General features: G+C 54.8%; 52 protein-coding genes (2 of these 52 running past the window's edge). 44 read left to right on the plus strand and 8 right to left on the minus strand.

Translation table 11 applies throughout. The features are described 5' to 3' along the window. Window positions 1-349 carry the final stretch of a bifunctional (p)ppGpp synthetase/guanosine-3',5'-bis(diphosphate) 3'-pyrophosphohydrolase gene (locus tag VVR27_RS08195; RefSeq protein ID WP_368547905.1) on the plus strand. Its footprint begins 2,030 nt before the window's first position, so only the last 349 of its 2,379 coding nucleotides appear in the window; its start codon lies off the left edge, out of view; its stop codon occupies window positions 347-349. A 47-nt stretch (window positions 350-396) separates the two neighbouring features. Here the strand turns inward: VVR27_RS08195 and VVR27_RS08200 are convergent, their stop codons facing one another. Then, window positions 397-1,167, minus strand: a complete 771-nt coding sequence (locus VVR27_RS08200) for a hypothetical protein (RefSeq protein ID WP_346873099.1) — start codon at window positions 1,165-1,167, stop codon at window positions 397-399. Between the two features lie 191 nt (window positions 1,168-1,358). Beyond that, window positions 1,359-2,648 (minus strand): DUF349 domain-containing protein, encoded by a 1,290-nt coding sequence (locus VVR27_RS08205; RefSeq protein WP_368547906.1) that lies wholly within the window; start codon window positions 2,646-2,648, stop codon window positions 1,359-1,361. 331 nt (window positions 2,649-2,979) lie between these two features. Here VVR27_RS08205 and hisS point away from each other — a divergent pair, with 331 nt between their 5' ends. From hisS to VVR27_RS08350, 29 genes are all read left to right on the plus strand, one after another. Beyond that, entirely contained in the window at window positions 2,980-4,341 is a 1,362-nt protein-coding gene (hisS, locus tag VVR27_RS08210) for a histidine--tRNA ligase (protein ID WP_368547907.1), read from the plus strand. A 96-nt stretch (window positions 4,342-4,437) separates the two neighbouring features. Next, on the plus strand, window positions 4,438-6,222 hold the full coding sequence (gene aspS / locus VVR27_RS08215; RefSeq protein ID WP_346873096.1) for an aspartate--tRNA ligase: 1,785 nt from the start codon (window positions 4,438-4,440) through the stop codon (window positions 6,220-6,222). A gap of 152 nt (window positions 6,223-6,374) precedes the next feature. Next, window positions 6,375-6,809 (plus strand): D-aminoacyl-tRNA deacylase, encoded by a 435-nt coding sequence (gene dtd / locus VVR27_RS08220; RefSeq protein WP_368547908.1) that lies wholly within the window; start codon window positions 6,375-6,377, stop codon window positions 6,807-6,809. A gap of 35 nt (window positions 6,810-6,844) precedes the next feature. After that, window positions 6,845-8,251, plus strand: a complete 1,407-nt coding sequence (locus VVR27_RS08225) for a replication-associated recombination protein A (RefSeq protein ID WP_409349946.1) — start codon at window positions 6,845-6,847, stop codon at window positions 8,249-8,251. A 272-nt stretch (window positions 8,252-8,523) separates the two neighbouring features. After that, on the plus strand, window positions 8,524-9,156 hold the full coding sequence (rpsD, locus tag VVR27_RS08230; RefSeq protein ID WP_346873094.1) for a 30S ribosomal protein S4: 633 nt from the start codon (window positions 8,524-8,526) through the stop codon (window positions 9,154-9,156). A gap of 223 nt (window positions 9,157-9,379) precedes the next feature. Continuing rightward, entirely contained in the window at window positions 9,380-9,760 is a 381-nt protein-coding gene (locus tag VVR27_RS08235; RefSeq protein ID WP_368547909.1) for a DUF948 domain-containing protein, read from the plus strand. 8 nt (window positions 9,761-9,768) lie between these two features. Continuing rightward, entirely contained in the window at window positions 9,769-10,239 is a 471-nt protein-coding gene (locus tag VVR27_RS08240; protein ID WP_368547911.1) for a peptide chain release factor 4, read from the plus strand. A 45-nt stretch (window positions 10,240-10,284) separates the two neighbouring features. Next, window positions 10,285-12,972 (plus strand): alanine--tRNA ligase, encoded by a 2,688-nt coding sequence (gene alaS, locus VVR27_RS08245; protein WP_368547912.1) that lies wholly within the window; start codon window positions 10,285-10,287, stop codon window positions 12,970-12,972. Window positions 12,973-13,000: 28 nt separating this feature from the next. After that, window positions 13,001-13,519, plus strand: a complete 519-nt coding sequence (ruvX, locus tag VVR27_RS08250; RefSeq protein ID WP_368547913.1) for a Holliday junction resolvase RuvX — start codon at window positions 13,001-13,003, stop codon at window positions 13,517-13,519. Further along, window positions 13,512-14,738 (plus strand): endolytic transglycosylase MltG, encoded by a 1,227-nt coding sequence (gene mltG / locus VVR27_RS08255; RefSeq protein ID WP_368547914.1) that lies wholly within the window; start codon window positions 13,512-13,514, stop codon window positions 14,736-14,738. Before ruvX ends, mltG begins: the two co-directional genes overlap by 8 nt. Continuing rightward, on the plus strand, window positions 14,739-15,674 hold the full coding sequence (locus VVR27_RS08260) for a shikimate dehydrogenase (RefSeq protein ID WP_368547915.1): 936 nt from the start codon (window positions 14,739-14,741) through the stop codon (window positions 15,672-15,674). It begins immediately after the preceding gene. A 91-nt stretch (window positions 15,675-15,765) separates the two neighbouring features. Next, window positions 15,766-16,980: a chorismate synthase gene (aroC, locus tag VVR27_RS08265; RefSeq protein WP_368547916.1), complete on the plus strand. Its 1,215-nt coding sequence runs from the start codon at window positions 15,766-15,768 to the stop codon at window positions 16,978-16,980. Window positions 16,981-16,983: 3 nt separating this feature from the next. After that, window positions 16,984-17,604 (plus strand): shikimate kinase, encoded by a 621-nt coding sequence (locus VVR27_RS08270; RefSeq protein ID WP_368547917.1) that lies wholly within the window; start codon window positions 16,984-16,986, stop codon window positions 17,602-17,604. Next, complete coding sequence (gene aroB, locus VVR27_RS08275; protein ID WP_368547918.1) at window positions 17,601-18,695, plus strand: 3-dehydroquinate synthase; 1,095 nt, start codon at window positions 17,601-17,603, stop codon at window positions 18,693-18,695. Before VVR27_RS08270 ends, aroB begins: the two co-directional genes overlap by 4 nt. Window positions 18,696-18,854: 159 nt before the next feature. Next, window positions 18,855-19,418 (plus strand): elongation factor P, encoded by a 564-nt coding sequence (gene efp, locus VVR27_RS08280; RefSeq protein ID WP_251380131.1) that lies wholly within the window; start codon window positions 18,855-18,857, stop codon window positions 19,416-19,418. Further along, a complete protein-coding gene (gene nusB / locus VVR27_RS08285) occupies window positions 19,418-19,828 on the plus strand; it encodes a transcription antitermination factor NusB (protein WP_237203650.1) in 411 nt (136 codons plus the stop codon). The genes efp and nusB overlap by 1 nt, the downstream gene beginning before the upstream one ends. 185 nt (window positions 19,829-20,013) lie before the next feature. After that, entirely contained in the window at window positions 20,014-20,613 is a 600-nt protein-coding gene (pyrR, locus tag VVR27_RS08290; RefSeq protein ID WP_346873085.1) for a bifunctional pyr operon transcriptional regulator/uracil phosphoribosyltransferase PyrR, read from the plus strand. Then, window positions 20,613-21,596, plus strand: coding sequence for an aspartate carbamoyltransferase catalytic subunit (locus tag VVR27_RS08295; RefSeq protein WP_368547919.1), 984 nt, complete (start codon window positions 20,613-20,615; stop codon window positions 21,594-21,596). Before pyrR ends, VVR27_RS08295 begins: the two co-directional genes overlap by 1 nt. Before the next feature lie 27 nt (window positions 21,597-21,623). Beyond that, on the plus strand, window positions 21,624-22,943 hold the full coding sequence (locus tag VVR27_RS08300; RefSeq protein WP_368547920.1) for a dihydroorotase: 1,320 nt from the start codon (window positions 21,624-21,626) through the stop codon (window positions 22,941-22,943). 18 nt (window positions 22,944-22,961) lie between these two features. Next, window positions 22,962-23,486, plus strand: a complete 525-nt coding sequence (locus tag VVR27_RS08305) for a hypothetical protein (RefSeq protein WP_368547921.1) — start codon at window positions 22,962-22,964, stop codon at window positions 23,484-23,486. A 61-nt stretch (window positions 23,487-23,547) separates the two neighbouring features. Continuing rightward, window positions 23,548-24,711, plus strand: a complete 1,164-nt coding sequence (gene carA, locus VVR27_RS08310) for a glutamine-hydrolyzing carbamoyl-phosphate synthase small subunit (protein ID WP_368547922.1) — start codon at window positions 23,548-23,550, stop codon at window positions 24,709-24,711. A 9-nt stretch (window positions 24,712-24,720) separates the two neighbouring features. Continuing rightward, window positions 24,721-28,029: a carbamoyl-phosphate synthase large subunit gene (gene carB / locus VVR27_RS08315; protein ID WP_368547923.1), complete on the plus strand. Its 3,309-nt coding sequence runs from the start codon at window positions 24,721-24,723 to the stop codon at window positions 28,027-28,029. A gap of 4 nt (window positions 28,030-28,033) precedes the next feature. Further along, window positions 28,034-28,888: an orotidine-5'-phosphate decarboxylase gene (gene pyrF / locus VVR27_RS08320; protein ID WP_368547924.1), complete on the plus strand. Its 855-nt coding sequence runs from the start codon at window positions 28,034-28,036 to the stop codon at window positions 28,886-28,888. A gap of 237 nt (window positions 28,889-29,125) precedes the next feature. Continuing rightward, window positions 29,126-29,440 (plus strand): integration host factor, actinobacterial type, encoded by a 315-nt coding sequence (mihF, locus tag VVR27_RS08325; protein ID WP_346873078.1) that lies wholly within the window; start codon window positions 29,126-29,128, stop codon window positions 29,438-29,440. 30 nt (window positions 29,441-29,470) lie between these two features. Beyond that, on the plus strand, window positions 29,471-30,025 hold the full coding sequence (gmk, locus tag VVR27_RS08330; RefSeq protein ID WP_368547957.1) for a guanylate kinase: 555 nt from the start codon (window positions 29,471-29,473) through the stop codon (window positions 30,023-30,025). A 143-nt stretch (window positions 30,026-30,168) separates the two neighbouring features. Beyond that, entirely contained in the window at window positions 30,169-30,552 is a 384-nt protein-coding gene (rpoZ, locus tag VVR27_RS08335) for a DNA-directed RNA polymerase subunit omega (protein WP_368547925.1), read from the plus strand. Window positions 30,553-30,564: 12 nt separating this feature from the next. Beyond that, window positions 30,565-31,806, plus strand: coding sequence for a bifunctional phosphopantothenoylcysteine decarboxylase/phosphopantothenate--cysteine ligase CoaBC (gene coaBC, locus VVR27_RS08340; RefSeq protein WP_368547926.1), 1,242 nt, complete (start codon window positions 30,565-30,567; stop codon window positions 31,804-31,806). A 43-nt stretch (window positions 31,807-31,849) separates the two neighbouring features. Continuing rightward, entirely contained in the window at window positions 31,850-33,055 is a 1,206-nt protein-coding gene (gene metK, locus VVR27_RS08345) for a methionine adenosyltransferase (RefSeq protein ID WP_368547927.1), read from the plus strand. Between the two features lie 12 nt (window positions 33,056-33,067). After that, window positions 33,068-35,233 (plus strand): primosomal protein N', encoded by a 2,166-nt coding sequence (locus VVR27_RS08350; protein WP_368547928.1) that lies wholly within the window; start codon window positions 33,068-33,070, stop codon window positions 35,231-35,233. Here VVR27_RS08350 and VVR27_RS08355 read toward each other — a convergent pair. Beyond that, a complete protein-coding gene (locus VVR27_RS08355; RefSeq protein WP_368547929.1) occupies window positions 35,230-36,330 on the minus strand; it encodes a glycosyltransferase in 1,101 nt (366 codons plus the stop codon). The genes VVR27_RS08350 and VVR27_RS08355 overlap by 4 nt on opposite strands. Next, a complete protein-coding gene (locus VVR27_RS08360; protein ID WP_368547930.1) occupies window positions 36,327-37,247 on the minus strand; it encodes an alpha/beta fold hydrolase in 921 nt (306 codons plus the stop codon). Before VVR27_RS08360 ends, VVR27_RS08355 begins: the two co-directional genes overlap by 4 nt. Window positions 37,248-37,486: 239 nt before the next feature. On the opposite strand from VVR27_RS08360, the gene leuS reads away from it, so the two are divergent. The 6 genes from leuS to holA all read left to right on the plus strand — a co-directional run bounded on the left by leuS (window position 37,487) and on the right by holA (window position 45,516). Next, entirely contained in the window at window positions 37,487-39,925 is a 2,439-nt protein-coding gene (gene leuS, locus VVR27_RS08365; protein WP_409349948.1) for a leucine--tRNA ligase, read from the plus strand. Window positions 39,926-40,014: 89 nt separating this feature from the next. Then, window positions 40,015-40,902: a DegV family protein gene (locus VVR27_RS08370; RefSeq protein ID WP_368547932.1), complete on the plus strand. Its 888-nt coding sequence runs from the start codon at window positions 40,015-40,017 to the stop codon at window positions 40,900-40,902. 177 nt (window positions 40,903-41,079) lie between these two features. After that, window positions 41,080-41,973, plus strand: a complete 894-nt coding sequence (locus VVR27_RS08375; protein WP_368547933.1) for a helix-hairpin-helix domain-containing protein — start codon at window positions 41,080-41,082, stop codon at window positions 41,971-41,973. A 275-nt stretch (window positions 41,974-42,248) separates the two neighbouring features. Next, complete coding sequence (locus VVR27_RS08380; RefSeq protein WP_368547934.1) at window positions 42,249-43,553, plus strand: ComEC/Rec2 family competence protein; 1,305 nt, start codon at window positions 42,249-42,251, stop codon at window positions 43,551-43,553. Continuing rightward, window positions 43,550-44,440 carry an MBL fold metallo-hydrolase gene (locus VVR27_RS08385; protein ID WP_346873066.1) on the plus strand — a complete coding sequence of 297 codons (891 nt, stop codon included), beginning with the start codon at window positions 43,550-43,552 and terminating at the stop codon, window positions 44,438-44,440. The genes VVR27_RS08380 and VVR27_RS08385 overlap by 4 nt, the downstream gene beginning before the upstream one ends. Window positions 44,441-44,511: 71 nt before the next feature. Then, window positions 44,512-45,516 carry a DNA polymerase III subunit delta gene (holA, locus tag VVR27_RS08390; protein WP_368547935.1) on the plus strand — a complete coding sequence of 335 codons (1,005 nt, stop codon included), beginning with the start codon at window positions 44,512-44,514 and terminating at the stop codon, window positions 45,514-45,516. Between the two features lie 113 nt (window positions 45,517-45,629). On the opposite strand, the gene rpsT is transcribed toward holA, so the two are convergent. After that, entirely contained in the window at window positions 45,630-45,893 is a 264-nt protein-coding gene (rpsT, locus tag VVR27_RS08395) for a 30S ribosomal protein S20 (RefSeq protein ID WP_368547936.1), read from the minus strand. Window positions 45,894-46,084: 191 nt separating this feature from the next. Then, complete coding sequence (locus tag VVR27_RS08400) at window positions 46,085-46,756, minus strand: type II toxin-antitoxin system PemK/MazF family toxin (RefSeq protein ID WP_368547937.1); 672 nt, start codon at window positions 46,754-46,756, stop codon at window positions 46,085-46,087. A gap of 214 nt (window positions 46,757-46,970) precedes the next feature. Between VVR27_RS08400 and lepA the strand changes: the two genes are divergently transcribed. Together lepA and hemW are read left to right on the plus strand one after the other, a co-directional pair. Further along, window positions 46,971-48,827, plus strand: a complete 1,857-nt coding sequence (lepA, locus tag VVR27_RS08405) for a translation elongation factor 4 (protein WP_346873062.1) — start codon at window positions 46,971-46,973, stop codon at window positions 48,825-48,827. Then, window positions 48,827-50,071, plus strand: coding sequence for a radical SAM family heme chaperone HemW (hemW, locus tag VVR27_RS08410; protein ID WP_368547938.1), 1,245 nt, complete (start codon window positions 48,827-48,829; stop codon window positions 50,069-50,071). The genes lepA and hemW overlap by 1 nt, the downstream gene beginning before the upstream one ends. Window positions 50,072-50,157: 86 nt before the next feature. Here the strand turns inward: hemW and VVR27_RS08415 are convergent, their stop codons facing one another. Then, window positions 50,158-50,574 (minus strand): DUF4870 domain-containing protein, encoded by a 417-nt coding sequence (locus tag VVR27_RS08415; RefSeq protein ID WP_346873060.1) that lies wholly within the window; start codon window positions 50,572-50,574, stop codon window positions 50,158-50,160. 150 nt (window positions 50,575-50,724) lie between these two features. After that, on the minus strand, window positions 50,725-51,522 hold the full coding sequence (locus VVR27_RS08420) for a DUF3097 family protein (RefSeq protein WP_409349947.1): 798 nt from the start codon (window positions 51,520-51,522) through the stop codon (window positions 50,725-50,727). Between the two features lie 202 nt (window positions 51,523-51,724). Here VVR27_RS08420 and hrcA point away from each other — a divergent pair, with 202 nt between their 5' ends. The 6 genes from hrcA to VVR27_RS08450 all read left to right on the plus strand — a co-directional run. Next, on the plus strand, window positions 51,725-52,717 hold the full coding sequence (gene hrcA, locus VVR27_RS08425; protein ID WP_346873058.1) for a heat-inducible transcriptional repressor HrcA: 993 nt from the start codon (window positions 51,725-51,727) through the stop codon (window positions 52,715-52,717). Between the two features lie 65 nt (window positions 52,718-52,782). Next, window positions 52,783-53,913 carry a molecular chaperone DnaJ gene (gene dnaJ, locus VVR27_RS08430; protein ID WP_368547940.1) on the plus strand — a complete coding sequence of 377 codons (1,131 nt, stop codon included), beginning with the start codon at window positions 52,783-52,785 and terminating at the stop codon, window positions 53,911-53,913. 5 nt (window positions 53,914-53,918) lie between these two features. After that, window positions 53,919-54,680, plus strand: coding sequence for a 16S rRNA (uracil(1498)-N(3))-methyltransferase (locus tag VVR27_RS08435; RefSeq protein WP_346873056.1), 762 nt, complete (start codon window positions 53,919-53,921; stop codon window positions 54,678-54,680). A 112-nt stretch (window positions 54,681-54,792) separates the two neighbouring features. Continuing rightward, a complete protein-coding gene (locus tag VVR27_RS08440) occupies window positions 54,793-55,884 on the plus strand; it encodes a PhoH family protein (RefSeq protein WP_368547941.1) in 1,092 nt (363 codons plus the stop codon). After that, window positions 55,884-56,390: an rRNA maturation RNase YbeY gene (gene ybeY / locus VVR27_RS08445; protein WP_346873054.1), complete on the plus strand. Its 507-nt coding sequence runs from the start codon at window positions 55,884-55,886 to the stop codon at window positions 56,388-56,390. The genes VVR27_RS08440 and ybeY overlap by 1 nt, the downstream gene beginning before the upstream one ends. A 3-nt stretch (window positions 56,391-56,393) precedes the next feature. Further along, window positions 56,394-57,671: the 5' portion of a hemolysin family protein gene (locus VVR27_RS08450; RefSeq protein ID WP_368547942.1), read on the plus strand. The gene runs 18 nt beyond the window's last position; only the first 1,278 of its 1,296 coding nucleotides appear in the window; the start codon lies at window positions 56,394-56,396; its stop codon lies off the right edge, out of view.

Raw genomic sequence — 57,671 nt, forward strand, 5'->3', positions numbered from 1 at the left:
CCCCAACGTGCTGAATGCTCAGGATGACCCCCGCCAGACCACTGTTGAGTGGGCTACCAGCACCAATAATAATTTCAGGGTGAGCATCCAGGTGGAAGGTATTGATCGCAAGCTGCTGCTGGTGGACGTCATTCGGGTCATTTCTGAATCCGGTAGCAATATCGTCGATGCGAAGGTTCACACCAGTGACGATCGTTTTGCCGTCAACCGTTACACGGTTGAGGTCAGTGACCGCTTTATGCTCGACCATCTTCTCAACCAGATTATGAACGTACCTGGTATCTATAGCGCTTACAGGCTAACCGGGGCCAAACCTCTCTCGAAGAGAGACCTACCTCGATACGAATAGTAGGAGTGACATTAAACGGTAGGTTCACATGTATCAGCATCCCGGCTCTACCATAGCCCTTGTCTCCGCAGGGTAACCTCGGTGCAGACATTTTTTGCTCGAGCAAGAACTGCTTGACGCTGACGTATAAAGGATGCTTCCTGCACATGTGACATGAGTAAGTGCGGTGTCAGGTTATTATCCGGGCTGAGGAGAATCTGCCCTACAATCTCTAGAGCATCATATTCTTCATCGAAGATGAGAAGATCTAGCGCCGTCCGCAGATGATTGGTGACCAGGACGCCGCCAATACTAAGTGCCTCGTAGGCTTTGAAGGTGGACTGATGAGCTGAGCACAATCGTGCAGCCTTGCGCGGCAAATGAACTCTGTTATTACGGTCATAATCGATATCAATACTGCCCTGCGGCGCCTGCCCGAACCCCAGAACCCAGGCTGCTGCGCGGCGAGAAATGCGTAAGCGGTGATGGTAACCCTCAGGGATAAGCATGCCACAGCTGACAGCTCGCAGCAGGGCGGTATCTTTGACATGGGGTGGAGAGTAAATTCCGTGGTGCAGGTGAACTAAAGCTTCGAACTCAACGACTTCTCTAAACTCGGCAGTGCTGACTCCCTCTGATTCAGCGGTGCAAAGTAGCCTCCTCATTTCTTCAGTAGCCCGGGGGTCATGATTGCGGAGCCCTGGATCGGTGAAAGCCGTGGACTGGAAGCCCCCTTGAGCCTGAGCTATGTATTCAAGGGTTGAGGAGCTTTTCTGCTCCGGCGGGAGGAGTGGGAAGGGGAGAGCACTGAGTTTATGGGTGATACTGTGAGCTGGCATACCTAAGTTTTACCAAACCAAGGCACCATCAAGGAATTGATTTTCACACCTGTGGATAACTTCTGTCTCGAACAGCAAAATCCCCGCAGAAACTGTAGTCTCTGCGGGGAGTTGAGCTGAAGAGAAGAAATAATCACTTCACATAGACGGTTTATCCACACATTCGATGCACGGCTAAACCGTCAAACCTGCTAAGCACCAAACTCAGCTGAGGAAGCCTTCAAGGTTTCCAGCCACTGCTTGCGAGCTGCCAGTGCTTCTTCTGCCTTCTTGATTTTCTGTGCGTTGCCGCCAGCTTGAGCCTTTTCAAGATCAGCTTCGAGATCAGCAATCGTCTCTTCCAACTGGGTCAGCATGGAGTTGGCACGAGCCTGTTTCTCGGGGTCAGTCTTCTGCCACTTAGCGTTTTCGGCCTGATGGATTTCGTCCTGAACTTTCTTCAGATCCTGCTCCACACGACGCACAGCGGCGCGGGGAACGCGCCCGATAGTGTCCCAACGATCAAGAATGCCCTCGAGTTGTGCCTTAGCGGCCTTAATGTCGGTGACAGGCAGGATGGCACGCGCTTCTTCAAGCAACGCTTCCTTTGCTACCAGGTTAGCTTCGAATTCCTTATCGAGCTCAGCGTTGATAGCGGAACGGGCGTCAAAAAAGACATCCTGTGCTGCGCGGAAACGACCCCACAGCGCATCGTCTTCTTTGCGTCCGCCGCGAGGTGCGGCTTTCCACTGATCCATCAGAGTGCGGTACTTGGCGGCAGTCTCCGCCCAATCAGTGGAGGTGCTTAGCGCCTCAGCTTCGGCAATGAGAGCCTCTTTGACGCGTTTAGCCTTGGCGTTCTTTTCATCAAGCTGTGAGAAGTGAGCGCGGCGGCGGCGGTCAAAAGTGGTCCGGGCAGCGCGGAAACGCTTCCAGAGGTCGTCCTCTACGCTCTTAGCCAGGTGATGCTCGCGCTGGGTTTTCTTCCACTCATCGAACAGCTCGTTCATGCGTGAGTGTGAGTTCTTCCAGTGAATCTTGGTTTCATCCTGGTCAGCTAGGGTCTCAGCTTCGGCAACGATTGCCTCACGGGCTGCTAGCGCAGCTTCACGTGATTCGACTGATTCTGCCTTTTCGGCTTCTTCGCGTTCATTAATCTTGGCAACCAGAGCCACCAGACGCTCCTGAAGCGCAGCGTAATCGCCCACCATGTTGCGAACTGCTACCTGTTGGCCCAGGTGCGCTGCAGACTTCTGCAGATCGGCTGCCTTAGCTTTACGAGCTACGCGCTCTTCGAGCAGGGCAACCTGTGCTTCTACATTTTCAAACTTACGGGCGAAGTAGGCGAGGGCTTCATCAGCTGAGGCGCCGGGCACCTGGCCTACTGCATATTCTTCACCGTCCACGATGACAAAGACGTGGCCTTCAGCATCAACTTTGCCGAATTTACGAGCCTTTTCGAGGTCTACGGTTGCGAGGGTGTCGTCGGGTTGGGTAGTCACCGCTATAACTCTTTCACGTTGAGGCGCGTTAGCGCAGGTGTAAAACAAAGCGCACCAGCCACGTGCAATCAGACGATAGGGCTGGTTAGCTGTCATCAGTCAACAACTAATAATCTATCGAGCACGGTTGGTGCACTCACCAGCATATCGTTCTTAGGGGGTTTTAGCATCTAAAGGACACCAGGGTATTACGTGGGCAGTAATGTGGTGTATCTCAGCAGCAGACCCCGCCTATAATTACCGGTGCTCCGTGCTCACCGTTTAGTATTAAGAAGACTGTGCGGTAAAAGCTGCGCACCAAGTACCTATTTTGTTGACGTGAGGGGAGCTAATGGCTCGCAAGCAATCGCTTTCTGGATTCCCAGAGCACCTACCTGAAGAACGTTTGGTGGAGAATTACGTTCTCGATACTCTGCGCGAAACCTTTGAGCTGCACGGCTTCTCTTCCATCGAAACCCGCTCGGTTGAGACCATCGACCAACTACTGCGCAAGGGCGACATCGACAAAGAGGTCTACGCGGTTTCACGTCTGCTCGATGATGCGGAAGATGCCCGCAGCGCAGCCAAAAAAGAGAAACTGGCACTGCACTTCGACCTCACCGTACCGTTTGCGCGCTACGTGGTGGAAAATGCTGGCTACCTGAACTTCCCCTTCATGCGCTATCAGATTCAGAAGGTATGGCGCGGTGAACGTCCTCAAGAAGGTCGTGCCCGTGAATTCACTCAGGCCGATATTGACGTAGTGGGGGATGGCGCTCTGCCTTTCCGCTATGACGTTGAACTGGCTCTCATCATTGTGGAGTCCCTTTCAAAGCTGCCTATCCCTGACTTCAAACTGCGCGTCAATAACCGCAAGCTTTCAGAAGGGTTCTATCGCGGCATCGGGCTCACCGATACTGCGGGAGTGCTGCGCAATATCGACAAGCTAGAAAAGATTGGCCCGGACGCCGTGGCCCAGCTCCTCAAAGAGGAGCTGGGTGCGACGGACGAGCAGGCTCAGGCTGCGCTGTCCTTGGCCTCCATTAGGGCGGAAGATACTTCTTTCGCCGACCAGGTTCGCGCTTTGGGTGTCTCCGATGACCTCATGGAAGAGGGCTTGGCTGAACTCACTGAGGTGATAGGTGAAGCTGCACGTCGTGCCCCCGGCAAGGTCATTGCTGATCTCTCCATTGCCCGCGGCTTGGACTACTACACCGGTACCGTCTACGAAACGGTGCTGGTGGGTCACGAGCAGCTGGGCTCCATCTGCTCGGGTGGTCGCTACGAATCACTGGCGTCCAACGGAAAGAAAACCTACCCCGGTGTTGGCCTCTCTATTGGCGTCACCCGCGTGGTATCCCGCATCCTGTCCCAGGGCTTCGCCGCTCCTACCCGCAAGGTGCCCTCAGCCGTTCTCATCGCCCTGACCAACGATGAGATGTGGTCAGGCGCTCAGGACGTCGCTGATCAGCTGCGTGCCCGCGGAATCGCCTGCGAGGTCTCAGCAACCGCAGCTAAGTTCGGTAAGCAGATTAAGTACGCCGAAAAACGCGGCATACCCTTCGTGTGGTTTACCTCAACCAACGAAGATGGCAGCCTCAAGCACGAGGTCAAGGACATCCGCACCGGGGAGCAGGGAGAAGCTTCACCCGAAAACTGGATGCCTCCGGCAGAGGATCTGCAGGTGCGGATCGTCCCTGCAGACTCCCACTAAACCCACCGTGGCTGTCCCGCAGTCCACGGTGCAACCTATACTTAGACATAAAATTCTTTTCACAGAAAAACAGCTGTGATGATGGAAAGGAAGAGCGTGCTACGCACTCACACCCTTGGCGAGCTAACCGCTGAGAACATCGGAGAAACCGTTACCCTATCTGGTTGGGTTTCAAGGCGCCGCGACCACGGTGGTGTTGCCTTCGTAGACCTGCGAGACCGTGAAGGCGTCACTCAGGTGGTCTTCCATAACGAAGCTGACTTCGAACACCTGCGCAACGAGTACGTACTCAAGGTCGTGGGTGAAGTCACCCGCCGCCCCGAGGGCAACGAGAATCCCAACCTGGTCACCGGTGACATCGAGGTTATGGTCAAGGAAACTGAGGTGCTCAACACCGCAGCGCCCCTACCCTTCCAGATTGATGAGCACGTAGAAGTAGGCGAAGAAGCCCGCCTGAAGTACCGTTACCTTGACCTGCGACGCCCCGAACCTGCCCGCTTGATGCGCCTACGTTCAGAGGCTAACCGTGCGGCTCGCGAGGTTTTGCACGGTCAGAAATTCACCGAGGTTGAGACACCCACCCTGACCCGTTCAACCCCCGAAGGTGCTCGTGACTTCCTGGTCCCGGCACGTCTGGCACCTGGCTCCTGGTATGCACTGCCCCAGTCACCCCAGCTCTTCAAACAGCTGTTGCAGGTGGGCGGCATTGAAAAGTACTACCAGCTTGCCCGTTGCTACCGTGACGAAGACTTCCGCGCCGATCGCCAGCCCGAGTTCACCCAGCTGGACATCGAGGCATCCTTCGTAGACCAGGAAGACATTATTGACCTGGGCGAGCGTATCGTTGAGGCTGTCTGGAACTTAATTGACGTCAAGGTTCCCCGCCCCATCGAGCGCATCACCTACAAGGATGCCATGGAGAAGTACGGCTCGGACAAGCCCGACCTGCGCTTCGGTCTCGAGCTGACCGAGCTGACCGACTACTTCAAAGACACCACCTTCCGCGTCTTCAAGGCCCCCTACGTGGGCGCTGTGGTGATGCCAGGTGGTGCCTCACAGGCACGTCGCACCCTGGACGCCTGGCAGGAATGGGCCAAGCAGCGCGGCGCTAAGGGTCTTGCCTACGTGTTGATTCAGGAGGACGGCGAGCTGACCGGCCCCGTTGCCAAGAACATCACTGAAGAAGAGCGCGCCGGCCTGGCAGCGGCAACCGGCGCTAAGCCCGGCGACTGCATCTTCTTTGCCGCAGGGGACGCCAAGTCCTCGCGTGCTCTGCTGGGTGCTGCCCGCGTTGAAATTGGTCACCGCACCGGCCTCATCAAGGATGGCACCTGGTCCTTCGTCTGGGTTGTAGATGCACCCCTCTTCGAGTCAGCAGCAGACGCCACCGCCTCCGGCGATGTGGCGCTGGGCTCCTCCAAGTGGACCGCAGTGCACCACGCCTTCACCTCGCCCAAACCCGAGTACCTTGACACCTTTGACCAGGAAGAGGTCACCGGTGAGGCTCTAGCCTACGCCTACGACATCGTCTGCAACGGTAACGAAATCGGCGGCGGCTCAATTCGTATCCACCAGAAGGACGTCCAGGAACGTGTCTTCAAGGTCATGGGTATCAGCGAAGAAGAAGCTGCCGAGAAGTTCGGCTTCCTCCTCGAGGCCTTCAGCTTTGGAGCACCCCCTATGGGTGGCATTGCCTTCGGTTGGGACCGCGTTCTGCAGCTCATCGGCGGCACCGACTCAATCCGCGACGTCATCGCCTTCCCCAAGACCGGTGGCGGCTTTGACCCGCTCACCGCTGCTCCTGCGCCCATCACCGCGCAGCAGCGCAAGGAAGCCGGCGTTGACTTCAAACCTGAGGCTAAGAAAGCTGAAGCTAAGTAACTTCTAGGCTTTAAGCCCCACAAAGAGGCGCTGCCCCTGCTCTTTCTCACAAGATGCCGGGACGGCGCTTCTTTCTTTAACCATATAAGAAGACCGGGGTGGTAGAACATGACAAAATAGGGGAGTAAGGCAGAGTCAAAGGCAGGGGAATAATGCGCGTAGTTCTTCAAAGAGTCACCTCAGCAGCAGTGACCGTTGATGGGCAAACGGTAGGCTCTATCGACCGGCCAGGCTTGCTGGCATTAGTGGGTATCACCCACGATGACGGCGAGGCACAGGTGCAGAAACTTGCTGAGAAAACCGCCCAGCTTAGGCTTCTAGAGGGCGAGGTCTCTTGTCTGGATACTGGTGCCCCGGTGCTGGCGGTCAGCCAGTTCACCCTCTACGCTGATTCCAAGAAAGGGCGGCGCCCCTCATGGTCTAAAGCTGCCCCAGCCCCGGTATCTGAGCCCCTTTTTAATAGCTATGTTGAGGCTTTACGGGCCCTAGGGCTCAAAGTCGAGACGGGTGTCTTCGGTGCCCAGATGCAGGTAAGTCTCACCAACGATGGCCCTGTGACCCTTATTCTTGATACCGACCAGCTGTAGCCACACCAGCAGCCAACAGCAGATATGAGGACGCCGTGGATAGCTCCCTTTTTACGTTCAACGACCAGCCCGATGACGGCAACGAGTCCCAGGGCAACCTGACCCGCCGCGAACGAGCTCCGCTAGCTGTGCGCATGCGACCTCGAACTCTGGACGAGGTGGTGGGGCAGAGTCACTTGCTTAAGGCGGGCTCACCTTTGCGGGTTCTAGCGGGGGAGTCCGCGGGTCCAGGTGGGCCATCTTCCGTCATTCTCTGGGGTCCACCCGGTACCGGCAAAACAACCCTAGCTAACGTGATAGCTCGTGGCGTTGGCCGCAAGTTCGTTGAACTCTCTGCAATCACTGCGGGGGTCAAAGACGTCCGCGCGGTCATGGAACAGGCGCTTGAAGACAGAGACTACCGCGGTATCACCACCATTTTGTTCTTGGACGAGATTCACCGCTTTACCAAGGCTCAACAGGATGCCCTGCTACCGGGGGTTGAGAACCGTTGGGTAGTTCTCATTGCAGCCACCACGGAGAACCCCTCCTTCAGCGTCATATCGCCCCTGCTCTCCCGCTCCATTCTGCTGACCTTGCAGGGTCTGACTGATGGGGATATTGCTGATCTGCTGGACAGGGCTTTGAGGGACCCGCGCGGTTTTAGTGGAACCCTCACTCTCGAAGCTGACGCGAAAGATCACCTAGTAAAGCTGGCTATGGGCGATGCCCGCAAGGCTCTGACCAGCCTAGAGGCTGCTGCCGCCCAGGCTTTTGGGCAGGCCGAGGCCGAGAACCGGGACTACAGCGTCCAGAAACCATTAAAGCTCACCATCGAGCACGCTGAGCAGGCACTCAATCAGAGTGCACTGCGCTATGACCGAAATGGGGACCAGCACTACGACGTCACCAGTGCCTTCATCAAATCAATTCGTGGTTCAGACCCCGATGCGGCCCTGCATTACCTAGCGCGCATGATTGTGGCTGGTGAGGACCCGCGTTTTATTGCGCGGCGGCTCATCATTCATGCCAGTGAGGACATCGGCATGGCAGATCCGAGCGCACTAACCGCTGCTGTCAACGCGGCTCAAGCCGTCCAACTAGTGGGTCTACCCGAGTCGAGGATTAACCTGGCTCAGGCCACCATTCACCTAGCTACAGCACCTAAGTCAAATGCGGTCATATCGGCGATTGACTCGGCCATAGCTGATGTCAAAAACGGTAATGCGGGTGTGGTCCCCCTTCACCTGCGAGATGCCCATTACCCCGGCGCAAGCCAACTGGGGCACGGGCGTGGCTATATTTACCCCCACCATGAATCGAACGGTGTCGCCGCTCAGTCCTATCTGCCTGACACTCTCGGTGGCACTCGGTACTATGCACCCACGTCCTTTGGCCACGAACGCGCGCTCAAAGATCGTCTGGACGCCATCAATCAAATTCTGGGCAAAAATGAGCGGTAGGGACTCCGGGGTCAGCAAGAACACAACAACACAAGTGAAGAGCTCGTAGCAGAGGGTAAAGGCGTGAGGTACAGTTAGTACGGTCTGGCAGGCTACCCAAAACGCGGGCTTCTGAAAAGAAACCTGATCACCGGGTAGATCGTAGTTGTTTGAGTGCGGCTGCTCGCAACTCTCCACCACCCAAACCGTGGGTGGTTACCGGAGGCCAAGACAACAGAACAAATGGTTCCTTCCACGCAGGAGGAACTAACCGCTAATGAAAGGTAACAGCTGTGGCAAACCACAACCGTACCCGCCGTACCGTGCGCCAGTCACGTGCACTCGGCATTGCACTGACCCCCAAGGCAGAAAAGTACTTCGAGCGTCGCCCTTACGGCCCCGGCCAGCACGGTCGCGCCCGTAAGAAGGCTGACTCGAACTATGCAGTACAGCTGAAGGAAAAGCAGCGTCTGCGCGCACAGTACAACATCCGTGAAGCTCAGATGCGTCGCGTTTACCTCGAAGCTAAGCGCATTGAGGGTCAGACCGGTAAGAACCTGGTCGAAATCCTCGAAACCCGCCTCGACGCACTTGTCCTGCGCTCAGGTTTCACCCGCACCATCGCTCAGGCTCGCCAGGCAGTCGTTCACCGTCACATCATGGTTGATGGCGTTCGCGTTGACCGCCCCTCATTCCGTGTCAAGCCCGGCCAGCTGATCCACGTTCACCCCAAGAGCGAGAAGATGGCACCCTTCCAGGTTGCAGCCACCGGCGCACACCAGGATGTTCTGCCCAATACTCCTCCTTACCTGAACGTTGAGATCGAGAAGCTCCACGCTAAGCTTGAGCGTGCACCCAAGCGCGAAGAAATTCCCGTCATCTGCGAAGAGCAGCTGGTTGTTGAATACTACTCACGCCTTGCATAAGCAATAGCTTCTAGAGGTCCGTACCACTCAGCTGTGGTGCGGGCCTTTTTTGTGAGGTTTACCAGTAATTGGTTTGCAGAAGTGAAACTAAACCTTGGGTGATGTGATGGGGACATACCTTTTGGGAGCACCAAAAAATAACGCTTCTCGCCATAGGTCAAGTAGTATTGTTATCAATTCGTGCTCTTTTGAGAGCAGTTAGCCAGTCGAGAAAGAGGTGCCCGTGAGTGGTGCAGACATAGCAGGTCTCATAGCAGCAGGTGTTTTTGCTGTACTAGTTGCCTTGCTGGCGTTACCCATCCTGAAACTGGGTAAGGTTTTTGACGAACTTACGCTCACCATCAGAAGCCTGAACAACGAAACCACACCCCTCATTGGTGAGGTAACCAAAACGGTTGCTAGCACTAATGCTCAGCTGGATAAGGTCGATAGCATTACAAGCAATGTTTCTGATGCCTCAGCTAACGTCTCAGCGCTCTCATCCTTGGTAACCTCAACCGTAGGTCAGCCGCTGATTAAAGTGGCCTCCTTCTCTCACGGGTTACGTAAAGCTGTTAAAGGCGATGGGCCAGCTAGCCAGCCTCGCCACCCGGAGGCTGAGTAAAAGTGTCCTTGTGGAAGAACGCTCTGCTCATTGCCGGTGGCGCTGCTGCTGGCTATTTAGCTTCTCGCTCCCAAGAGAAGGTATCTGGTCAATCAGCAGAGTTAACGCTGCGCTCTGAGCGTGCTCTGCAAAATTTTGTCGGTAAGGATGCAGCTGTGGCTCAATTTTTTGACTCCAAATATGGGGCTCCTTTCAAGGCCTCGGCGCTGAATCTCGTGCGCTTCGCCGCTAACGTCAAAGCTGGCATGGATGAAAAAGAAGCCGAGCTCAAGCAGCGTTTTGAAGAACAAAAACAAGAAACACGTCCGGGCTCAATCGATACCTGGGAGCAGGGCCAAGACTCCAACCGACGCATTGAGACCTATGGCAGCGACGGTGTTTTGGAGGGTTCGCTAAGCCCCGCACCCGAACCTGAAGCTGATGCCCGTAAGAGGCGTCTGGCACGAGACGCCGATCTCGGCACAGACTTCTTCTCATAAACTTATTCATCATTTTAGGTAACGAACGTTAGGAAAACAGCTTCGATGCTTTCACAGGAAATCTCAAAGCGCTGGATCGAATTTTTCGAGAAGCGCGGGCACACCGTAGTTCCCTCAGCTTCGCTGGTATCAAACGAGCCCGGCGCAATGTTTACTATCGCCGGTATGGTGCCCTTTATTCCTTACTTCCTGGGGCGCGAAACCCCCAGCTTCTCCCGCGCAACCAGCGTCCAGAAGTGTATCCGCACCCTGGATATTGAAGAGGTCGGTAAGACCGCCCGCCACGGAACCTTCTTTCAGATGGCCGGTAATTTCTCGTTTGGTGACTACTTCAAGAAAGAGGTTATTCCCTGGGCCTACGAGCTGCTAACCTCCTCAGTTCAAGACGGCGGCTATGGTCTAGATGCTGACCGTCTCTGGGTTACTGTCTACGAGGGGGACGAGGAAGCCTACGATATCTGGGTCAACGATGTGAAGTTCCCCGCCGAGCGTATCCAGAAAATGGGTATGGCTGAGAACTACTGGTCTACCGGTCAGCCCGGCCCCGCGGGCCCTGATTCTGAAATCTTCTACGACCGCGGCCCGGAATACGGTAAAGAAGGCGGCCCTGCTGCAGACGATGATCGCTACATCGAAATCTGGAACCTGGTTTTTATGCAGTACCAGCGCGGTGAAGGCACCGGCAAGGACAGCTTCGAAATTTTGGGCGATCTTCCCAAGAAGAACATCGATACCGGTCTGGGTGTAGAGCGTCTGGCTATGCTGCTGCAGGGGGTAGAAAACTTCTACGAAACTGACCAGGTGCGCCCCGTGCTCGATGCAGCCTCTAAGCTTTCCGGTAAAAAGTACCACGGCTCAGAAAACGCTGAAGATGAGGGTTATATCAACGATGTGCGTATGCGCGTGGTTGCCGACCACATCCGCTCATCTCTCATGCTCATCGCCGATGGTGTAACTCCCTCCAACGAAGGCCGCGGTTACATCCTGCGCCGTCTGATGCGCCGCGCCATCCGCGCGATGCGCCTGCTGGGTGTTACCGATCCCTGCCTACCCGTGCTTTTCCCCGCTTCTCGCGATGCCATGGCTGGTGCTTACCCCGTGGTTGCTGAAGACTTCGAACGTATTTCCCGCATTGCCTATGCAGAGGAAAAGGCCTTCCTGAAAACTATCGAGTCAGGCACTGAGCGCCTTGAAGAAGCTGTCAAGATTGCTAAGAGCGCTGGCAAGGGCGAGGTGTCTGGTGCAGACGCTTTTGCCCTGCACGATACCTATGGTTTCCCCATCGATCTGACCCTGGAAATGGCTGAAGAAGCCGGGGTCAAAGTTGACGAGGCACAGTTCCGCTCTTTGATGGAGGAACAGCGCCACCGCGCTCAGGCTGACGCCAAAGCAAAGAAGGGTTCCTTCGCTGATCTTTCGGCCTTGCGCGAGCTAGTCGATGAGCGTCCCTCAATCTTTACCGGTTATAACGAACTGCGCACCGAAACCACCCTGCGAGCTATCCTGGTGGACGGAGTCAGCGTCCCTGCCGCTCGTGCGGGGGATCAGGTTGAGATCGTTCTTGATGAGACCCCCTTCTATGCTGAAGCTGGTGGCCAGGCTGCCGATACCGGTGTTATTACCGGCAATGGTTTTGTGATTGATGTTTCGGATGTTCAGCAGCCGGTCAAGGGACTCTCCGTTCACCGCGCCACCGTGCGTGAGGGCGAGGTAGTCGCTGGCACCGCTGTTGTGGCTCAGGTCGATGTGCAGCGCCGTGCTGATGGCGAAAAAGCTCACTCTGGCACGCACATTATCCACGCGGCTTTGCACCAGGTGCTCGGTAATGAGGCAACCCAGCGCGGCTCCTATAACAAGGAGGGCTACCTGCGCTTTGACTTTGCCTGGGGTGAAGGCCTATCAGATGCTGCTAGGCATGAGGTAGAAGAGGTCGCCAACACCGCAATCCGCGATAACTTTGAGACCATCACCCGAGAAATGTCACTGGATGAGGCTAAGAACCTGGGCGCCACCATGCTCTTCGGTGAAAAGTACGGCGATTCCGTGCGCGTGGTTGAAATGGGCGGGGAGTTCTCTCGCGAACTGTGCGGTGGTACCCACGTTGGTTCGACCGCTCAGATTGGCTCACTGACCTTGCTCACCGAGCAGTCTGTTGGTTCGGGCAACCGCCGCGTTGAGGCTCTCGTTGGTTTGGACTCTTTCAATCACCTGGCAGCTGAACGCACCCTAGTCAATCAGTTGACCGGCATGATGAAGGTCCAGTCCTCAGCAGACCTCCCCGAAAAGTTGAGCCAGACTCTGGCTAAGCTGAAGGAAGCTGAGAAGGAACTGACTAAGCTTCGCAAGGAAAAGTTGCAGGCAGAGGCCGGCAGACTCACCGAGTCCGCAGAAATGCTGGGCGGCGTGCGCACTCTCTTGCACAATGCCGGTGAACTTGATGCTAACGGCGTTCGTGACCTAGCCCTTGACCTTCGCTCACGCCTGGGTGAAGATGCGGCAACTGTTGCTGTAGCCGGCGTCAATAATGACCGCCCCGTGATTCTGGTTGCTACCAACCAGGCTGCCCGCGATGCCGGCGTTAAGGCCGGTGCGCTGGTACGTATTGCTGCCGGTATACTCGGTGGCGGCGGCGGAGGTAAGGACGATGTCGCTCAAGGTGGCGGGCAGGATGCCTCCAAGATTGATGCCGCCTTCACGGCAATCCGCTCAGCAATCACAGAGCTTGGGTCCTAACCTCGTGAGTTTTACTAGGGGCCGTCGTATGGGAGTCGACGTGGGTAATGCCCGCGTCGGCCTGGCCCTGTGCGATCCAGATGGGATTCTTGCGACGCCTCTGAAAACTCTGCGTCGGGATCTTAAGAAGGATTCCGACCGCAGAGTGCTGATGAAACTCATTGAGGTTCACGAAGTAACCGAGGTTTTCGTGGGCCTGCCGCGCACCATGAAAGGTGGGGAAAGCCCATCCACTGTGATGGCGCGCGACTATGCAGAGCAGCTTGCTGTTGAGCTAGCCGCGGAAGACCGACTAACTCCCATATGGCTCATCGATGAAAGACTGACTACGGTGAGCGCTCATCGAGCGCTGCACGAGGCCGGGGTATCATCTCGGGACTTCAAGACGATGGTTGATCAAGTAGCTGCGGTCAACATCCTGCAGTCAGCCTTAGATACCATCAAAGCCGGACAACAACTAGCTGGCTACCGGGTGGACCCAAAGGGATCTCTCAACTCACAAGACTCAACCGTATATAACGACGAAACGGAGAACCCGAATGTCTGAAAACTCGAGTTCTAACCGCCCGCCGCGCCCCTCACTACCCACCAGAGATCATCAAACCGATTTGGGGGGTATCCTTGGGCGATCCTCCGAAACTGCCCACGATGGTTTCATGGGGATTGAGGTTGAGCAGGATGAAGTTACTTCAGAAGAACGTCAGCGCGTAAAACGCCGTAGCCGCAATGCTGTTACTTCGGCTGCACTCGTCTTTGCCGTTGCGCTGGTAATGGTCGTGGCAATTATTTCTCCTCGCCTGGGATGGTTTGAAAGAAAAGATTACAGCGGCGAGGGGAACGGGACCACCGTCACCTTCACTATTGCTGAAGGCTCTTCGAATATTGGTATCGCTAACTCTCTGGAAGAACAGGGAGTTATCGCTAATGCCGGCAGGTTCTTGGAAGTCTACTCGGAGACAACTTCTGATCAGTTTTTCCAGCCAGGGGAGTACGAGCTTCAAAAGGAGATGAGTAGCTCTGCTGCTCTCAACGAGCTACTTAACCTGGATGAGGCGAACACCAATTATGTTGCTGTTTCCCGCACCTGGCGTATGGACGAAACATTTGACGCCCTGGCAAAGGGCACAGGTATCAGTGCCGGTGAATTTGAGTCTCTGGGTAATTCACCTGATGTCTTTGGTATTCCTTCTAACTTCCCAACGATTGAGGGTTTCTTGTACCCCGGTGAATATCGCTTCCCCAAGGATGCTACCGCCGAAGAGATTCTGCAGACCATGGTTGATCAAACCAAGGAACAGCTTGAGGCTAATGGAGTGACCGGTGACGACCGTATTTTCCATGTACTGACTGTTGCCTCCATCCTAGAGTTTGAAGGTATCGAGAAAGACTACGCACCCATCGCCGGCGCTATTGAAAACCGCATGAATAACCCAGACGGTGAGACATCTGGCTATCTGCAGTCTGACGCCACCGTGGCCTACGGCCTAGGGATTAAGAGCTACCACATTTCCAATGAGCAGAAAGCGGACTCCTCGAACAAGTACAACACTTTCTACTACAAGGGATTGCCTGAGGGCCCGATCGGTTCACCCGGTGAAGCCGCTATCAAGGCTGCTGCTAACCCCGAGAAGAATGACTACTACTTCTGGGTGACTGTGGACCTCTTCACCGGTGAGACGCTCTTTGCTGAAACGTATGAAGAGCATCTGGAGAATGTGGAAGTTTACGATGAGTTCTGTGCAAATAACAAGAATGTGTGCCAGTAAATGACCCTTCTATCAGGTGTGGGCCCCAAGGCGTTTGTCTTGGGGTCTCCCATTAGCCATAGCAAGTCTCCGCTCCTCCACCGCGCTGCTTACAATGCCCTGGGCGAACCTATTGATTACCAGCGTAAAGAAACTCAGGGGGAAGATCTGCCTGCAGTTTTTGCCCAGCACGGTCCCCACGATGACACCTGTGGTTTCTCTGTGACCATGCCACTCAAAACAGCCATCCTAGACTACCTGGACGAGCTAACTCCCTTTGCCCTGGCAGTCGGTGTAGTCAACACGGTTTACTGGAGGGAGGGAGTCAAAGGGTGGAGCATTTGGGGGCACAATACCGATGTCTCAGGAATCGTGAATGCCCTGAAGACCGCTGGTGCCCCGGCAGAATTGCGGGCCGGAGCAATTGTTGGCGGGGGAGGCACTGCGACCGCGGCCCTCGCCGCTTTAGCCTACTTGGGGCTTAAGAGGGTAGACGTTTTTGTGCGAAATCCTGCTCGTGCTCAAAGTGTTGTGGAAACAGCTAAGAGGCTAGGCGTCACTGTGCAGTTTGAGCCTTTAGAAGCTTTTTCTCACCAGTGTTCACTCTACGAGGTAAATATTTGTACTCTGCCAGCCGGGGCGGCTGACCACCTCATGTCTGATACCACCTCGTCCCAGAAGACGCAACTGGGAATTCTGCTCGACGTCACCTATGATCCTTGGCCCTCATCTCTTGCTCAGCTCTGGCAAGAAAGAGGTGGAAAGGTAACCTCTGGCCTAGAAATGCTAATGTATCAGGCCGTTGACCAGGTAAAGCTATTCACGGGGCGTAGTTTAGAAGAGCGGTTACCGAGCGAAGATAAGGTGATAGAGGCGATGCGTAGTTCCGTTGGACTACCTCCAGCTAAGGTTTCACCGCAGATGGTCTGGGATCCCCTCAAGCTAATTTGCACCTAAAAAGTCCCATATAACGGCCCCGGTTTGCGCCAACCGGTTAAGTTTGAAAATCTTAGAAGCAATACATACGACAGACGAATGAAGGTGGCAGATGCTACGTTGGCTATCAGCCGGTGAATCACACGGTGAGGCACTGGTAGGAATCATCGAGGGTGTACCAGCTGGAGTCGAGCTCACCAGCGCTATGGTAAGTGACGCTCTGGCCCGCCGACGGCTGGGGTACGGCCGTGGTGCCCGCATGAAATTCGAAGAGGACCGTGTACGCATTCTTGGCGGCGTCCGTCATGGGACGACCCAGGGCGGCCCGGTTGCCCTTGAAATTGCTAATACCGAGTGGCCCAAGTGGTCAGATGTGATGTCATCTGACACTGTTGACCCTTCCCTGATCGAAGGCCGTGCCCGTAATGCTGCGCTGACGCGCCCGCGCCCCGGCCACGCCGATTTCGCCGGTATGCAAAAGTATGGCTTCGCTGAGTCCCGCCCCGTACTGGAGCGCGCTTCAGCCCGCGAAACCGCAACCCGTGTTGCTCTGGGCGTCGTTGCCTCTCAAATGTTGAAGGCACTTGGCATCTCGCTGGTGAGCCATACCACCGCTATCGCTGAGGTGGCTGCACCCGTGGACGCGCCGCGTCCGCTCCCTTCGGACCGTGAATACCTGGATGCTGACCCACTTCGTTGCTTCGATAAGGAAACCAGTGATGCCATGGTTGAGACCATCGACCGTGCCCACAAAGACGGAGAAACACTGGGTGGCGTGGTCGAGGTTCTTGCCTACGGTATGCCCCCGGGCCTAGGTTCTTACGTCCACTGGGATCGGCGACTCGATGCTCGTCTGGCTGCAGCGCTCATGGGTATTCAGGCAATCAAGGGCGTTGAAGTTGGCGACGGTTTCCTCACCGCTGCCCGCCCCGGAACCCGCGCTCACGACGAAATTGTGCCGGGTGAGAATGGCGTCATCCGCCAGTCAAATCGTGCCGGTGGCATCGAAGGTGGTATGAGCATTGGTGACCTTCTGCGCGTACGCGCTGCCATGAAGCCAATCGCTACCGTACCCAAGGCACTTTCTACTATCGACACTTCAACGGGTGAGGCAGCTACAGCCCACCACCAGCGCTCAGACGTTTGTGCTGTTCCTGCTGCAGGCGTGGTTGCCGAAGCTATGGTGGCTCTGGTGCTGGCTGACGCGGCTCTTGAAAAGTTCGGTGGCGACAATATCGCTGAGACCCGCCGCAACATGGAGTCCTACCTATCAGCTATCCCTGAGTCTCTAGCCTGGGAGTCTAACGTGGCTGGATGGGACAGCTAAACCATGACCCCCCGATCCCGTGAACACGCGATCGATATGACCGGAGGGCTTGCGCCCAACCAGGTGCGCGAGGTGCAAGAAACCTACATCGAGAAATCCCGACCGGTGGTTATTATCGGTCCTATGGCAGCCGGTAAATCCTACATCGGTACGCACCTCGCGCGCTTTTATGGTTATGAGTTCATTGACTCTGATCACCTCATCGTTGATAAATACGGTGAAGTTTCTCAAATCTTCACTGACTTCGGCGAAGATGAGTTTAGGCGCATCGAGGCTGAAGTTATTCGTGAGGTCCTGACGTCCCCGTCCAGAAGGAACACTATTTTCTCTTTGGGTGGGGGAGCTCCTATGGCGCCTGAAACGGCGGAGCTTCTGCGGGAAGAAACGGTTATTTACATCAAGGTTGATGCAGAAACCGTTGCACCGCGTATTATCCACGGGCGGGCACGCCCGCTTTTGCAACCCAATCCAATTGAAAAATGGTCGGAAATTTTTGAAGCTCGTCGTGAGCGCTTTGAAGAACTGGCTAGCTACACTTTGGACGCCAGGGGTGGTCGCAGTATCTCAGATATGGCGGCTGAAATTCAGAACTTTATCCTTCGATCAAGAAAAGGGCAGGTATGAGCACAGAGGCCAGCACCCGCATCAGCGTGACCGGCAGCCAAGCATCAGAAAATTACGATGTGCTGGTAGGGCATAATTTGCTGGGAGAAATCCCGGGTATCTTAGGCCAGCGCACCCAGCGTATTTTGGTGATCCACCCGCGTGCTCTGCGGTCGACCGGTGAGCTCGTGATGGAAGATATGCGCAAGGCTGGTTTTGAAGCCTTTTCAGCAGAAATTCCAGACGCTGAGGAGGGCAAACATATTCAGGTTGCCGCCTTCTGCTGGCAGGTACTGGGGCAGAACGATTTCACCCGCACCGATGCCATTATTTCAGTGGGTGGCGGGTCCGTGAGCGATGTCGCGGGTTTCGTTGCAGCCACCTGGCTCAGGGGGATCAGGGTTATTCATATCCCCACTACACTCCTAGGCATGGTGGACGCTGCAGTAGGCGGTAAAACAGGCATCAATACCGCTGAGGGCAAGAACCTGGTGGGCGCCTTTTACCCGCCCGCTGCTGTTCTCTGCGAATTGGGTGTGCTAAGGACCCTGCCTGAAAACGAACTGCTCACCGGCATGGCTGAGGTCGTCAAATGTGGGTTTATTGCTGACCCAGAGATCCTGAAACTGATTGAAGATAACCCCGAGAAAATAAGGGATTCTCAGTCTCTAGTGGTTCGCGAGCTGATCGAACGGTCTATCAGTGTAAAAGCTGATGTTGTCTCTGAAGACCTTAAAGAGAGCGGTCGTAGGGAGTTCTTGAACTACGGTCACACGCTGGGCCACGCTATCGAACATGCCGAGCGCTACCAGTGGCGACACGGTGCCGCGGTTGCTGTGGGCATGGTCTTTGCAGCGGAGCTGTCTCTGGCAGCCGGTTACCTGGACGAAGCCACGGTGGACCGTACACGGGCCATCTGCGAGTCGTTAGGGTTACCGGTCAGCTACCCGGCAGATCGCTGGAGCAAGCTTCTTGAAACGATGCGTCGTGACAAGAAAACTCGCGGTAACCTGCTGAGGTTTGTTGTGCTGGAAGGTCTGGGTAAGCCCCGCATCTATGAAGTACCTGATGAGTCAATCCTTTTTGCAACCTACCAAGAAATAGCTGAGTAGAAATAGGTTGCACCCGCAAGGCGATTAGCGTATCTGTAGTAGGGGAACAGCTCTGAGGTGAAAAACTCACCTCTGATTGAAGCGAGCAGGGAAGTGAGCAGGTAGACTTGACCACGGTTTACCCCATGCTTATTGAAAATTTATTGTGAGGAGAGTCTGTTGGCTACTACCGCAGATATCAAGAACGGTGTTGTTCTCAAGATTGATGGCAACCTCTGGTCCATCATCGAGTTTCAGCACGTGAAGCCCGGTAAGGGTGGCGCATTCGTGCGCACCAAGATGCGTAACATAACCTCCGGCAAGGTAGTTGATAAGACTTTCAACGCTGGCGCAAAAATCGAAACTGCAACCGTTGATCGCTCTGACTACCAGTACCTCTACCAGGATGGTACCGACTACGTGTTCATGGATATGAAGACCTACGACCAGATTAACGTTTCAGAGACTGTTGTTGGCGATGCCGCTAAGTTCATGCTGGAGAACCAGACTGCAACTATCGCAATGCATGAAGGCTCGCCTCTCTACATTGAGCTTCCCGCCTCAGTCGTTCTCGAAATCACCTACACCGAACCCGGACTGCAGGGCGACCGCTCAACCGGTGGTACCAAGCCCGCAACCGTTGAAACCGGTGCTGAAATTCAGGTCCCTCTTTTCCTAGAGACCGGCACCAAGGTTAAAGTTGATACCCGCACCGGCGATTACCTCGGTCGCGTTAACGACTAATGAATTCAAGAACTAAAGCTAGACTTCGCGCGCTAGAGGTTCTTTTTGAGGCTGAACAGCGCGGTGAGGGCGTAATTGACGTTCTCACCAGTCGCAGGCTTCACACCTCAGCGCAAATATCCCTCTACTCTGAGCAGATTGTTCGAGGGGTTCGTGACCGTGAAGAGGAAATCCGTGAGTACATTGAGACATACTCACAGGACTGGACCATGGACCGTATGCCCAGCGTGGACCGTATTGTTCTACTGATTGGTGCTTGGGAACTGCTCTTCAACGATGAGATTCCTGATGCCGTTGCCATCTCAGAAGCAACTGGTTTGGCACGCATGCTCTCCACCGACGACTCACCCAAGTTCGTCAACGGTCTGCTAGACCGACTGCGCCAGGTTAAACCAACTCTCCTTGCTTAACTAATCATGAGTGCCGCACCTTTTTCGGTGCGGCACTTTTTGTGTCTTAATACTCCTCAAGGTGTGACGTGGTGTTTTATACAGCGAGCAACACTTTGTGTGAAGAGAGACGCCCGTGATAAGTTTGGTCTACGACAGCAACCTTTAAGTCCGTCCTGTGAGGCGGGGAAGGAGGCCGGCAACCAATGAGCGATACCAGAAGTGTGTCTTCAGCAGCGTCACGACGTGTGATTCTGGAGTCTGCCGACATCGACCGCGCGCTAACTCGGATAGCGCATGAAATTCTTGAGGCTAATAGGGGTGCCCAGAACCTGGTCATCTTGGGTATACCGCGCCGCGGTTACCCGCTAGCACAGCGACTAGCCCAAAAAATCTCTGATACTGATGCATCCTTCAGCCCGGCAATGTCGCTGGGTCAGCTCGATATAACAATGTATCGTGATGATTTACGTTCTAAGCCAGGGCGAACCCTCGAACCTACACATCTGCCACCCCTTGGTCTTGATGGTAAGAACGTTTACCTGATTGATGATGTGCTTTTCTCAGGTCGTACTATTCGTGCAGCTCTTGATGCTTTGCAGGATTACGGACGCCCCGCCTGCGTGCGCCTGGCGGTTCTCGTTGATAGGGGCCACCGCCAACTGCCTATCAGGGCGGATCACGTAGGCAAAAACCTACCCACTAACTCAGATGAATCGGTCAAAGTTCTCCTGGAACCCATTGACGGTGTAGCCGATCAGGTGGTTATTATTCAGCCGGTTGAAGGTACAGGGGAACAGCTCTAATGCGTCATTTGCTCGATACTAAAGACCTCAGCCTGGCTGATGCTCTGAACATCCTTGATACAGCCGACTACATGGGTGAAATTGGTCACCGTGAAGTAAAAAAATTGCCGGTTCTTCAGGGCCGTACCGTGGTCAACCTCTTCTTTGAGGACTCCACCCGAACCCGCCTTTCCTTTGAAGCGGCAGAGAAGCGGCTGTCAGCTGACATCATTAACTTCTCAGCTAAAGGTTCATCTGTTTCTAAAGGTGAATCGCTTAAAGATACTGCTCAGACCCTGGCTGCAATCAATGCAGATGCTGTTGTAATTAGGCATAGCGCTTCTGGTGCTCCTCAGCGTCTAGCTGAGGCTGGGTGGATTGATGTTCCTGTTCTCAACGCCGGCGATGGAACCCATGCCCACCCTACCCAGGCACTGCTTGACGCTATGACCCTGCGCCAGTTCCGTGCTCAAATCACGGGGGCCGAAACCAGGGGGCTCACTCTTGAGGGGATGCGCGTCGCTATAGTGGGCGACATCCTGCATTCTAGGGTGGCGCGTTCTAACCTCTGGCTTCTGACAACTCTCGGGGCGCAGGTTAAGTTCGTCGCTCCACCCACTCTTTTACCGGTAGAAACAGAAGACTGGCCCTGCGAAATTTTCTATGACTTCGATGAAGCCATTGAATCTGGGGTTGATGCTGTCATGATGCTACGCATCCAAAAAGAGCGCATGCATAACGCCTTCTTCCCCAGCAGTGAGGAATACTCCAGACTGTGGGGACTGACACCAGAGCGCTTTGCTCGTCTGGATGCAGCGGAGCATGAGACCGCTGTGCTTCACCCTGGACCAATGAACCGCGGTTTAGAAATTAGCGCTGAAGCAGCTGACTCAGACCGTTCATGGGTACTACGACAGGTCACTAACGGGGTTTCTGTGCGCATGGCAGCGCTCTACCTCCTGATGACCGGTGGCAAAGCAACCGACTTTTACCCTGGCGCCTAAACGTGAGAATGAAGAAAAGAGAACACCGTGACTAAATCATCTACCTATCTAATCAAGGGCGCTTCACTGCTGGGCGAACGCGAGGCGGACATCCTCATTCGTGACGGTCTGATTACTGAAGTAGGGGCTGACGTGTCATCGTCTGAAGCAGACATCATTGATGCTAAGGGTCTTATTGCTCTGCCCGGTCTCGTTGATCTACACACCCATTTGCGGGAGCCAGGCTTAGAAGATGCTGAGACCGTAGAAACCGGTAGCCGTGCTGCGGCACTGGGCGGTTACACCGCTGTATTTGCTATGGCTAATTCCAACCCGGTAGCCGACACTGCCGGTGTGGTTGAACAGGTTTACGAGCTGGGCAGGAAGTCAGGTTGGACCGAGGTGCAGCCCATCGGTGCCGTTACTACAGGTCTCGCCGGTGAGCGCCTGTCTGAGATTGGAGCTATGGCAGAATCTCGCGCCAAAGTGCGAGTATTCTCTGATGATGGCATGTGCGTGTGGGACCCGGCCCTCATGCGCCGAGCCCTTGAATACGTCAAAACTTTCAACGGTGTTGTTGCCCAGCATGCCCAGGAGCCCCGTCTAACCGAGGGCGCTCAGATGAACGAAGGCAAAGTCTCTGCAGAGCTTGGCCTTGCCGGCTGGCCTGCTGTGGCAGAAGAGTCGATTATTGCCAGGGATGTTTTATTGGCGGAGCATGTGGGTTCACGTCTGCATATTTGCCACCTTTCCACTAAGGGATCGGTTGAGATCGTTCGGTGGGCCAAAGAACGCGGTATTGACGTTACCGCTGAGGCAACCCCCCACCACCTGCTACTGACCGATGAACTCGTGCGCACCTACGACCCTGTCTATAAGGTCAACCCGCCCCTACGCACTGAAGAAGATGTGATGGCTCTGCGTCAGGCTATTGCGGACGGAATAATCGATATTATCGGCACCGATCATGCGCCTCACCCCACCGAATCCAAAGATTGCGAGTGGGCGTGTGCTGCCAATGGTATGACCGGGCTAGAACAGGCTCTATCGATTGTCCAGAAAACTCTGGTTGATACCGGGCTTATTTCCTGGGCTGATGTGGCTCGTATCATGAGCACTAAACCGGCTGAAATCGGCCTGGCAACGGGGCAGGGGCGTCCACTGGAAACCGGTGAACCAGCCAACCTGGTTTTAGTTGACCCCGCCGCGACTCGCACCATTGACCCACAGGCTCAAGCGACCAAGGGCAAAAACAACCCCTACCGGGGTTTGGAAGTCCCGGGTGCCGTCGTGGCAACCTTCTATGGGGGTCACCCGGTGGTTAAAGACGGCAAGCTGACCACTCCCGTGGTCCACGCTGGCAACTAGGGAATCTAAGGTAGATTCGTGGACAGACTCCTACCCCTATCTCTTCTAGTACTGCTCTGTGCCCTAATTTTTTGGGGCATGTGGGCTGGCTGGCAGGGGCGTCAAAAACGTCAGAAAGGCACGGGGGTTCTTACTCCTGTCCCTGACCGATACGAGGACACCGAAAGCCTGCTTGCGGTCCCCGGTGTTTACATTGCCACCACCCGTATGGGGGACTGGTTGGACCGTATCGCTACTAACACTCTCGGTGTTAAGGCAGCCGGCACTCTCTTTATCTTCGAAGACGCTGTAGTTATCGCTAGAGATGGCGCTCAGGACCTCTGGGTTCCAGCCAGCGACATCATTGCGGTGCGAACAGAGGCCGGCATGGCCGGTAAGTTCGTGGAGAAAAACGGTCTCGTGATGCTGTCCTGGGATCTCAACGGCACGCCCGTTGATACCGGATTCCGCACCCGTTTTGCAGCCGATAAAAAGACTGTTCTTGACACTATTCAGCAGATTGCACCCCAGGCATTAGAAGAGCTACCGGCACCTTCTGCCTAAATCTATAAATCTTTGGGGCTAAACCCCTACACCCGACCAACCTACGACAGGAAGTACGTGAATGACCCAGTTAGCATCTAGCGAGCGTGTAGCGGTTCTCGTATTAGAGGACGGCACAGTGTTCCGCGGCCAGAGCTACGGAGCTACCGGAAGTACCCTCGGTGAAGCAGTATTCTCCACCGGTATGACAGGTTATCAAGAAACCCTAACTGACCCCTCATACGCGGGCCAGATTGTGGTACAGACTGCGCCCCACATCGGCAACACAGGTGTCAATGAAGAAGATGCCGAATCTCGTAAGATTTGGGTTTCAGGCTACGCTGTGAGAGATGCCGCACGTCGAGCCTCTAATTGGCGCTCTGAGCGCACCCTAGATCAGGAGCTTGTGGAGCAGGGAATTGTTGGCATTCAAGGTATCGACACCCGTGCACTGACCCGCCACCTGCGGAGCGCAGGAGCTATGCGTGCCGGTATCTTTACCGGCAAAGAGGCTCTCGCATCAACCGAGACACTGGTGGAAAAGGTCAAGGCGAGTGCCCAGATGCAGGGGCAGAAACTGGCTGATACGGTATCCATCAATCAGGCTTACACCATCGAACCAGCCGACCAGGGCTGGGAGGGGGAGCCTAAAGCAACCCTGGTTGCCCTGGATTTGGGCATCAAAGCCATGACCCCCAAGCGTTTTGCTGAACGAGGCGTGCGCGTACACGTCTTACCGGCAACTGCCACCCTAGAGGACATTAAGTCCTACCAGCCGGATGGGGTCTTCTTTTCCAACGGCCCCGGTGACCCGTCGACCGCTGACGACCAGGTTGCCTTGCTTCAGAGCGTCCTGCGCACCGGTACCCCCTTCTTCGGTATCTGCTTCGGCAACCAGTTGCTGGGTCGAGCCCTAGGCTTTGGAACCTACAAGCTTCCCTTCGGTCACCGGGGTATCAACCAGCCGGTTATGGATCGTACCACCGGTAAAGTCGAAATTACCGCCCAGAACCACGGCTTTGCTGTGGATGCACCCCTGGACGGCGCAGTTGAAGCCCCCCACGCTGAGTTCGGCAGGGTTGAAGTTTCACACATCGGTCTCAACGACCAGGTAGTTGAAGGGTTACGCTGCCTAGATATCCCAGCTTTCTCTGTGCAGTACCACCCAGAGGCAGCCGCTGGTCCTCACGACGCAGCCTACCTCTTTGACCGTTTTATTGACCTCATGCTTGCGAAGAAGAACTAAGGAAGAACCATGCCCAAACGTCAAGATCTCAACTCTATTCTCGTTATTGGTTCTGGCCCCATCGTTATTGGTCAGGCTGCCGAATTCGATTACTCCGGCACCCAGGCTCTGCGAGTTCTCAAGGAGGAAGGCGTTCGCGTCATCCTGGTTAACTCCAACCCGGCTACCATTATGACGGACCCCGAGTTTGCTGATGCGACCTACATCGAGCCGATTACTACCGAAGTGATTGAAAAGATTATCGCTAAGGAAAAGCCGGATGCGATTCTCCCTACCCTGGGTGGACAGACCGCCCTCAATGCTGCGATTGCTCTCGACGAGGAGGGAATATTAGAGAAGTACAAGGTCGAACTCATTGGCGCTAACATCGAGGCAATTAACCTCGGCGAAGACCGTGAAGCCTTCAAGGGCGTTGTTGAACGTGCTGGCGGCGAGTCTGCCAAGTCAGTCATCGTTCACACCATGGATGAAGCCCTAGAGGCTGCCAAGATCCTTGGCTACCCCATGGTGGTGCGCCCGTCCTTCACCATGGGTGGCCTGGGCTCAGGTATGGCCTACAACGAGGAAGACCTCCACCGTATCGCCGGTGCCGGTATTCAGTACAGCCCCACCAGCGAGGTTCTGCTCGAAGAATCTATTTTGGGCTGGAAAGAATACGAACTTGAAATGATGCGAGACAAGAACGACAACGTAGTGGTCGTTTGCTCTATCGAAAACTTCGACCCCGTTGGTGTGCACACCGGTGACTCCATCACCGTTGCCCCGGCACTCACCCTCACGGACCGCGAATACCAGAAACTTCGCGACATTTCTATTAACGTAATCCGCGAAGTTGGCGTCGACACCGGTGGCTGTAACATTCAGTTCGCAGTTGATCCGGCCACCGGGCGCGTTATCGTCATTGAGATGAACCCCCGAGTATCCCGTTCATCGGCGCTGGCGTCCAAGGCAACAGGTTTCCCGATTGCAAAGATCGCCACCAAGCTTTCTTTGGGCTACACCCTGGACGAAATCCCCAACGACATCACCCAGAAGACCCCGGCGTCCTTTGAACCTACCCTCGACTACGTTGTAGTCAAGGTTCCTCGCTTCGCCTTTGAGAAGTTCCCCGCAGCTGACCCCACGCTGACCACCACTATGAAGTCCGTGGGTGAGGCTATGGCTCTGGGTCGAAACTTTACCGAGGCACTGCAGAAGGCTATGCGCTCCCTGGAGCAGAAGGGTGGAGCCTTCTCCTACGCTAACCCTGAGTTGTCAGCAGAGGAGTTGGGTGACCTCATTGAGAAGTCTAAGACTGCCACTACGGACCGTATTCACCAGGTACAGCGGGCACTTCTTGCGGGAGCTACCGTTGAGCAGATGTTTGAGGCAACCAAAATTGACCCTTGGTTCCTCGACCAGCTGGTGCTACTCAACGAGGTAGCCGGCGAAATTGCTGCTTCTAAAAACCTCAATGAGGAGTCCCTACGCCTGGCGAAACGACACGGTTTCTCTGATGCCCAGATTGGCGAGATTCTCAACATGGACGAGGCTGTGGTGCGCGGTATTCGCCACGCACTGGATATTCGCCCCGTCTTCAAGACCGTGGATACCTGTGCAGCCGAGTTTGAGGCATTTACTCCCTACCACTATTCCTCCTATGACATGGAGGATGAGGTCGCACACCACGAGAAGCCCTCCATCATGATTCTGGGTTCTGGGCCCAACCGTATCGGTCAGGGCATCGAGTTCGACTACTCCTGTGTGCACGCTTCGATGGTGTTGCGCGAAGCCGGTTACGAGACCGTTATGGTCAACTGTAACCCTGAGACAGTTTCAACCGACTACGATATCTCAACCCGGCTCTACTTTGAGCCTCTCACCCTGGAAGATGTACTTGAAGTTGTTGAAGCGGAACGCCGCACCGGTGGACTGATGGGCGTCTTTGTGCAGCTCGGTGGGCAGACCCCGCTGAAGCTCGCGCAGGAACTCAAGGCAGCCGGAATTCCGATTCTAGGCACCTCACCCGAGGCTATTGACCTCGCCGAAGACCGCGGTGAATTTTCGCGAGTCCTGGAAAACGCCGGTCTTATCTCACCTAAAAACGGCACCGCCTCGACCTTTGAGAACGCCAAGCGAATCGCTGATGACATCGGCTACCCGGTTCTGGTGCGCCCCTCCTACGTTTTGGGCGGTCGCGGTATGGAGATTGTTTACAGCGAAGAACAGCTGGCTCGCTACCTAGAAAATGCGACTGAAGTTTCCCCCTCCCAGCCGGCTCTCATTGATAAGTTCCTTGAAGATGCCGTTGAAATTGACGTTGACGCTCTCTATGACGGCACCGAGCTTTACCTCGGCGGTGTCATGGAACATATTGAAGAAGCTGGCATTCACTCGGGCGACTCTGCCTGCACCCTGCCACCTATCACCCTCAGCCCTGACATCATTGCCAAGGTTGCAGATGCCACCGAACGCATTGCAGCCGGCGTAGGTGTTCGCGGTCTGATCAACATTCAGTTCGCGGTAGCTTCAGATATTCTCTATGTCATCGAAGCCAACCCCCGCGCATCACGCACCGTTCCGTTCGTCTCCAAGGCAACCGGCGTCCAGATGGCTAAGGCAGCCGCACTCATCGGCACGGGTCAAACCATCAGCCACCTTAAAGAAGAGGGCTACCTACCTACATCAATGGACGGTGCCAGCCTTCCGGCAGATACAGCAATCGCCGTCAAAGAAGCGGTTCTGCCTTTCAGCCGTTTCCGCACACCGGAAGGTGTTGTCGTGGATTCACTGCTCGGCCCCGAGATGCGCTCAACAGGTGAAGTCATGGGTCTTGACCCGCATTTCGATACCGCTTTTGCTAAGGCTGAAGCGTCCGTGGGTTCCTTCTTGCCCACCGAAGGCAAAGTCTTTGTCTCGGTTGCTAACCGCGACAAACGCAACAGCATTATCTACGTAAAGATGCTCCAGCAGCTGGGCTTTGACATTGTCTCAACCGGTGGCACCGCTGAGGTTCTGCGTCGCAACGGGGTAAAGGCTCAGGTCGTTTCAAAGATTGCTGAAACAGCTAAGGGTGAGCGCTCCATTGTGGATATGGTTCGCGATGGTGAAATCAACCTCATCCTCAACACTCCCTCGGGCGGTCAGGCGCGAGGCGATGGCTATGAAATTCGTGCAGCTGCAACCTCGGTGGGCTGCCCTATCATGACCACGGTCTCAGAGTTTGGTGCTGCCGTTCAGGCTATCAACGCACTGCGTGAATATAGCTGGGAAGTAATGAGCCTCCAGGAACACGGAGCGTCGATCCGTGAAGCGATTTCTCAGCGTGAGAGCGCCTAAGCGTATGAGCAATGTGCTTCCTTTCGGTGATCGACTTTCACGCGCAATGGCACAGAAGGGCCCTTTGTGCGTGGGGGTTGACCCCCACCCAGGGCTCCTAGCTCAGTGGGAACTTGAAGATACAGCTGCCTCCTTGGAGCGCTTTGCCTTCACCATTCTGGACGCCTGCGGTGACGTTTCGGCGGCTCTCAAACCCCAGGTAGCTCTATTCGAACGTCACGGCTCAGCCGGTCTTGCGGTGCTAGAGAAGTTTCAGGCTGAAGCTGCTCAGCAGGACGTTTTGGTGGTGGCAGATGCTAAACGCGGAGATATTGGGTCAACCATGGCTGCCTACGCCGATGCCTGGCTAGGAGAGGCCTCGCCCTTGGCCACCGATTCAGTAACCTTGAGCCCCTATCTAGGCTTTGAATCTTTGCGACCAGCCCTTGACCTCGCCTCAAAGAACCAGCGAGGCACCTTTGTGCTAGCTCTTACTTCTAACCCGGAAGGAAGGAGTGTGCAGCACATTGGGGGGCCTGAAAAGTCGGTAGCGGGCTCAATTGTTCAAGCAGCTCAGCGTGAAAATGAATCTTCTGCCTGGCAGAAGATGGGCCCCTGTGGTCTGGTCATTGGGGCTACGGTGGGTCATGCCTTGTCTAAGCTCAACATAGATCTTTCAACATTCAATGGGCCAATTCTTTCACCCGGATACGGGGCCCAGGGTGCTACAGCCGACGATCTTTACAGGGTCTTTGAAGGCATTGAGCGCCAAGTGTTGGTGAACTCTAGCCGCGGTGTTCTGAGCGCCGGGCCTCATCGTTCTGGTTTGAGGGACGCCGCACAGCGTGCTGCTGAGGAGCTGGACTCGGCCTCACGATAGGGTTAGATGAGAATAAGATGGCGGGGAAGGAAGCCTCCCCGCCATTTTTATATTAATTACATTACCCGCGGGTAACTTACTTTGAAAAAACCGCCTGACGTGCTAATTTATAATTGTTTGGTCGCAAATAGCTTTCGTTTAATTTCCCTCTGGATATTACCTATAAGAAAAAAGCTATTCCACATTTGTATATTCCATGTTCGCACCGTGAACACCTCGCACCTAAGGAAGGCAATCATGCCCCTCAAACCCCTCACCGAAGAACAGCGCGCCGCAGCCCGTGAAAAGGCCAAAAAAGCCCGTGTTATCCGTGCTGAAATCAAAGAGGCTGTTAAGAACAAGCAAATTACCATTTCAGAGGTCCTTCAGCGCGCTGAAACTGATGAAGCTGTCGCTAGACTGAAGGTAACCGATCTTCTCACCTCCCTACCGGGTGTTGGCGAAGTTCGGACTGAAAATATTCTGAAAGATCTGAATATTGCTGCGTCTCGCCGCTTGCGTGGTCTTGGCATCCACCAGCGTCGAGCACTCATCAATCTTCTTGACCGTTAAGGGCTAGATACCGTGGCAGAAACTCACCAGATACCCACACTCACCGTTTTGGCCGGTCCAACAGCTGTAGGCAAGGGGACCGTGTCTACCTACATTCGTGAGAACTACCCGGACGTATGGTTCTCGGTTTCTGCTACCACGCGTGATCCCAGACCTGGTGAAGAAGACGGAGTCCACTACTACTTTGTCTCTGATGAAGAGTTTGACTCAATGGTCGAAAACCGTCAGATGCTGGAGTGGGCAACCGTGCATAACTCGTACAAGTACGGAACCATCCGCTCTATGGTTAAACGTCAGCTCAAAGCTGGGAAAAACGTACTTCTTGAGATTGACCTGCAGGGCGCACGTCAGGTGCGTAACGCCATGCCAGAAGCTCAGCTGATCTTCTTGGCGCCTCCTAGCTGGGATGAATTGGTATCCCGCCTCATCGGTAGAGGTACTGAATCTGCCAGGGAACAGCAGATGCGGCTTGAAACAGCAAAAGTTGAGCTGGAGGCTGAGCCCGAGTTTGACCATACGGTCATTAATGATTCGGTGCCAGAAGCTGCCGAAGCGATTATTGAACTCATGGGCGTAGAGCGCTAAAGAGTCAGCGCGGGCGGCACTAGTGGAACATCACCTCTGGGCCGCCTGCGTTTTACGTGACAAAAAACCGGTTCGCCGATAGTATTAGTAGAGTTTTTGCCACCGGATTGCGGTGGCGCAGTCCAGTAAAGATGGAGTCTTACGTGGCTAACGCACACAACGATCAAGGTATCATCAACCCCAGCGCAGACGCTCTGATTAAGAAGGCTGAGTCTAAGTATGGTCTGGTGATTTTCGGTGCTCGCCGTGCCCGTCAGATCAACGCTTACTACTCACAGCTGCACGAGAACCTCTACGATTACGTAGGTCCCCTGGTTGATTCAGAGCCCAACGAGAAGTCACTATCTGTGGCTATGCGTGAAATTAATGAAGATCTGGTTCAAGCTCGCCACGTTCCCGATGGCAAGTTTGATGAAAACGGCACCCTGATTCACGACGACGAATCCAGCGCTTTCCTGGGTGCAGATTTCTACATCGAAGAGCCCTTCGTGGAATACGTCGATGCTGAAGACGCCGAACAGGCATAGTTTCTAAAAACAATGCGCGTCATTATCGGCATTGGCGGGGGCATCGCTGCTTATAAAGCAGCGATGCTCCTGCGTCTTTTTTCTAAAGCTGGCCACGAGGTAGTAGCTATTCCTACCGAAGCGGCTCTTAAGTTCATTGGCCGGCCCACTCTTGAAGCTCTTAGCGGTAACCCTGTGTCGGTTGATGTTTTTGACCGGGTGCCCGAGGTCAATCATGTGCGCCAGGCAGAGAAAGCCGATGCTGTTGTCATTGCGCCGGCAACGGCAGATTTGATGGCACGCTTAGCCAGTGGTCGAGCTGACGACCTACTCTCGGCAACGGTTCTCACCACCTATGCTCCGGTGATTCTGGCCCCAGCGATGCATACTCAAATGTGGGAGCACCCAGCTACCAGGTCTAATGTTAAGACTCTGCGCGGTTTTGGTTATCACATTATTGAACCAGCCGTTGGGCGCCTGGCGGGGCCTGATTCCGGAATCGGTCGCTTGCCAGAGCCCGATGATATTTTCGCGCAGGCACAAGCAATTTTAGGGTGGGACGTGGATGAAGCGGCCCCGGCTGATGTGCCCTTGTCAGGACGCCGCGTGGTAGTTACCGCTGGGGGCACACGTGAGAATTTAGATCCGGTCCGTTTTTTGGGTAACCGTTCCTCAGGTAAGCAGGGTTTCGCCCTGGCGCGTGCGGCGAAGCAGCTAGGAGCCAGTGTGCACCTCATCGCGGCACATGTGGAAGTGGAGCTTCCGACCGGCCTCGATACCGTAACCCGTGTGTCTAGCGCAAGAGAGCTACGCGAGGCTACTTTAGTAGCGGCACCAGGGGCCGACGTTGTGATTATGGCTGCTGCTGTGGCGGATTTCCGACCGGCTGACTACGCTGACTTCAAGATTAAGAAGACCGATGATCCGGGGCAGGACCCCGTCATACATCTGGTGCGTAACCCGGATATTCTGCGAGAGCTCGTGGAACATCGGTCAGCTAACCGAGAGACTGGCCCACAGCTTATCGTTGGATTTGCAGCTGAAACCGGTGATGAGAGCTCCAGTCCGTTGGACTACGGACGTGCAAAGTTAGCCCGTAAGGGGTGCGACTATCTAGCGGTTAATACCGTGAGCGCCACCCAGGGTTTTGGGACTGAGGTCAATACTCTGACCATCCTTTCTGACAATGGGGTTGAGCCCTTGGTGACTCAGGGAACTAAATATGAAGTTTCTGAAGACCTCCTGCGTCATGTAGCGCAACACCTCAATAATTAATCATCTTTACCTCCAGTTAGACCAAGAGAAGTACAGTAGAACCGTGACTGAAAATAACCATCTTCGCCTTTTTACCAGTGAGTCTGTGACCGAAGGTCACCCTGACAAAATCTGTGATCAGATTTCTGATGCCATCCTCGACGCTCTCCTTGAGACTGACCCCCGCTCTAACGTTGCTGTTGAAACCTTGGTCACTACCGGGCAGGTACACGTTGCCGGTGAGGTAACCACCAACGGATACGTCGATATCCCCAGCATCGTGCGCAGAACCATCCTGGATATTGGCTACAACTCCTCAACCCACGGTTTCGATGGGGAGTTCTGCGGTGTTTCCGTTTCTATCGGTGAACAGTCCGGTGATATCAACGCAGGCGTCTATACCTCTCTCGAAGAACGCCAGGGCACAGCGGTCGATGAGCTTGATAAGCAGGGCGCCGGCGACCAGGGCATTATGTTCGGGTACGCAACTAACGAGACCAAGGCTTTGATGCCTGCTCCCATCTTTGTGGCGCACCGTCTTGCTGAGCAGCTCACCAAGGTGCGTAAGGACGGCACTCTGCCCGACCTACGCCCTGACGGTAAAACTCAGGTAACTATGGGGTACAACGAAGATTTCACCCCCGTCACCATTGATACGGTGGTAGTTTCAACCCAGCACACTGCCGATTACGATCTAGACCGGCTGGCTGCTGACGTCCGTGAGCACGTGATTGAGCCCGTCCTCGCTAACTTCAATTTTGACACTAGCGCTGCCAAACTCATTATTAACCCTGCTGGGCGTTTTGTTCAGGGCGGCCCCGTGGGCGACGCTGGCCTGACTGGTCGCAAGATTATTGTTGATACCTATGGGGGCATGTCCCGCCATGGTGGTGGTGCTTTCTCCGGTAAGGACCCCTCAAAGGTAGACCGGTCGGCTGCTTACGCTATGCGATGGGTAGCCAAGAACATTGTGGCAGCCGGTCTAGCAGACCGTGCTGAGGTTCAGGTTGCCTACGCCATCGGCCAGGCTACTCCCGTCGGTATTTATGTTGAGACCTTTGGAACAGAGAAGGTTGCTGTCTACAAGATTGAGGCGGCAATCCGTGAAGTTTTTGACTTGCGCCCACTAGCCATCATTCGTGATCTTGAGCTGCGCCGCCCTATCTACAAGAAGACTGCGGCTAACGGCCACTTTGGCCGTGAGGGAGCTGACTTCACCTGGGAACGTACCAACCGTGTAGCCGAGCTGAAAGCCGCTGTTGGCCTATAGTAAACTAGCTACATGACCAGCTTTAACACCGAACCCCTGCAACCAGACCTGTTGCAGGGGTTCGGTGTTTCTTTGCCTTCTCAGGCAGGTTCAACCGAAGCAGAAGATAGCGCCGTTAGCCTGCCCGTTGCGCGGGTTCATATTGATACCCATGTGCCCCATCTTGATCGACTCTTTGACTACGCTGTACCTGCCGCGCTTGATGCCGAGGCTCAGTCAGGGGTGAGGGTGAGGGTCAAATTTGGTGGCAGGGAGGTGACTGGCTGGCTTCGCGAGCGCGTAGCCCGGTCCGATTCCCCGACCAGGCTTGTGCCCCTGCATAAGATTGTTTCTCCTCTGCCCGTGGTGGATGCTGAAATCTTTGAGCTGGCCGATGCTCTTGCTGATCGTTATGCCGGCCTTGTGCCCGACGTCCTGCGCCTAGCTGTACCGCCCCGAGTCGCCAGTGTTGAGCAGCAGTACCTAGCGCCTGCGTCGTCTGTCAGTTCATCTGAGAGTGAAGACGCAGAGGGAAGTCCAGAGCCAGGCCGGGTAGCAGATACTATGACCGATGAGGTCCTAGAGGCAGAGCCAGAGCCTCTTCAGACACCGGATATTTCGGCCTTCGAAGACTACACCCAGGGCATAGAATTTTGCGATGATGTTGCTGCTGGGGCCGCGGCTCGCGCCGTAATGAGCGTGCTGCCGTCACACCCGGAACACGGCTGGGAAGACCTCATGGCCGTGAGCCTTGTGCAAGCTGCGGCTCACGGCAGGGGAGCGCTGGGTGTTGTCCCTGATCTCAAAAGTTTGGAGCGTCTTGAAGCAGCGCTTGCTCAGCTTACCTCGCCTGAACGCTATACCCGGCTGACAGCCAATGATGCCCCTACCCCGCGCTATGAAAGTTTTCTGCGTGCAAAGCAGGGGCTAGCAGACATCGTTATTGGAACGCGCTCAGCAGCATATGCGCCTGTAAAAAATCTTGGTTTTGTTGCCTGTTGGGATGATGGGGACTCTTCACTGATTGAACAGCGCGCGCCCTACTGCCATGCCCGTGACGTCCTCCTTTTGCGTGCTACACTGACGGATTCTGCGGCTCTTTTCATGGGGTATGCCGTCAGCAGCGAGGCTGCACGACTCGTACGGAGCCGTTGGGCTAGCCTGCTATCAGCTGATCGCGCGGTCGTCCGTTCTTTCACTCCGCGGGTGCTGCCAACGGGCGATGACTACCAGCTGGCCAGGGACCCCCTGGCTGCTATAGCTCGGATTCCGCACCAAGCTTTTGCCGTGGCCCAGGACGCTCTCAAGCAGGGACCGGTGCTGGTTCAGGTTGCGCGAGCGGGCTACATACCTAGCCTCAGCTGCCAGCGCTGCCACATGCCGGCGCGGTGCCGCGACTGCCGTGGCCCCCTTTCACTGGCTTATGGTCAAGCACTGCCCCAATGCGGGTGGTGCGGGCGTATAGCTAAAAACTGGGCCTGCACGGACTGTGGCGAGCGGAGATGGCGCTCAGGTGCGGTAGGAGCCCTTCGCACCGCTGAGGAACTGGGCCGCGCTTTCCCTGATGTGCCGATCATTAGCTCTAGTGGGGAGAATATTAGATCTTCCATTGGCCCTGAACCTGCTTTGGTGATTGCTACCCCCGGGGGAGAGCCAGTTGCAGAGGGAGGGTATTCAGCCGCTCTGCTGCTGGATGCTGATCGAATGATGCAGGCTGATTCTCTTCGGGCTCCAGAAACTGCCTTGCGCCGCTGGTTTAACGCTGCAGCTCTGGTGCGGTCTTTTGCTGTTGGTGGCCGTGTAGTGACAACTGCCAGCCCTTCACCCGTGCTTGAGGCGCTAGTGAGGTGGGACCCGATGGGCTACGCCCTGTGGGAGATTGATGAACGGCATGATATTGGCTTGCCGCCGGCCGTCCGTACGGCGGCTATTACCGGCAGCGAGAAGGGTATCGAGACTTTCCTGGCCTCTCTTGAAATCCCTGAGGACGTTCGGGTCAGCGGGCCGGTGCCCCTGCAGGAGCCTAGTGACTATTTTGAGCCAGAGATAGACGGTGAAATCTACCGAGCTATTCTCTTCTTTACCTATGCCCGTGGGCACGATTTCACCCGTCATCTTCGAGCTGTCAAGGCCTCCCTTTCAGCACTCAAAAAAAGTGAACCGGTTCAGGTGCGCTGCGATGGTTTGGATATTCTCTAAAGCTCACCAAGAAGGTTGAGGAGCTTAATAGCTGAGGTATGCCAGCTATAACGTGCAGCATCAGCTAGCCCAGCTTCAACTCGATATTTCGCTTCCTGCGGATCTTCAAGATCTCGCACTGCCCGTGCAAATTCACTGGGGGAGTTAGCGTTAGCAAAGAACGCCGAGGGGGCGATTTCCCTAAAGATAGGAATATCGCTGAGCACTACGGGGCACCCTGCCGACTGCGCCTCTACCACCGGCAGACCGTACCCTTCATCTTTTGAAGCGGTCAGCAGAGCAGCGGCTGTGCTCAGCAAGGCTGTATAAGCCTCTTCATCGACACCGTTGTGAAACACAATGTTGGGCCCAGCTTTTAGCTCTAGTTCGCGCTGTTGAGCGGGAGAAATCCTAGAGAGCAGGTGCAGAGTGTAATCCGGTAGGGAGCCCATCGCCGCTATTAGTGTCTCTACGTTTTTGTAGGGCATAAAAGACCCCATGTAGATTAAATCTTTGGTGCGCTGCGGAAGTAGGCTCAGCGCTTGGTCTTGACTCTTTATCCTGCTCTGGGGGGCGTTAGGCACCACGTGAAGGGGTTTGCTCGTTAGGCTGTGTTGCCTCATCAGACCTGCAGTAGTCTCAGACACCGTTACCACGGCGTCGGCCCGGTTGAGCAAAAATCGCTGCGGAGCGTAGGTGGTATGAAAGACTCGCCAGCCCGCGCGTACAGGAGCAGGGAGGAACCCCGGCGGATCAGGGTGGGCGTAGTAAATCAGATCGTGAAGGGTGAGTATCAGCTTGAACTTCCGCCCCCAGCCCCCGAGCCCCAGGGTCTGCATGGGGGAGAAGACCACCTCTGGCCGATAACGGTTGATTTGAAGAGCAGCCGTGGGTTCCAAAGGGGAAGTGGGTGAGCAAATCTTGACGTGAGGAAGTTCGGGAAGCATCCCTAACTGGCGCTCATCACTAATCACCATAGCCAGCTGAAGGTCCTCCGGTACTGCGGGGTGCCCAGCGTCCTGCAACTCTTTGAGCGCTGTTAGTAAGGACGCCGTGTAGCGGCTGATACCGTCGTGTACGCCGATGCGGGTGTAGCGGGCGTCGATTATCAGTTTCATCGGATGGGCTCCTGGTGGAAATCAGCAATGAGAGCAGCAGCGCGGAGAGGAGTTTCGTAGTGGATGAGGTGCCCGACCTCGGGAATTACGTCTAAACGGCCCCGCCGAAGAGCGGCGAACATGGCTCGCTGGCCCTCCATGCTCCCCAAGTCATCTTCCTGCGCCACTATCATCTGTATCGGTAGATCGATAGTGGGGGTGAACTCCGCAGCGGTTGATGAGATGGAAGCTCGGTAGGCTTGAAGCACAGCAGCGCGTGAAGAGAAAGCACCAAAGTAGGCTGCGTGCTGACCGTTAATAAAATTCCTAAGTTCTGCATGGCTGTTCTTCATCATGAATTCGCTACTGATTCTGGTGATGATGTGCGATTTTAGCAGACTGAACCCAAGAGGAGCAGGCAGGAGAGCACCGGCCGCATAGTACATCTCAGCTAGCCGGCTCATCAGTTTCTGGTTGCCCTCCAAGGCGGGTTCACAAATAGGATTAATGAGTGTCAGCCTCTGAACCAGATGGGGCCGGGTAGCTGTGAGATAGGAGCTGACGATAGACCCAAATGAGTGACCCACCAGATGGATAGGGTTTTGACCAGTAAGCCTCAGAAATTCCGCTAGCCAGGCGGCATAGGTGTTCACGGTGTGCTCTGCTGCCGGCATAGGTTCAGACCTGCCAAAACCCGGCAAATCAGGGATGAGGACGCGGTAGTCCAGCAGCCCCTGGGCCAGAAGCTCAAGCCCGTGGTGATCCCCCCTAAAACCGTGGATCAAGACAAGGGTTTCAGCGGTGCTATCCCCGTATTCCCACCATCGGGTGAGTGAACCGTTCACCGTAGCTTCGTGGAGCTTCCCATGGGAAGTGACGGTAGGGTGTAGCTCAAAAACGCTGGCAGGGGGCATCGATACTCTAGCTTTCTCACTCACCCCTTTACTCTACCGCTGCGGTCGCGGCCCCGCTGCACGCTCCCGCCCAGCGCCGTCCAAAAACTGGTCGCTCCGGCGAAAAATGGGGAGAACCGATAGACTGTACCCAAAGGTTTTGACACCGGCGCCTTTCGTGTGCCCAAAACTCAAAGCTCAACCTACTCGTACAGACAGGAAGTCAAGTGACTGCTGAGGTAGAAACTACCGAACAGACCGAAAATACCTGGGATTTTCGCGCGATGGAAACTAAGTGGCAGCCCTACTGGGAAGACACCAAGGTCTTTGAACCCACCAATGAAGAGGGCAAAGAGACACGCTATGTAGCGGATATGTTCCCCTACCCATCAGGCGACCTTCACATGGGTCACGCCGAGGCTTTCGCTATTGGGGACGTCACTGCCCGGTACTGGAAGCAAAAGGGCTACAACGTTCTGCATCCCATCGGCTGGGATTCATTTGGTCTACCCGCAGAGAACGCGGCTATCAAAAACAACACCCACCCCAAAGAGTGGACCTACAAGAACATCGAGACTCAGGCGGGTTCTTTCAAGCGCTACGGCATTATGGCTGACTGGTCACGCCGCCTGCACACCTCTGACCCCGAGTACTACCGCTGGACCCAGTGGCTCTTCCAGCAGTTCTACAAGAAGGGTTTAGCCTACCGTAAATACTCCCAGGTCAACTGGTGCCCCAAGGACCAGACCGTTCTGGCCAACGAACAGGTCATCAACGGTGAGTGCGAGCGCTGCCATACCCAGGTTACAAAGAAGTCTCTGAACCAGTGGTACTTCAAGATCACTGACTACGCCCAGGAACTGCTGGATGATATGAAGGATCTGGAGTGTCACTGGCCCGAGCGTGTGCTGGCTATGCAGCGTAATTGGATTGGTCGCTCCGAGGGCGCCGAGGTCAGTTTTGCCGTTGAGGCTGCCGAGGGTAAGGAGGCATCTACCGTTGATGTTTTCACCACCCGCCCGGATACCCTCTTTGGTGCTACCTTCTTCATCGTGGCAGCAGATGCTGATTTGGCAATCGAGTTGGTCACCGATGAGCAGCGCGAGGCTTTGGAGCACTACCGCGAGAGCATCAAGGTGCTCTCTGATATTGATCGTCAGGCATCAGACCGAGAGAAGACCGGTGTCTTCTTGGGTCGCTACGCTATCAACCCCCTGACCGGCGATAAGCTGCCCATCTGGGCGTCCGATTATGCTTTGGCTGACTATGGGACCGGTGCCTTGATGGCTGTACCCGCCCACGACCAGCGAGACCTGGACTTCGCTCGTAAATTCGATATCCCTGTCATCACCGTGGTCGAAACCGGTGAAGAAGATCCCGCTGAAAGCGGCGTGGCGACAGCTGGCGACGGCAACCACATTAACTCTGGCCCCCTGAACGGGCTGAACCGTTCAGAGGCTACTAGCAAGGTTATCGAGCTGCTGGAAGAGCAGGGCACAGGGAAGGGTAAGGTCAACTTCCGCCTGCGTGATTGGTTGCTCTCCCGCCAGCGTTTCTGGGGGTGCCCCATTCCCGTGATTCACTGTGAAGAGCACGGTGAAGTTCTGGTCCCAGAAGATCAGCTACCCGTTCGTCTGCCCGACAATCTCTCCGGTGAAGACCTGGCCCCCAAGGGACAGTCACCTCTGGCCGCAGCCGATGAGTGGAACACTGTTGCCTGCCCCGAATGTGGCAAACCTGCCAAGCGCGATTCGGACACCATGGATACCTTCGTGGATTCCTCCTGGTACTTCATGCGCTATGTTTCACCCAACTTTGATGCCGGCGTCTTTGACCCCGAGCAGATGAAGAAGTGGAACCAGGTTGATATGTACGTAGGCGGTGTTGAGCACGCAATTCTACACCTGCTCTACGCCCGTTTCTTTACTAAGGTTATCCGTGATCTTGGCCTCATTTACCATTCTGAGCCCTTCAAGGCGCTCATGAACCAGGGCCAGGTGCTCAACCAGGGCAAGGCTATGTCCAAGTCACTGGGTAACGGCGTTGACCTGGGTGAACAGCTCGATAAGTTCGGTGTGGACGCCGTGCGAACCGTCATGGTCTTTGCCTCGCCCCCTGAGGACGACGTTGACTGGGCAGACGTGTCACCGGCAGGTTCACAGAAGTTCCTGGCCCGCGCATGGCGCGTTGCCAACGACGTCACCAGCGCCCCTGGTGTTGTTGGCTCAGAAGGTGATAAGGATCTGCACAAGCTGGTGCACCGCACCATGTTTGATGCTGCCAAGCTGGCTGAAACCGGCAAGTTCAATGTGCTGGTTGCTAAGACCATGGAGCTGGTCAATGCCACCCGCAAGACCATTGACTCCGGTGCTGGTGCTGGGGACCCTGCCGTCCGCGAAGCCGCTGAAGCTATCGCGATTCTACTCTCCCTTTACGCGCCCTACACCGCTGAGGATGCCTGGCACCTGTTGGGTCACAAGACCCCCGTGCTGACTGCAGGCTGGCCCGAGGTAGATGAGGCCCAGCTGGTAGACGATACCGTCACAGCTATCGTGCAGATCAAGGGCAAGGTAAAGGATCGCCTGGAAGTTTCTAAGGACATCTCTGAAGGCGATCTTGAGAAGCTAGCGTTGGAATCCGAGGCAGTTCAGCGTTCCATTGGGGACGCCGAGATTCGCAAGGTCATCGTTCGAGCACCCAAACTCGTGAACATCGTTATTTAGGGTTTTATTTCTGAGCTGAAGGGGTAGCCAAGGTCATGATGACCTTGGCTGCCCCCTTCTCTACGCACGGGAGGCGGTAGAGTGGAACGGTGCGTTCTATAGCTATCGTGACTGACTCTTCGGCTGCCTTGCCTGCCGATTTCTTTGCCGCAGCCACAGCCTCAGGTGGCTTGGCCCAGGTTGATTTACCTGTTTCCATTGCTGGGCAGCCGCTGGAGAGTTTGAGCTCCGCCGAGATTGATGCTGCTATCGTCACCGCCCACGTCCAGGGGGAACAGGTCACCACCTCAGGCGCTTCACCGGGGGAGCTTATAGAAGTTTACGAACGGCTTGCTAGCCAAGGGTATGCGGGTATCATTTCTATTCATCTCTCGGGGGCGCTCTCTGGCACCTGCGACGCGGCGCGAGTTGCCGCTGATATGGTTCAGCTACCGGTAGCCGTTATTGATTCTGAAAATCTAGCTATGGCACTCGGCCAGGTCGTTATGAACCTCTACCGTTTTACTGAAAATACCGATGATTTAGAGACTGCCGTAGAGGTCGCAGAAGACCTGTGCGCCGCTGTCAAACTGTTCTTTTTTATCCCAACACTGGATGCCCTCAAACGGGGCGGCCGTGTTGCTCCTGCCCTGGCAATGGTGGCACAGATGTTTCAGATACGGCCAGTTGCCACGGTACTTGACGGCAAGCTGATTTACTTAGAAAGGCCGCGTACCACGCCAAAAGCTATTGAACGGCTCACCGAACTTACCCTAGACTTCAGCGCTGAGCAGGCAAAGGGCTCTCATCGTTTTGCCGCCGGTGTTCCAGCACCTACCGGTCGGGTCGTCGCCGTCCACTACTGCGGTAATCTCTTGCAAGCCCAGGAATTTCAGCGATCGCTGGGTGAGCCAGCCAAAGATGCTGAGCTACTGCCCCTTCCACCGGTGCTCTCTGCCCACTCAGGTTTAGGCGCTCTGGCAGCAGTGGTGTATTAGGCCCTACATCGGTGAATCAGACTGTGGATAGAATGTAGCTGGCTGGTTAAAGGCTCGTCTCAGGTTCACCGAGGTGGGTGGGAACTGGCGAGATACATTAGCTGTCAGCCGAGTGGCTCTTATCCACAGATTCTCGTTCTAGAGTTCAGGGCTTACGCCCGCGCTTATCCTGGGGTCATGAAACATGGCAGGCGAGAAGATGGTCCAGGCTGGATCCTACATGATGTTGCGGAGAGCACAGGACCACAGAAATCTCTAGATGACCCAGAGACAGAGCGCCTACTAAGGAGCCGCCGCTACGGTTCTCAGCGGGCAAGGGTACACACATCATCGGCTCAACGTAGCCGCGCCCTCCTTAAAGAAACGCTAGAAGCAAACCCTCATCATTCTTCTTCACCAGATCAGCACCTTATACGGTGGAAAATTCCCAGTGGGCTCATTGCCACCGTGGCGGTCTTACTTACCCTGTTGACGCTCTGGACCACGATTAAAGGTTCTCTTCCTGGCCAGACTGAAACGGTATCACTCGCGCTTCCTTCTTCGACCGGCTCTACCTCCGCTTCCCAATATCCTAGTGGCTCAGCGCAGCAGGAGTCTTTAAGACCTGCCCCACAAGAGTCTCTGACGGTTCATGTGGACGGTGCTGTTGCTGCTCCGGGCGTTTATACTCTTCCTCCCGATAGTCGCGTGAACGATGCGGTTCAGGTGGCTGGCGGCGCCCTTCCCGAAGCTGAGACAGGGGCGGTAAACCTGGCAGATAAGCTCTCTGACGGGGTGAAAATCTACCTCCCAACTCCCGGTGAAGCCCCACTTCAGAGTGCAACAGGGCTTGCCGATGGTGGGCCAGCGCCCGGTCAGGTTTCTACTGGTGGCGCCAGTGTTCTGGTCAACATCAATACTGCAACCGCAGAAGAGTTACAAACCCTTCCAAAGGTCGGTCAGGTGCTTGCTTCAAATATTATTAGCTGGCGCGAGGAGCACGGCGGGTTTAAAAACATCGAAGAGCTGGACCAGGTCTCGGGAATTGGGCCGGCAACCATGGAAAATCTCAGAGATTTGGTGACACTATGAAGGCTGTACGGGGATCGGAGCGCTTTAGGGAGTACTGGCTCTCTGATAGAGACAGACAGCTTCACCTCAGAGAATTACCTCGTCTGTTGGACGCACGATTGCTGGCCCCATCTATCTGTGTTTGGGCTTTTACCTTTATATGGATTCTGAGTGGTAGTGGGGCAGCGCTTTTAAGTCTGGGCTTCCTAGCTGCAGCAACAGCTCTTCTACCACTGACCAAAAACTCGGCGCCTATTTCGTGGCGGTTCAGACTGCAACCGCTGTTAGGGGTCATGATGCTCTGCTTACTCCTTACCTGCATCCAGGGCGCTCTCATTACCGCTCGTGGTTACCAGGAGCGCTGGGACTTCCTGGACGCGGCAAATGGCCAGGGAGTTCGATTCTCCGGTTCCGTTCTCGCATCCTCTCCCAGTGCTTACGGCGGTTCATTGACACAAGTGCGAATTGGGGAGCTTGAATACCGAGGGCAAATTCTTGGCCAGTCTCTAACCCTAAGTATTTTTACCGATAGCCGCTTTGAAGCCGGCAGCGAGGTAACAGGGGTGGGCACCCTCACCGTTGATGGTAGCTACTACCGTGTCAAAGGAGGACTTTACTCCCAAAGCGCTGATGTATCACCGCCTCCCATGTACGGTCACAAGACTATGGTCAGGGAGCGGGTTGTGCAGGAGGTAGGAAGGGACGCTGCCGGGTTGCTTCTCGGTATGGCTTACGGTGATGACTCATCCCTCAGTGCTGAGGCTGTTAACAGGATGCGGGTAGCGGGGCTAACCCACTTGACCGCTGTATCGGGGGCTAATATCTCCTTAGTATTTGTGGTCTCTTACCGTCTTGCGCAAAAAATTCGTATTAGTCGTTACGCACTGGTTCTTATTGGTCTGATTTCCGCCACCCTTTATGTCGGCTTGGTTGGGTTAGACGGTTCAGTACTCAGAGCTTGGGTCATGGGTATTTTGGGCGGCTTAGGTATGGTTCTTGGGCACGGTGCTCACCGCGTGGCAGCCCTGTGCACCTGTCTTTTAGTTCTGCTGGTCCTCTCTCCAGAACTAGCCAGTAACTATGGGTTCGCTCTCTCTGTCATCGCCACTGCCTCTCTACTCTTCCTGGCGCCAGCACTACGAAGGTTAGCCTCAAAATTTTTGCCCGGAATTCTAGCAGACGTCATTGCCATTCCATTCTCCGCAGCGCTCTGGTGCGCCCCGGTCATTCTCTTGCTGTCCGATGCCGTCTACCCCTACACCGTGCTAGCTAATGTACTGGTAGCTCCGATGGTTGCCCCCCTCACCTTCGTGGGGCTCCTTCTCCTAATCGGTGCGACACTGGGCCCTTGGGCTAGCTTCCTCGCGTCCTTTCTCTTCTGGGCTGGTGAGCTACTAGCGGGCAGTGTGCACGCAGTGGCCTCTTGGGTCACCCACCTGCCTGCAAGCTCCGTAGCCCTGCCAGCTAGCCCACAGACAATGGCGGGCATCACTACCCTGGTTGCCCTTTTCTCGGCAGGAATCATAGTCGCAGATAGCAGACTCAACAGACCACCACCAGTTCGCCAGCCAATCCTGTCACAGCAGGGAAGCAGAAAGTGAGCGCTACATCGCCCCAAGACCGTCGCAGGCTCATCATTTCAGTTTGTCTTTTACTCAGTGTTCTTGCACTGAGCCTATTCAACCAGAAGACGAGTTCTGCCAAGGCACCGGACGGTTGGCAGTGGATTACCTGCGATGTCGGTCAAGGGGATGCCCACCTGGTGCGTACTGTGGAAGACCAAGTCTCCCTTATTGATACGGGGGATAGCTACAGCGATTTAGAAGCCTGCCTAGAGTGGGCCCAGGTTGAGAGGCTAGACGCTGTGTTCATAACCCACCAGCACAGTGACCACTATGGCGCCCTGAGCGAGCTGGCGGAAAGTTACCCCATAGCTCACCTTTTTACGTCAGCACACTTTGATCCTGCTCAAGTGCCTCAGGGCATTGAGTTGACACAGTTAGCCAGCTCAGATGAATACATCCCAAAACTTTCCTTAGGCACGGATGCTGAGGTCAGGGTATTGTGGCCGCCAGATAACCTCGATAGGGTACCGGGGGAGAAGGGCAGCAATGCTTTGGTTAATAACACTTCGCTAGTTCTGCACTTTCGTGTTGGTGGGGAGCAACCACTGACAGTTCTAACAACGGGTGACCTTGAAGAGGCAGCCGCCGGTCGTCTCATCCCGAGGCCAGAGAATCTAGAAGCTAGCATCCTGAAAGTAGCGCACCATGGATCTCGAGGAAGCGGCACCCAACTCATCGGTGCAACAAACCCTGCCCTGGCGCTGATTAGCGCAGGGCGGGGTAATGACTACGGCCACCCTCATCAAGTCATCACGGACTACCTCAAGCAACACGGTGTGTCTGTAGTCAGAACTGACCAAAGCGGCAGCATCGCACTGGAACAACGAGATCATGAAATTGTGGTAACCCTGGAGGGACAATAGACGGAGGGACAATAGACGCTCTGCAGAGAATGAAAAAGTCTGCCAGAATAGGAGGGCACCTAAGGAGGCATATGGCACGCACATCACGAGCAAATACCGGCCACGCTAACGGCTGGAGAACAGTAGAACTGGCACCGTTGATTCTGCTCTACGGGTCAGACGACTACTTTGCTCAACGTGCTAAGGAACGACTGCGGGAACTGTATCAGGAGCGTGAAGGTAGTTATGAACTAGCTACCTTGTCCGCTAAGGATTACAGGAGCGGCCAGCTCACCGTCATCACCAGCCCTTCACTTTTTGACGAACCTAAAATCGTTGAGATTGAGAATGTAGCGCAGATGAGCGACGTTTTTCTCATCGATGCTCTCGACTATGCCCAGAACCCCTCCTCAACGACTGTCGTGGTATTGAGCCATAGCGGCGGTAACCGCGGTAAGAAGCTGATTGATACCGTTCGAGCCTCCCGCGCCTTCCACCTGGTCGAATGCAAGCCGCTGAAGACCGAAAAAGATAAGACAGACTTTGTACTCTATGAGTTTAGAACGCTGGGCAAAAAGATTACCGCCGAGGCTGCACAGGCTCTAGCTCAAGCAACTTCTGATACAGCGGAACTAGCTTCAGCCTGCCGGCAACTGCATGCAGATGGCCCCGATACCATTGATATCTCAGTTGTTGACCGTTATTACGGTGGACGTACTGAAGTGAGCGCCTTTAAGGTGAGCGACGCTGCGGTGGCGGGTAATAGCAGAGAGGCTGTTAAGCTGCTGCGCCAGGCTCTAGACACCGGTAGTGACCCTATCCCTATGCTGGGCGCATTAGCTTTACGCATGCGCAATATAGCTAAAGTTCACGGCATTCGGGGGAGCGCTCAGCAGCTAGCCAGTAATCTCAAAATGGCGCCCTGGCAGGTCGAAGTAGCCATGCGGGATTCACGACGTTACTCGGTTGAGGATATCGCGGCTATTATGCAGGTTTTGGCTGACACTGACGCTGCACTCAAGGGGGAGAACCTTGACGCTCTCTATCCCCTGGAAAAAGCAGTGCTTGCTGTTTCCCGGGCCTCCCAGCATCATTAGAAAGAATTATCCTAAACTTAAAGCACGTTGCCCCGCTGACCAGTGAATGGTCCGCGGGGCAACGTGTCACTTCGCTAAATAGACAGCCAGCTAGAGGGGCTGGCAGAGAAAAATTAGGAAAGTTTGTTTACGCGAGCTGCGAGGCCTGACTTCTTGTTTGCAGCGTTCTTCTTGTGAAGAACACCCTTGGAAACAGCCTTGTCAAGCTTGCGGCTTGCAGTGCGCAGAGCATCGGTTGCTGCTGCTGCGTCCTGCGCCTCAACTGCCTTGTTGACGCGGCGTAAGCTGGTCTTGAGGTCGGACTTGATTACTTTGTTACGCAGACGAGCCTTTTCGTTGGTGAGGATACGCTTTTTCTGAGACTTAATGTTAGCCACGGTGTAAAAACTTTCTGTTTTTGTCTAATTGGTCGGTGAGGGCTTCGCTGTTCGATCATCGACTGAGCGGCGTGGGGATGCCTATGGCAATCGAACAGCAGTGCCCGATGACCATCGGACACACAAGGATTAACTCTAACAGGCTTACCCGCATCTTGGGCAGAGATGCGGGCAACATTTAGACCTCCGGTTTAACGCTGACGGTAAGCGTTGGCAACGAGGTCGAAGGTTTCACGGGGTATGATGGCGCCCTCGCGACGGATTTCATCAGAATTTAGGCGGATCACGCGGTCCAGCTTCACCTCCGAAGCGCGACCTTCTTTATCCCAGACTCCGCTACCGATATCTATGTAGTTAGAAGCCTTGTTTACCGCATTGTTGTGGTCTTTGCTGGTCAACATGAGAGCCAAGAGGTAGTCTCCCTCGCGACCAACAATCAGAACCGGGCGATCTTTGCCCTGCTGATAATCCTCTTCAAAGGGAACCCAAGCCCACACAACCTCACCGGGGTCAGCTTTGCCGTCCGGCACAGGTGAGTAATCAAAAGATAGGCTGCCAAAGTAGTCCCCGGGGTATCCTCCGGCTTGCCAGCTCCCAGAAGTGGAGCCAGAGGTAGCACCTGTGTCTGCATAGGGGTTAGACCGTGCATAAGGATTTGCCGGGGGAGCAGTGCGGGGTTGCTGCTGGCGACCAAAATTACCAAAGTTGCCACTTTGCTCTTCTTTGGGTGGGGCGTACCCAGCTGGCTGGTTGGTGGAACGTGACTGCTGCCTAGCTGTTTCACGCGTCTTCTTGTTCTGGTATTTATTCCATTCGCGGTAGACCCTTTGCCCAATATTGAGGGCCTGTTGGATAGTTCTCATATTGATCTTCATACCTATAAGAATAGGTGAATAGCACATACAAATACCTGAAAACTCCCTGAGTTCTTCGTAGATACCTCGGCAGGTGTTGAAAGTGCAAAGTCACCCTGGATGTGGGAAACTTATTAACTAACCTATACCAACTCTCTGCGCGCCGGCGTCCGCCCCAGATGCGTGCAACTGTGTTGCAACCAGCCGTGAAAGGAACCACAGCTTGTCACCTCTGGCAACTAAACCGCCCAAACCTGCGGCCACTAACCCAGAAATTATCCGTAATTTCTGCATTATCGCGCATATTGACCACGGTAAGTCCACGTTAGCTGACCGTATGCTTCAGGCAACGGGGGTTGTGACTCCACGCGAGATGAAGGCCCAGTACCTGGATCGTATGGATATTGAGAGGGAGCGCGGTATTACCATCAAGTCCCAAGCAGTGCGCATGCCCTGGGAGGTAGACGGAGTTAACTATGCCCTCAATATGATTGATACTCCGGGTCACGTGGACTTCACCTATGAAGTCTCGCGTTCTCTGGCAGCCTGCGAAGGTGCTTTGCTATTGGTGGACGCCGCGCAGGGAATTGAAGCTCAGACCCTGGCCAACCTCTACTTGGCCATGGAAAATGATCTCGCTATCATTCCGGTGCTCAATAAGATTGACCTACCGGCCGCTCAGCCAGAAAAGTATGCTGAGGAACTTGCCAACCTCATTGGGGTTGAGCCCGATGAGGTTCTTCGCGTTTCAGGTAAGACGGGTGAAGGCGTTGAGGAGCTTCTCAACCGCATCGTTGAGCTACTCCCTGCCCCTCAGGGAGAGCCGGATTCACCTGCTCGCGCCATGATTTTTGACTCGGTCTACGATTCTTACCGCGGTGTAGTGACCTATGTGCGCGTTGTGGACGGAAAGCTCAGCCCCCGCCAAAAAATTAAGATGATGTCTACCGGTGCTGAACACGAGCTGTTGGAAATTGGCGTTATTTCACCTGAGCCCAAATCAACTGATGGTTTGGCGGTGGGTGAGGTGGGCTACCTCATCACTGGCGTGAAGGACGTCCGCCTATCCCGCGTAGGTGATACTGTCACTTCGGCTCAGAAGTCAGCTACAGAAGAGCTGGGTGGCTATGAGGACCCCAAGCCCATGGTCTTCTCCGGTCTCTTCCCCATTGACGGTTCTGATTACCCTGCTCTTCGTGATGCCCTGGATAAGCTCCAGCTTAACGATGCTGCTCTGGTGTATGAGCCTGAGACCTCAGCGGCCTTGGGCTTTGGTTTCCGCTGTGGGTTCCTGGGTCTGCTCCACCTTGAGATTGTGCGCGAGCGCCTGGAGCGCGAGTTTAATCTGGACCTCATTTCAACGGCTCCTAACGTTATTTATGACGTGGTAGCTGAGGATGGGACCTCGCAGAGGGTGACCAACCCCAGCGAGTTCCCCGAGGGTAAGGTAGCCACCATTAGGGAACCTATGGTTGCCTGCACCATCATCGCTCCTAACGAATTTGTGGGTGCGATTATGGAGCTTTGCCAGTCACGTCGCGGCACCATGGGTGGCATGGACTACCTATCTCAGGATCGTGTTGAGTTGCGGTACCGCCTGCCCCTAGCCGAGATCGTGTTCGACTTCTTTGATCAGCTCAAGTCTAAGACTCGCGGCTATGCCTCACTTGACTGGAAATTTGACGGCGAAGAAGAAGCCGATCTGGTCAAGGTAGATATTCTTCTGCAGGGTGAGAAGGTCGATGCTTTTAGTGCTATCACCCACCGTGATAAGGCCTACTCCTACGGCATGATGATGACCGGTAAGTTGCGTGAGTTGATTCCTCGTCAGCAGTTTGAGGTGCCCATCCAGGCGGCAATTGGTTCTCGTATTATTGCCCGTGAGAATATCCGCGCTATGCGTAAGGACGTGCTTTCTAAGTGTTATGGCGGCGATATTTCGCGTAAGCGTAAGTTGCTGGAGAAGCAGAAGGAAGGCAAGAAGCGCATGAAGATGGTGGGCCGTGTTGAGGTTCCGCAGGAGGCCTTCATCGCTGCGCTGTCTTCCGGTGAAGAGTCGAAGGATAAAGCAAAAAAATAATGCCGGCTCAGCCTTTAGGCGCTCCGGCACCACTGGACGGCAGGATCCCCGCGGGTTCTGCCGTTGGGTGCAAGGAACGCGATTTCAGCCTCTATATCCATGTGCCCTTCTGCTCGGTGCGCTGCGGCTACTGCGATTTCAATACTTATGCCACCGATGATTTTGGTAACGGCGTCGGTCTTGGCTCCTACGCTCAGGACGCTGTGGCAGAGCTTGAGTTCGCGCAGCGTGTCCTGCGGGATTCAGGGGTGCCAGACCGCCCCCTCTATTCGATTTTTTTTGGGGGCGGTACGCCTACCAAGCTTCCGGCAGCAGACCTGGTCACCATTTTGCAGTCAGCCACTGAACTATTTGGGTTGCAGAAGGGTGCAGAGGTCACCACTGAAGCTAATCCTGACTCAGTAACCAGAGATGACCTTTTCGAGCTCAAAGCTGGTGGTTTTACCCGCGTTTCTTTTGGTATGCAGTCTGTTATTCCCTCAGTTCTGGAGGTTCTTGACCGTACCCATACACCGGCCAACGTGCCCAAAGTGGTGCGGTGGGCCAAAGAGGCTGGTCTGCAGGTATCAGTTGACCTCATTTATGGAACTCCCGGGGAGACACTCGAGCAGTGGCGTGAATCAGCCCAAGCTGCGGTGAGCTATCAACCGGATCATATATCTGCCTACTCTCTCATCATTGAAGAGGGCACCAAACTTGCTGCCCAGATTCGGCGTGGAGATTACCAGATGCCTGATAATGATCTCATGGCCGATATGTACCTGGCAGCCGAAGAGATCTTTGGCGCTGGTGGATACCACTGGTACGAAGTATCAAATTATTCGACCACCGAGGCCACCCGCAGTCGTCACAACTATGCCTATTGGCGCAACCAGGACTGGTGGGGCATTGGCCCGGGCGCTCACTCGCATATCAACGGTACTCGTTGGTGGAACCTGAAGCACCCGGTACCCTATGCCCATAAGGTGAGAGAAGGGCTGAGCCCGGCAGCTGCCCGTGAAGTTCTGACTGCTGAAACTCGCCGGTTCGAAGACATCATGCTGCAGATTCGCGTCATTGATGGGCTCCATATCAGCAAACTTGAAGGTGGTCGCTCTCCTCAAGACATTGAGAGCTCCCTGGACTGGCTTCAGGCTCAGGGTTTAATTGAGCCCCAAGCCCGATCAGAGGGTAAGGTGCAACTAACGCTCCAGGGAAGGCTGCTGGGAGACGCGGTAACCCGCGAACTCTTACCAGACCTATAAACTGGTTATGCTCCTAGGCCACTCTTGTGAAAAAGCGATGCCCGGCACCTTGAGTGCCGGGCATCGCTTTAGTTTATTGACTACCGTTACTTTTTACGGTTCTGAATGCGGGTAAAAAGTTGGGTGTTAAAACGGTACTGATAAGGGTTACCTCGAGTTACCTTGATACCGGCAATCAGCGAGGAAACCGCGAGGAAGGTCCAGGTGAGGGCCGCCAAGAGACCAAAGAACCAACCGATACCGGGCACACCGCTGAGAATGATTGATACAGCGATGACGAGGGTGGGCAACAGAGTGAAATCAAGTGCTTCTCTTGATTCTTGTTCGGTAAAGGGGCCACGACCGCGGTAGAGATAGTAAATGACGGCCGAAGGGATGCACCCAATGACGCCTCCAAAGTGAGCGGTGGTTGCAATGTTTCGATCAGCCGCTACTGAAAGATGCGAGGCGGTAGCCGGTGAGCCTTTGTAAGCGTTTGCTGAGGGAGAGGTTGCGGTCTTCAAAAAATTTTCTCTTTGAGTGTGGTGCGAACGGGTGGTGGCAAAAGACAGGGTGGGTCTTGCGCTGTGACCATTCTAGTGAAAATTTAGTGTAGAGAACATATCGATAACGGGCATTTTTGCTGTCCTGGTCACGATGTTTGTCACATAAGGCTAGGGTTCTAAGGTGACAAAGTCGATGAGTTGTTCGACGGGGCCGAGAAGGGCTGGTTCTAAATCCGTATAGGTTTCAACTTTCGAAAGGATGGTCTTCCAGCCAGTGGCAATATCTGCTTGGGTTTCGTGAGGCCACCCGAACCGCCGCAGTATGCCTTTTTTCCACTCTTCTGAGCGCGGAATAGAGGGCCAGGCATCGATACCTACAACACTTGGTTTGACGGCTTGCCAGATATCTACAAAAGGGTGACCAACGACGCTGACATTTCCGCGTGCACCAGGAGCTTGTAGAGCCTGTGCGACGATTCTGCTTTCTTTGCTCCCTTTCACCAGGTGATCAACCAGGATGCCCAGTTTGCGGTGCGGTGCAGGGTCGAAGACCGCTATGGCAGCAGCGAGGTCATCCACGCCGTGTAGGGGTTCTACAACGATTCCTTCCACTCTGAGGTCGTGACCCCATACTTTTTCCACCAGCTCTGCATCGTGCGTGCCTTCCACCCATATGCGGGAGGCACGTGCGGTGCGAGATGGGGCGTTTTCAACGGCGCGGGAGCCTGATCGAGAGATTTGTGGCTTCGTTTGTTGAGATTTACGTGCAGGGACGACGGCGCTGACCGGCTTCCCCTCGTAGAGAAAACCTGGTCCTAGCGGAAATTTTTTGACCTTTCCGTGCCGATCTTCTAGACCGATAACGCGCATGCTGCCGATGGTTTCTAACGAGACGACTACTCCTACCCAGCCACTTTGCACGTCCTCGAGTAGAAGACCAGGTTTGACAGCAATTTTTCTAGGCACTGCGACTCGGTGGTTAGTGAGGTCAGCTGACCCCCAACTGTCTCTGTAATCCACTAGCTGCCTTTCTGCGCGCGCCTGCCCACCTTAGCCATGAGCGTACCGAATTCTGATTCTATCCCAGGGGGTATTAGAGTTAAGCGGTGTTAGCACTCTCAACCTGAGGGTGCTAGATATGAAGCTCGTTTTAGCCCAGGAGGTGCATATGGATCACCCTCGTCGCCTGCAGGTTCTACAGGCAATTGTTGAAGATTATGTGCACCTGCGTGAGCCAGTGGGTTCGAAAGCTCTCATTGAGCGGCACAATCTGGGTGTCTCAAGTGCCACGGTACGCAACGACATGGCGGCACTCGAAGAAGCTGGGCTTATCAAGGCTCCTCATGCGAGTGCGGGGCGGGTCCCGACGGACCAGGGCTATCGGGTTTTTGTAGACCGTGTAGCGCAGGTTCAACCGCTAAGTTCAGCTGAGAAACGAGCTATACGAACACTTCTAGATAGCGCCGAGGACATCGACGAGATGATGGGGCGTAGCGCCCGTCTGCTGTCGCATCTTACACAGCAGGTTGCGCTTGTTCAGTACCCGCGTAAGAAAACGGTGACGGTCCGGCATATTGAGCTGGTACCCCTTTCAAGCGCCATGATTCTGATGGTGCTGATTACCAACACCGGTCAGATCCTTCAACGCAATGTGGCAACTTTGCACACCGAAGAACAACTGTCATTTTGGCGCAGAGTACTGAACCAACAGTGTGAGGGCGAGCCGCTGCATCTGCTGACTGAGCTTCAACCCGCACCTCCTGATGTCCCTGGACTTAGCCCCCTCTGGGCTACCCTCCAAGCAATGGGAAGCCAGGGAGACCCCACCCGTTTACTGGTGTCAGGTACCGCTTACCTAGCTGAGGGAGCCGTAGACTTTAGCCGCAGCATTGCGCCGGTGCTCGACGCTCTAGAAGAACAGGTAGTTCTGCTCAAACTCTTGACCGGCATCGACCGAAACGAACAGGGTTTTGCTGTCAGTATCGGTCAAGAGAACCCGGAAGATTCGCTGTCAGAGGCAGCGGTCATTGCTCGCGGTTATGGCCCCGATGAAGCAGCTGCCTTAGGAGTAGTAGGGCCAACCCGAATGGATTACTCCATGACTATTTCAAAGGTCAACGCTGTGGCGCGTTACCTGTCAAAGATTTTGAGCGAGTCCTAGGGGCAACTGCCTTTAGCGCCTCGTTCGGTATATTTTGTGTGAACCTACTCTAGAAAGAGGAATCAGTGAGCAGTCACTACGAAACTTTGGGTGTGTCCAAAGATGCGTCCGCAGAAGACATTAAGAAGGCTTACCGCAAGAAGGCTCGTCAGTTGCACCCTGACATTAACCCTTCGGAAGAGGCCGCAGAGCAGTTCAAGCGGGTTTCACTAGCTCATGATGTGCTCTCCGACCCTGAAAAGCGTCGTATCTACGACCAGACCGGTAACGAAAATGGTTCTGCCGGGGGCTTTGGCGGTGCGGGTGGTTTCGGTGGTGGCTTTGGTGGCTTCCAGGATATTTTTGATACCTTCTTCAATTCAGGTCCCACCGGTCCGCAGAGCCGCATGCGTCAGGGCCAAGATGCCCTCATCACCGTGAAAATTGAATTGCAGGAGGCCGTCTTCGGCGTTGATAAGCCCATCACTGTTGACACAGCAGTCACCTGTGGGCGCTGTGAGGGTGAAGGCACCGCAGAAGGCACTCACCCTGAGACTTGTTCGACCTGCAACGGTCAGGGTTACATGCAACGCCAGGTTCAATCTATTCTGGGTACTGTCGTCCAGCCGGTTGAGTGCCCGTCCTGTCGTGGTTTTGGCACTGTCATCAAGAATCCCTGTGCTGAGTGCTACGGTGAGGGCCGTGTGCGCGAGCGCAAGCCGCTCACCATCAAAATTCCTGCAGGTGTTACTAACGGTGCCCGCATTCGCTTGGCTGGTCAGGGTGAAGCGGGAACTGCGGGGGGACCTAACGGGGATCTCTACGTTGAGCTGCGAGTAGCATCTCACCCTGTGTTCGTCCGCGACGGTGATGACCTGGTAGCAACACTGGGTGTGCCCATGACTGCTGCCGCTCTGGGAACCACCGTTACGCTGGAGACCTTCGATGGGGTTCAGGAGGTTAACGTACCGGCCGGTACCCAGTCTGGCGATATCATCACTCTCAAAGAACTGGGCGTGACCCGTCTGCGCGGTGGCGGTAGGGGCGATATCCGTGTACAGATTGAGGTGCGCACTCCCACCCGCATGACCGAGGAACAGAAGAACCTTCTGTTGCGGTTCTCTGAGTCCCGCGGTGAAGACCTCAAGGTCAGCGAAACGCTTTCAAATAAGAACTCCGGGGGCTTTTTCTCCCGCCTTAAAAATCATCTGAAGTAATCCCTATGACAAACGCGGTCTACTACATTAGCACCCCCGAATTTGACCTCTTGGAAGAAGGTAGCACCTTTGACCTGACGGGCGATGAAGGGCACCATGCTAAGAATGTGAAGCGGGCTTTGGTTGGCGAGGGCATTGATTTAGCAGATGGTGCAGGACGGCGCGCTACCGGGTCAGTTCTTGGAATCCTAGATGCTGGTGTCAGGGTTGGCATTAACCTGCTCACCCAGCAGTCACAGCAGGTGACCATCTATCTAGTTCAAGCTCTTGCCAAGGGCGATCGTGACATCCAGGCTATAGAAATGGCTACGGAACTGGGTGCTCATGGAGTCGTACCGTGGAGTGCTGACCGATCTATTGTGCGGTGGAAAATGGAGCGCGCCGCTAAAGCTCATGCCAAGTGGCAGAACACCGTGCGGGCTGCTGCAAAGCAGTCCAGGCGAGCTGTCATACCGCAAGTTTTTGAGCAGCACAGTAGCGCTGACCTGGCTGAATTAGCCCGTGAGCTGGGCGATACCGCTCTCTTTCTGGTACTGCATGAGCAGGCTGAGCTCCGACTAACCCAAGAACTTTCAGCCAGTCTAACCGACACCGTTGAAGAGATTTATTTCTTGGTGGGTCCCGAGGGGGGAGTGAGCCCGCGTGAACTCGAACTCTTAAAATCCGCCGGATCCAGGGTCGTCCTCTTGGGTGATGAGGTGCTGCGCAGTTCCACCGCGGGGGCCGCCGCTATCTCAACCCTCAACATCGCACTAGGCCGTTGGTAGTTGTAATATCACTGACCGCAAAACTTCTACCTCCTGGTCCCCGCGCTCGGTAAAGTAGTTTTTACCCACTTTGCTATTGCCAAGGAGCTCTGAAAGACCTGCGAGGTCACCTATGACTACTGCATCCGCTACGCACCGCCCACTAACCGTTGCTCGAACTTTTTCTTTCCGCTCAATTGAAGAGATGGTGGCCGTCCTTGGCCCCCACGATGGCAACATCACCCTAATTGAACATGCTTTCCCGGGGCTCGCCATCCGCCCTAAGGGGTTAGATGTTGTGGTCACCGGCCCTTCTGAAACCGTAGGGACCACCGTGCGGTTGTTAGGTGAGCTGGTTCAGCTTGTTCAAAATGACACCCAGGTTACCCCCGAAGTGGTCACTCGCATTATGGGCATGATGACAGCCACGCTGGCGCATCCAGCTGCGGCCATTAGCCATAACATTTTGAGTTCACGGGGTAAGAACATCCGCCCCAAGACCATCAACCAAAAAAGCTACGTTGATGCCATTGACGCTAATACCGTTATTTTCGGTATTGGCCCGGCTGGTACCGGTAAAACCTACCTCGCTATGGCAAAAGCTGTTCAGGCATTGCAGGCTAAAGAGGTTAACCGCATTATTCTGACTCGCCCCGCGGTAGAGGCTGGGGAGCGGCTAGGCTTCTTACCCGGCTCTCTCCACGAGAAAATCGACCCCTACCTGCGCCCGCTCTACGATGCGCTTCATGACATGATGGACCCGGAGTCTATCCCGCGTCTGATGGAGGCCGGGACCATTGAGGTAGCGCCTCTTGCCTATATGCGTGGCCGCACCCTCAACGATGCCTTCATTGTCTTGGACGAAGCTCAGAATACCACTGTTGAGCAGATGAAGATGTTCCTCACACGCCTGGGTTTTGGCTCCAAGATGGTTATTACTGGTGACGTTACTCAGATTGATCTTCCGGGTGGACATGCGTCGGGTCTTAAACAAATTCGCCAGATTCTTGAGGGAGTCGAAGATATTCATTTTTCTTTGCTGCAGGCTGAGGACGTGGTTCGTCATTCGCTCGTGTCAGATATTGTGAGTGCCTATGATCGCTGGGACGAAACGAAATCTAATATCGATCGCCGCAAAACTCGCAAGGTCAAACGCCAAACCATTGAAGCTGCGGCTGAGAAGCTACTTGAAAAATCGGGTATTGAAGTATCTAAGGACCACTAATGAACATTGAATTTGATATTGAGGATGCCGCCCAGGATGCTTCTGAAACCGTTCGTCAGTCTTTTGCTGAGGTTGATACAAACGTCCTAGAGCGTCTGGTAGCTCATGCTTTCGCTCATCTGAATGTTTCCGCAGAGACTGAGCTTTCCATCAGCGTCGTGGGTGAGTCTGAAATGGAGCGTATTCACCTAGAGTGGATGGATCTGCCCGGGCCAACCGATGTAATGTCCTTTCCAATGGACGAGTTAACTCCAGGTACACCGGACCAGCCGGCAACCGGTGTGCTGGGCGATATCGTGCTCTGCCCACCGGTAGCTTCTGCTCAGGGCAAAGAAGCCGGGCATTCGACTCTCGATGAGCTCTGTTTGCTCACCACCCACGGCATCCTGCATTGCCTGGGCTACGATCACGCCACGAAAGAAGAGGAAGCTGAGATGTTCGGTATCCAGCGGACTATTCTTGAAGACTTTCTAGGTCGCCCTGCTCCCGTTGAAACGAGGCACTAGCCCGTGCTTTCCGTCTTCTTACTCGCTATCGGTGTACTGGTTTTAGTTCTCATCGGTTATCTTTTCACCGCTATGGAGTCTTCCTACACCTACCTGCCCAGGGCCGTTGCGGATGAGTTAGCAGATGAGTCCGGTAAAGAGAGCGTCCGGGCAATTCTTGCTGACCCTGAACCTTACTTCCGTTCCTTGCGCATCTGGCGGGTTTTAGCGGAAACCTCGGCGGTAGTCTGCTTTTATCTCCTGGTTTCCGAGATATTCCACCGTACCTGGATCAGCGTGGTGCTGACTTTGCTGGTAATGACTGTTCTGATTTTTGCCTTCTTTGGGGTGGCTCCGCGTTTGGTGGGCCGCACAAAGCACGTTCAGGTTTTTAAAACAATGGCTGGTCTAACCTATGCCCTGGGGGTTTTGACACGTCCCTTCTCATCTTTACTGACAGCCCTATCGCGTAAGTTTAGCCCCAAAGACTCAGACCGGGTCACCGGTATCTTCACCGAGGATGAGATTCTCGAATTCGTTGACCGGGCATCATCTTCTGAAGCTATTGAGGATGATGAAGCTGAGATGGTGCAGTCGATCTTTGAGCTGGATGAAACTCGCATCCGATCGGTGATGGTGCCTCGCGCAGATATGGTCACTATCGACCTCGAGGAGAGCTTAGACGATGCCCTAAACCTTTTCTTACGCTCAGGTTACTCTCGCATGCCGGTCTTGGGCGAGTCTTTTGACGATGTGCGGGGTGTCCTTTATCTGAAAGACACCATCGAGGGCTACCGAGGAATCACAGGTAAAGCTTCCGCTCTCAGTATCGCTTCGCTCATGCGCCCGGCCCGTTTTGAACCTGAAACCAAGCGGGTGATGGACTTGCTCAAGCAAATGCAGAGGGAGTCAACCCACGTGGCGGTGGTTGTTGATGAATACGGGGGCACCTCAGGGCTGGTTACTCTTGAGGATCTGATTGAAGAGCTTGTCGGTGATATAGCCGATGAGTATAACAACGAGAAACCAGAAGTAGTGATGCAGGAAGATGGCACCTTCCGTATCAGCTCCCGTCTAGGGGTCGAAGAACTGGGAGAAACCTTTGGTGTTGACCTCGAAGATGAGGATGTCGAGACGGTGGGAGGGTTGCTCTCTAAGCACCTGGGACAAGTACCTATTATTGGTAGTGAAGTCGTCGTGGAGGGCATCCATATCAAAGCAATTGGTGCCCGCGGTCGCCGTAATAAGATTGGCACCCTAGAAGTCTGGGCAGAGCCGCCTGTCACCGTTGAAGCGAATGGA

It is taken from the genome of Rothia sp. LK2492 (assembly GCF_040946345.1).
Classification (GTDB): Bacteria; Actinomycetota; Actinomycetes; order Actinomycetales; family Micrococcaceae; genus Rothia; species Rothia endophytica.

Coding starts and splice junctions, on each gene's coding strand:
- VVR27_RS08200 (WP_346873099.1), bottom strand. CDS start 1,167: ATGCCAGCTCACAGTATCACCCATAAACTCAGTGCTCTCCCCTTCCCA.
- hisS (WP_368547907.1), top strand. CDS start 2,980: ATGGCTCGCAAGCAATCGCTTTCTGGATTCCCAGAGCACCTACCTGAA.
- dtd (WP_368547908.1), top strand. CDS start 6,375: ATGCGCGTAGTTCTTCAAAGAGTCACCTCAGCAGCAGTGACCGTTGAT.
- alaS (WP_368547912.1), top strand. CDS start 10,285: ATGCTTTCACAGGAAATCTCAAAGCGCTGGATCGAATTTTTCGAGAAG.
- ruvX (WP_368547913.1), top strand. CDS start 13,001: ATGGGAGTCGACGTGGGTAATGCCCGCGTCGGCCTGGCCCTGTGCGAT.
- mltG (WP_368547914.1), top strand. CDS start 13,512: ATGTCTGAAAACTCGAGTTCTAACCGCCCGCCGCGCCCCTCACTACCC.
- VVR27_RS08260 (WP_368547915.1), top strand. CDS start 14,739: ATGACCCTTCTATCAGGTGTGGGCCCCAAGGCGTTTGTCTTGGGGTCT.
- aroC (WP_368547916.1), top strand. CDS start 15,766: ATGCTACGTTGGCTATCAGCCGGTGAATCACACGGTGAGGCACTGGTA.
- VVR27_RS08270 (WP_368547917.1), top strand. CDS start 16,984: ATGACCCCCCGATCCCGTGAACACGCGATCGATATGACCGGAGGGCTT.
- aroB (WP_368547918.1), top strand. CDS start 17,601: ATGAGCACAGAGGCCAGCACCCGCATCAGCGTGACCGGCAGCCAAGCA.
- nusB (WP_237203650.1), top strand. CDS start 19,418: ATGAATTCAAGAACTAAAGCTAGACTTCGCGCGCTAGAGGTTCTTTTT.
- pyrR (WP_346873085.1), top strand. CDS start 20,014: ATGAGCGATACCAGAAGTGTGTCTTCAGCAGCGTCACGACGTGTGATT.
- VVR27_RS08295 (WP_368547919.1), top strand. CDS start 20,613: ATGCGTCATTTGCTCGATACTAAAGACCTCAGCCTGGCTGATGCTCTG.
- carA (WP_368547922.1), top strand. CDS start 23,548: ATGACCCAGTTAGCATCTAGCGAGCGTGTAGCGGTTCTCGTATTAGAG.
- carB (WP_368547923.1), top strand. CDS start 24,721: ATGCCCAAACGTCAAGATCTCAACTCTATTCTCGTTATTGGTTCTGGC.
- pyrF (WP_368547924.1), top strand. CDS start 28,034: ATGAGCAATGTGCTTCCTTTCGGTGATCGACTTTCACGCGCAATGGCA.
- mihF (WP_346873078.1), top strand. CDS start 29,126: ATGCCCCTCAAACCCCTCACCGAAGAACAGCGCGCCGCAGCCCGTGAA.
- coaBC (WP_368547926.1), top strand. CDS start 30,565: ATGCGCGTCATTATCGGCATTGGCGGGGGCATCGCTGCTTATAAAGCA.
- VVR27_RS08350 (WP_368547928.1), top strand. CDS start 33,068: ATGACCAGCTTTAACACCGAACCCCTGCAACCAGACCTGTTGCAGGGG.
- VVR27_RS08355 (WP_368547929.1), bottom strand. CDS start 36,330: ATGAAACTGATAATCGACGCCCGCTACACCCGCATCGGCGTACACGAC.
- leuS (WP_409349948.1), top strand. CDS start 37,487: ATGGAAACTAAGTGGCAGCCCTACTGGGAAGACACCAAGGTCTTTGAA.
- VVR27_RS08375 (WP_368547933.1), top strand. CDS start 41,080: ATGAAACATGGCAGGCGAGAAGATGGTCCAGGCTGGATCCTACATGAT.
- VVR27_RS08380 (WP_368547934.1), top strand. CDS start 42,249: ATGCTCTGCTTACTCCTTACCTGCATCCAGGGCGCTCTCATTACCGCT.
- holA (WP_368547935.1), top strand. CDS start 44,512: ATGGCACGCACATCACGAGCAAATACCGGCCACGCTAACGGCTGGAGA.
- VVR27_RS08400 (WP_368547937.1), bottom strand. CDS start 46,756: ATGAGAACTATCCAACAGGCCCTCAATATTGGGCAAAGGGTCTACCGC.
- hemW (WP_368547938.1), top strand. CDS start 48,827: ATGCCGGCTCAGCCTTTAGGCGCTCCGGCACCACTGGACGGCAGGATC.
- hrcA (WP_346873058.1), top strand. CDS start 51,725: ATGGATCACCCTCGTCGCCTGCAGGTTCTACAGGCAATTGTTGAAGAT.
- VVR27_RS08435 (WP_346873056.1), top strand. CDS start 53,919: ATGACAAACGCGGTCTACTACATTAGCACCCCCGAATTTGACCTCTTG.
- VVR27_RS08440 (WP_368547941.1), top strand. CDS start 54,793: ATGACTACTGCATCCGCTACGCACCGCCCACTAACCGTTGCTCGAACT.
- ybeY (WP_346873054.1), top strand. CDS start 55,884: ATGAACATTGAATTTGATATTGAGGATGCCGCCCAGGATGCTTCTGAA.